Annotated in this window: 54 protein-coding genes and 1 tRNA gene (2 of these 55 running past the window's edge); 28 read left to right on the forward strand and 27 right to left on the reverse strand. The window is 46.3% G+C overall.

Translation table 11 applies throughout. The annotated features are described in order from the left end of the window. The 3 genes from QL234_RS00220 to QL234_RS00230 form a co-directional block, all read left to right on the forward strand. Nucleotides 1–445, forward strand: the end of a protein-coding gene (locus QL234_RS00220; RefSeq protein ID WP_281555867.1) for a DUF4917 family protein. The gene continues 497 nt to the left of window position 1, outside the view; the window shows 445 of its 942 coding nt (coding positions 498–942); its start codon lies off the left edge, out of view; the stop codon is at nt 443–445. Between the two features lie 158 nt (nt 446–603). Beyond that, nucleotides 604–1623: a hypothetical protein gene (locus QL234_RS00225; protein WP_281555868.1), complete on the forward strand. Its 1020-nt coding sequence runs from the start codon at nt 604–606 to the stop codon at nt 1621–1623. A 358-nt stretch (nt 1624–1981) separates the two neighbouring features. After that, nucleotides 1982–2863, forward strand: coding sequence for a hypothetical protein (locus QL234_RS00230; protein WP_281555869.1), 882 nt, complete (start codon nt 1982–1984; stop codon nt 2861–2863). 224 nt (nt 2864–3087) lie between these two features. Here the strand turns inward: QL234_RS00230 and QL234_RS00235 are convergent, their stop codons facing one another. The 4 genes from QL234_RS00235 to QL234_RS00250 form a co-directional block, all read right to left on the reverse strand. Next, nucleotides 3088–3321 carry a hypothetical protein gene (locus tag QL234_RS00235; RefSeq protein WP_281555870.1) on the reverse strand — a complete coding sequence of 78 codons (234 nt, stop codon included), beginning with the start codon at nt 3319–3321 and terminating at the stop codon, nt 3088–3090. Nucleotides 3322–3738: 417 nt separating this feature from the next. Beyond that, nucleotides 3739–4221, reverse strand: coding sequence for a hypothetical protein (locus tag QL234_RS00240; protein ID WP_281555871.1), 483 nt, complete (start codon nt 4219–4221; stop codon nt 3739–3741). A 202-nt stretch (nt 4222–4423) separates the two neighbouring features. Then, entirely contained in the window at nt 4424–4801 is a 378-nt protein-coding gene (locus tag QL234_RS00245; protein ID WP_281555872.1) for a hypothetical protein, read from the reverse strand. Next, complete coding sequence (locus QL234_RS00250; RefSeq protein ID WP_281555873.1) at nt 4798–5793, reverse strand: hypothetical protein; 996 nt, start codon at nt 5791–5793, stop codon at nt 4798–4800. The genes QL234_RS00245 and QL234_RS00250 overlap by 4 nt, the downstream gene beginning before the upstream one ends. 399 nt (nt 5794–6192) lie before the next feature. Between QL234_RS00250 and QL234_RS00255 the strand changes: the two genes are divergently transcribed. Continuing rightward, nucleotides 6193–8175 (forward strand): TonB-dependent copper receptor, encoded by a 1983-nt coding sequence (locus tag QL234_RS00255; protein ID WP_281555874.1) that lies wholly within the window; start codon nt 6193–6195, stop codon nt 8173–8175. A gap of 247 nt (nt 8176–8422) precedes the next feature. After that, nucleotides 8423–8905, forward strand: a complete 483-nt coding sequence (locus QL234_RS00260) for a hypothetical protein (protein WP_281555875.1) — start codon at nt 8423–8425, stop codon at nt 8903–8905. A gap of 243 nt (nt 8906–9148) precedes the next feature. Here the strand turns inward: QL234_RS00260 and QL234_RS00265 are convergent, their stop codons facing one another. From QL234_RS00265 to QL234_RS00275, 3 genes are read right to left on the reverse strand one after another with little or no spacing between them, the layout of a single operon-like run. After that, entirely contained in the window at nt 9149–11665 is a 2517-nt protein-coding gene (locus QL234_RS00265; protein ID WP_281555876.1) for an ABC transporter permease, read from the reverse strand. A 35-nt stretch (nt 11666–11700) separates the two neighbouring features. Beyond that, nucleotides 11701–12381, reverse strand: coding sequence for an ABC transporter ATP-binding protein (locus QL234_RS00270; protein ID WP_281555877.1), 681 nt, complete (start codon nt 12379–12381; stop codon nt 11701–11703). A 52-nt stretch (nt 12382–12433) separates the two neighbouring features. Next, nucleotides 12434–13783, reverse strand: coding sequence for an HlyD family efflux transporter periplasmic adaptor subunit (locus QL234_RS00275; protein WP_281555878.1), 1350 nt, complete (start codon nt 13781–13783; stop codon nt 12434–12436). A 163-nt stretch (nt 13784–13946) separates the two neighbouring features. Between QL234_RS00275 and QL234_RS00280 the strand changes: the two genes are divergently transcribed. Then, the gene (locus QL234_RS00280; RefSeq protein WP_348650692.1) at nt 13947–15428 is read left to right on the forward strand and encodes a sigma-54 dependent transcriptional regulator; all 1482 of its coding nucleotides are present in this window, start codon (nt 13947–13949) and stop codon (nt 15426–15428) included. A gap of 195 nt (nt 15429–15623) precedes the next feature. Next, the gene (locus QL234_RS00285; RefSeq protein WP_281555879.1) at nt 15624–17003 is read left to right on the forward strand and encodes an ATP-binding protein; all 1380 of its coding nucleotides are present in this window, start codon (nt 15624–15626) and stop codon (nt 17001–17003) included. Between the two features lie 57 nt (nt 17004–17060). On the opposite strand, the gene QL234_RS00290 is transcribed toward QL234_RS00285, so the two are convergent. The 3 genes from QL234_RS00290 to QL234_RS00300 are packed head-to-tail and all read right to left on the reverse strand — an operon-like array spanning nt 17061 to nt 19199. Then, the gene (locus tag QL234_RS00290; RefSeq protein ID WP_281555880.1) at nt 17061–17969 is read right to left on the reverse strand and encodes a hypothetical protein; all 909 of its coding nucleotides are present in this window, start codon (nt 17967–17969) and stop codon (nt 17061–17063) included. Then, nucleotides 17969–18826 (reverse strand): ABC transporter ATP-binding protein, encoded by an 858-nt coding sequence (locus QL234_RS00295; RefSeq protein WP_281555881.1) that lies wholly within the window; start codon nt 18824–18826, stop codon nt 17969–17971. Before QL234_RS00295 ends, QL234_RS00290 begins: the two co-directional genes overlap by 1 nt. Further along, nucleotides 18819–19199: a GntR family transcriptional regulator gene (locus QL234_RS00300; protein WP_281555882.1), complete on the reverse strand. Its 381-nt coding sequence runs from the start codon at nt 19197–19199 to the stop codon at nt 18819–18821. The genes QL234_RS00295 and QL234_RS00300 overlap by 8 nt, the downstream gene beginning before the upstream one ends. A gap of 345 nt (nt 19200–19544) precedes the next feature. Here QL234_RS00300 and QL234_RS00305 point away from each other — a divergent pair, with 345 nt between their 5' ends. The 4 genes from QL234_RS00305 (at nt 19545) to QL234_RS00320 (ending at nt 24381) form a co-directional block, all read left to right on the forward strand. Next, nucleotides 19545–20285: an ABC transporter ATP-binding protein gene (locus tag QL234_RS00305; RefSeq protein ID WP_281555883.1), complete on the forward strand. Its 741-nt coding sequence runs from the start codon at nt 19545–19547 to the stop codon at nt 20283–20285. 51 nt (nt 20286–20336) lie between these two features. Further along, nucleotides 20337–22703, forward strand: a complete 2367-nt coding sequence (locus tag QL234_RS00310) for an FtsX-like permease family protein (RefSeq protein ID WP_281555884.1) — start codon at nt 20337–20339, stop codon at nt 22701–22703. A gap of 16 nt (nt 22704–22719) precedes the next feature. After that, the gene (locus QL234_RS00315; protein ID WP_281555885.1) at nt 22720–23928 is read left to right on the forward strand and encodes an HlyD family efflux transporter periplasmic adaptor subunit; all 1209 of its coding nucleotides are present in this window, start codon (nt 22720–22722) and stop codon (nt 23926–23928) included. 177 nt (nt 23929–24105) lie between these two features. Beyond that, entirely contained in the window at nt 24106–24381 is a 276-nt protein-coding gene (locus QL234_RS00320; RefSeq protein ID WP_044831917.1) for an HU family DNA-binding protein, read from the forward strand. Nucleotides 24382–24563: 182 nt separating this feature from the next. On the opposite strand, the gene QL234_RS00325 is transcribed toward QL234_RS00320, so the two are convergent. The 3 genes from QL234_RS00325 to katG all read right to left on the reverse strand — a co-directional run bounded on the left by QL234_RS00325 (nt 24564) and on the right by katG (nt 28890). Next, nucleotides 24564–24743 carry a hypothetical protein gene (locus QL234_RS00325; protein ID WP_281555886.1) on the reverse strand — a complete coding sequence of 60 codons (180 nt, stop codon included), beginning with the start codon at nt 24741–24743 and terminating at the stop codon, nt 24564–24566. A gap of 257 nt (nt 24744–25000) precedes the next feature. Beyond that, nucleotides 25001–26335: a M28 family metallopeptidase gene (locus QL234_RS00330; RefSeq protein ID WP_281556934.1), complete on the reverse strand. Its 1335-nt coding sequence runs from the start codon at nt 26333–26335 to the stop codon at nt 25001–25003. A gap of 335 nt (nt 26336–26670) precedes the next feature. After that, entirely contained in the window at nt 26671–28890 is a 2220-nt protein-coding gene (gene katG / locus QL234_RS00335) for a catalase/peroxidase HPI (protein ID WP_281555887.1), read from the reverse strand. Between the two features lie 272 nt (nt 28891–29162). Here katG and QL234_RS00340 point away from each other — a divergent pair, with 272 nt between their 5' ends. Further along, on the forward strand, nt 29163–30077 hold the full coding sequence (locus QL234_RS00340; protein ID WP_281555888.1) for a hydrogen peroxide-inducible genes activator: 915 nt from the start codon (nt 29163–29165) through the stop codon (nt 30075–30077). Between the two features lie 62 nt (nt 30078–30139). On the opposite strand, the gene QL234_RS00345 is transcribed toward QL234_RS00340, so the two are convergent. Further along, nucleotides 30140–30216 (reverse strand) — tRNA-Ile (locus QL234_RS00345). A 221-nt stretch (nt 30217–30437) separates the two neighbouring features. Continuing rightward, nucleotides 30438–33164 carry a choice-of-anchor B family protein gene (locus tag QL234_RS00350; RefSeq protein ID WP_281555889.1) on the reverse strand — a complete coding sequence of 909 codons (2727 nt, stop codon included), beginning with the start codon at nt 33162–33164 and terminating at the stop codon, nt 30438–30440. Nucleotides 33165–33267: 103 nt separating this feature from the next. Here QL234_RS00350 and QL234_RS00355 point away from each other — a divergent pair, with 103 nt between their 5' ends. Together QL234_RS00355 and QL234_RS00360 are read left to right on the forward strand one after the other, a co-directional pair. After that, on the forward strand, nt 33268–34101 hold the full coding sequence (locus QL234_RS00355) for an MbnP family copper-binding protein (RefSeq protein WP_281555890.1): 834 nt from the start codon (nt 33268–33270) through the stop codon (nt 34099–34101). After that, complete coding sequence (locus QL234_RS00360) at nt 34094–35266, forward strand: methanobactin export MATE transporter MbnM (protein ID WP_281555891.1); 1173 nt, start codon at nt 34094–34096, stop codon at nt 35264–35266. The genes QL234_RS00355 and QL234_RS00360 overlap by 8 nt, the downstream gene beginning before the upstream one ends. A 9-nt stretch (nt 35267–35275) precedes the next feature. Here QL234_RS00360 and QL234_RS00365 read toward each other — a convergent pair whose 3' ends face one another. The 5 genes from QL234_RS00365 to rpsU form a co-directional block, all read right to left on the reverse strand. Next, a complete protein-coding gene (locus QL234_RS00365; RefSeq protein WP_281555892.1) occupies nt 35276–35911 on the reverse strand; it encodes a hypothetical protein in 636 nt (211 codons plus the stop codon). 241 nt (nt 35912–36152) lie between these two features. Further along, nucleotides 36153–38006, reverse strand: a complete 1854-nt coding sequence (gene rpoD, locus QL234_RS00370) for an RNA polymerase sigma factor RpoD (protein WP_044831909.1) — start codon at nt 38004–38006, stop codon at nt 36153–36155. A 151-nt stretch (nt 38007–38157) separates the two neighbouring features. Beyond that, nucleotides 38158–39921, reverse strand: coding sequence for a DNA primase (gene dnaG, locus QL234_RS00375; RefSeq protein WP_281555893.1), 1764 nt, complete (start codon nt 39919–39921; stop codon nt 38158–38160). A 133-nt stretch (nt 39922–40054) separates the two neighbouring features. Further along, on the reverse strand, nt 40055–40501 hold the full coding sequence (locus QL234_RS00380; RefSeq protein WP_281555894.1) for a GatB/YqeY domain-containing protein: 447 nt from the start codon (nt 40499–40501) through the stop codon (nt 40055–40057). 30 nt (nt 40502–40531) lie between these two features. After that, entirely contained in the window at nt 40532–40747 is a 216-nt protein-coding gene (gene rpsU / locus QL234_RS00385; protein ID WP_074500846.1) for a 30S ribosomal protein S21, read from the reverse strand. Nucleotides 40748–40950: 203 nt separating this feature from the next. Here rpsU and tsaD point away from each other — a divergent pair, with 203 nt between their 5' ends. Beyond that, nucleotides 40951–41964: a tRNA (adenosine(37)-N6)-threonylcarbamoyltransferase complex transferase subunit TsaD gene (gene tsaD, locus QL234_RS00390; RefSeq protein WP_281555895.1), complete on the forward strand. Its 1014-nt coding sequence runs from the start codon at nt 40951–40953 to the stop codon at nt 41962–41964. A gap of 6 nt (nt 41965–41970) precedes the next feature. On the opposite strand, the gene plsY is transcribed toward tsaD, so the two are convergent. Continuing rightward, complete coding sequence (gene plsY, locus QL234_RS00395) at nt 41971–42567, reverse strand: glycerol-3-phosphate 1-O-acyltransferase PlsY (protein ID WP_281555896.1); 597 nt, start codon at nt 42565–42567, stop codon at nt 41971–41973. 240 nt (nt 42568–42807) lie between these two features. Between plsY and folB the strand changes: the two genes are divergently transcribed. From folB to QL234_RS00425, 6 genes are all read left to right on the forward strand, one after another. Then, on the forward strand, nt 42808–43164 hold the full coding sequence (gene folB, locus QL234_RS00400) for a dihydroneopterin aldolase (protein ID WP_281555897.1): 357 nt from the start codon (nt 42808–42810) through the stop codon (nt 43162–43164). Continuing rightward, on the forward strand, nt 43164–43649 hold the full coding sequence (folK, locus tag QL234_RS00405) for a 2-amino-4-hydroxy-6-hydroxymethyldihydropteridine diphosphokinase (protein WP_281555898.1): 486 nt from the start codon (nt 43164–43166) through the stop codon (nt 43647–43649). Before folB ends, folK begins: the two co-directional genes overlap by 1 nt. A 109-nt stretch (nt 43650–43758) precedes the next feature. Then, on the forward strand, nt 43759–44580 hold the full coding sequence (locus QL234_RS00410; RefSeq protein WP_044831902.1) for an undecaprenyl-diphosphate phosphatase: 822 nt from the start codon (nt 43759–43761) through the stop codon (nt 44578–44580). 508 nt (nt 44581–45088) lie between these two features. Beyond that, nucleotides 45089–45253, forward strand: coding sequence for a hypothetical protein (locus tag QL234_RS00415; protein WP_281555899.1), 165 nt, complete (start codon nt 45089–45091; stop codon nt 45251–45253). Between the two features lie 5 nt (nt 45254–45258). Beyond that, complete coding sequence (locus tag QL234_RS00420; RefSeq protein ID WP_281555900.1) at nt 45259–45792, forward strand: hypothetical protein; 534 nt, start codon at nt 45259–45261, stop codon at nt 45790–45792. A gap of 41 nt (nt 45793–45833) precedes the next feature. Beyond that, entirely contained in the window at nt 45834–46148 is a 315-nt protein-coding gene (locus QL234_RS00425) for a hypothetical protein (RefSeq protein WP_281555901.1), read from the forward strand. Between the two features lie 96 nt (nt 46149–46244). On the opposite strand, the gene QL234_RS00430 is transcribed toward QL234_RS00425, so the two are convergent. Next, complete coding sequence (locus tag QL234_RS00430; RefSeq protein WP_281555902.1) at nt 46245–46709, reverse strand: helix-turn-helix transcriptional regulator; 465 nt, start codon at nt 46707–46709, stop codon at nt 46245–46247. 196 nt (nt 46710–46905) lie between these two features. Between QL234_RS00430 and QL234_RS00435 the strand changes: the two genes are divergently transcribed. The 3 genes from QL234_RS00435 (at nt 46906) to QL234_RS00445 (ending at nt 51423) form a co-directional block, all read left to right on the forward strand. After that, nucleotides 46906–48063, forward strand: coding sequence for an acyl-CoA dehydrogenase family protein (locus QL234_RS00435; RefSeq protein WP_281555903.1), 1158 nt, complete (start codon nt 46906–46908; stop codon nt 48061–48063). A 140-nt stretch (nt 48064–48203) separates the two neighbouring features. Further along, on the forward strand, nt 48204–49067 hold the full coding sequence (locus QL234_RS00440) for a tetratricopeptide repeat protein (protein WP_281555904.1): 864 nt from the start codon (nt 48204–48206) through the stop codon (nt 49065–49067). Between the two features lie 193 nt (nt 49068–49260). After that, nucleotides 49261–51423, forward strand: a complete 2163-nt coding sequence (locus tag QL234_RS00445) for a winged helix-turn-helix domain-containing protein (RefSeq protein WP_281555905.1) — start codon at nt 49261–49263, stop codon at nt 51421–51423. Nucleotides 51424–51480: 57 nt separating this feature from the next. Here QL234_RS00445 and QL234_RS00450 read toward each other — a convergent pair whose 3' ends face one another. The 3 genes from QL234_RS00450 to msrA form a co-directional block, all read right to left on the reverse strand. Further along, a complete protein-coding gene (locus QL234_RS00450; RefSeq protein ID WP_281555906.1) occupies nt 51481–51789 on the reverse strand; it encodes a type II toxin-antitoxin system RelE/ParE family toxin in 309 nt (102 codons plus the stop codon). Continuing rightward, the gene (locus QL234_RS00455; RefSeq protein WP_281555907.1) at nt 51790–52050 is read right to left on the reverse strand and encodes a type II toxin-antitoxin system Phd/YefM family antitoxin; all 261 of its coding nucleotides are present in this window, start codon (nt 52048–52050) and stop codon (nt 51790–51792) included. Nucleotides 52051–52223: 173 nt separating this feature from the next. After that, complete coding sequence (gene msrA, locus QL234_RS00460; protein ID WP_281555908.1) at nt 52224–52763, reverse strand: peptide-methionine (S)-S-oxide reductase MsrA; 540 nt, start codon at nt 52761–52763, stop codon at nt 52224–52226. Between the two features lie 224 nt (nt 52764–52987). On the opposite strand from msrA, the gene QL234_RS00465 reads away from it, so the two are divergent. Both QL234_RS00465 and QL234_RS00470 read left to right on the forward strand, forming a co-directional pair. Continuing rightward, complete coding sequence (locus QL234_RS00465; protein WP_281555909.1) at nt 52988–54259, forward strand: HAMP domain-containing sensor histidine kinase; 1272 nt, start codon at nt 52988–52990, stop codon at nt 54257–54259. Between the two features lie 30 nt (nt 54260–54289). Next, nucleotides 54290–54823, forward strand: a complete 534-nt coding sequence (locus tag QL234_RS00470; protein WP_281555910.1) for a response regulator — start codon at nt 54290–54292, stop codon at nt 54821–54823. 79 nt (nt 54824–54902) lie between these two features. Here the strand turns inward: QL234_RS00470 and QL234_RS00475 are convergent, their stop codons facing one another. After that, a complete protein-coding gene (locus tag QL234_RS00475) occupies nt 54903–56015 on the reverse strand; it encodes a DUF3083 family protein (protein WP_281555911.1) in 1113 nt (370 codons plus the stop codon). Between the two features lie 212 nt (nt 56016–56227). Here QL234_RS00475 and QL234_RS00480 point away from each other — a divergent pair, with 212 nt between their 5' ends. Beyond that, a complete protein-coding gene (locus QL234_RS00480) occupies nt 56228–56446 on the forward strand; it encodes a DUF3820 family protein (protein ID WP_044831894.1) in 219 nt (72 codons plus the stop codon). 32 nt (nt 56447–56478) lie between these two features. Here the strand turns inward: QL234_RS00480 and QL234_RS00485 are convergent, their stop codons facing one another. Continuing rightward, entirely contained in the window at nt 56479–56844 is a 366-nt protein-coding gene (locus QL234_RS00485; RefSeq protein WP_281555912.1) for a DUF413 domain-containing protein, read from the reverse strand. Nucleotides 56845–57277: 433 nt separating this feature from the next. Between QL234_RS00485 and rmf the strand changes: the two genes are divergently transcribed. Beyond that, nucleotides 57278–57450 carry the 5' portion of a ribosome modulation factor gene (rmf, locus tag QL234_RS00490; RefSeq protein WP_044831892.1) on the forward strand. It continues 1 nt past the right edge of the window, so 173 of the gene's 174 nt are visible here — the first part of the coding sequence; the start codon lies at nt 57278–57280; the stop codon is cut by the window's right edge — 2 of its three bases fall inside, at nt 57449–57450.

The following is a 57450-nucleotide window of genomic DNA, read 5'->3' on the forward strand; positions in this document are numbered from 1 at the left end:
ATTGTTTTTGTTTGAGCAAAATAATGAAGTTATAAAAATTAATAGAGGACCGTTTCCAACATTAGATCAAGCTATCCAACATAAAATTACTAATGAGAATAGTTACCCTTTGTTTATCTCCGAAGGTTCATCAGTAGAAAAGTTAGCTTCCATTCGGAAAAGCGAATATTTATCATTTTGCTATGATGGTTTACGGGCAATGGAAGGTTCACTTGATATTTATGGACATGGTTTAAATCCAGATGTTGATGGACATATTATTGATGCCATAAAAGATTCTAATATTACGCATGTAAGGTACTATCAGTATAATTTGGATCAAATGTCTTCAGGAGAAATTGAACATTTAACAGTAATTTTAAATAGGAAGCTGAATCGTAAGGTTGAAGTTATTGATACTAAAGATCATAGCTTATCTAAGTTAAGCATTCACAATGATTATTGAGCACGGCCAGTCTAGAACACCCATAAATTAGCGCTCTATTAGACATTGAGTAAAACAAATATTGAGAGGGCAGGTCTTGTTTCTTGTATACAGAAATTCTTCGTGCGCAACCCAAGACTTGGTCCTGCTTTGATTTAAAAGAATGATTAGGAAAGAACATGGATTTCTTCTCAGGTTTATTCAGTAAGAAAAATAAAAAACAAATAAAATTTTTAATTGAAAAGTTGACTCCATATTTATATCAGGAATGGCGCGAAATTGAGCCTAAGATAAAAGTGTTACTGAGAATAGCTCGTCCAAGTGCTGAAAAAAAACTAAAAGCTTTGAAGGTTGAAGTTAATAACGCAACTAAAAAAGTTGATCAGGATTTAAAAGACTCAGTAAATAGTTTTATTGTATTTATTGAAGAAGTCTTTGGTTGTGTTGGTTTTGTATTAGATAAAGTAGTTAATTCAAACAGTAAAGTACGTGATTTCATTCAAGGTGTTTCTAAGTCAGCAACAAGTTTTGAGAATGCTATTAATGATGAAATTAATAGCATTAAGTCTGAAAAAAGTATCCTATTTGATAAATTGTGCAAGTTTGAAAACTTATTAGAAAAAATTGATGCTAGTCCTGCCAATTATGATCCTGAAGTGATGAGCTACTCTAAGAGTGAACATTTTAGAGCTGAAATAATTAACAATTGTGCTAAGTCCAACTTTAGTGAAGAACGGCTATCTCGTATAGAAGAGATATTAGATTTACATTGTTTAGGATTTTATTATGGGAGTGTTGCGCTTCTATACTCACAAATTGAAGGGGTAATAACAGATACTTTGATTAGGACAGGGCATGCAAAAATAACACGAAATAATAAATTAACTCATATTGCTAGTAAGCAGACTTTTCCTGGTTTAAGTAAAAAGATGCAGTATACAGGTGATAATTTTGATTGTTTTGAAAAGATATTCAATAAGTTGACAGAAGTGAAGTTTTTAGATGGCAAGAAAGTCCGGTCAATTTCACAATCAAGAAATATTATTCTACACGGCAATTTTGTTAAGTTGCCTGATAAGCTTCATTCACTCTGTTTGCTATTAACTTTGTATGTGATTATTTTGAAAATAAGATTAATGCCTGATAATGAACTAATTGAGTCACAAACTGAAGGTAAAGAAGTAAAGAGAACAAGTTGATATAGCTGTTGAAATTACAGCGACAGGTACGCACACCCGTGGTTTAAAGACGCCAGCAGAGACTTCAACCGGTATAGCTCCTAAAATAATTGCTACAGGTTTGGCCCTGAGCGCAACCTTACTCATTGTTGCTACAATAGTGGAAGACTTCTTCACTGCGGGAGTTGGGGTTGCGGATGATCCCGTATCGTTTTCTGCCGCTGCTGCTTTGTATGCTCGCAGTGCCGCCTTATGGCAAGGAGCTGTGGTTACGGCTCAAAGGGCTTTATTACCGTCAATGACAACCATGAATGTATCTATTGTGCCTGCGGGAGCGAAGCTTTAGCTTTTTGAAAGCTAAAGCTTGCTTAAGAAACTTATGCCACTCATAAAGCTTAAAAGTAGTTGTTGGTTCTTTGTCGCTCTACTTCTTGCTGCATGCACGCCGCAAGAGGGGGTAGAAGAAATTCAAAGCCGGCTTACAGCAGAGCACGGTGTCATTATCAGGTCTGGTGAACCCGGCTCTTTTTATATCGCGCCTTACGGAGAAAAGGAGGCTAAATTACCCGTAGGTAAAATGTTTGCCGCCAACCCTTCTGCATTGCCTGAGTCATTAAGAGGTATTGAAGATGCACTAAGCCACTATCCAAAAGGTTTTGTTGCTTCTTTGATAAAGGCGATATTCATTTCCGGAGAACTCTGGTTTGATGGAAAACCGGCTGGCGGGACTTATCATCATTCGTGGATCATTGTTGCTTCAACAACCAACAAGAATAAAGAGTCAAATTACGAGGCGGCCTTATATGGCGTTCATCATGAGCTAAGTTCGTTTGTTCTGAACAAGCAACCAATAACGGGTATGGTCTGGGGAGAATTAATGCCGCAAGGTTGGAGTGCTGCTACCAGTTATGCCAAAGCGCTTGGAGTTAATTGGTCGGATGAACCTGATTACATCAACGGTTTTTTATCAAAGTACGCCGAAACCTCTGTTGAAAATGACTTTAATACTTACGCTGAATTTGCTTTTTCCAATCCCGGAGAGTTAGTGAAATTTGCCAATAGTTACCCTGTAGTTGCTAAAAAATTGCGTTTGTTTATTGATGCTTATAGCCGGATATCACCAGCGATGGCGGGAATTTTTGAACAAACATCTCTTATAGCGGCAGCCGCTGCGCCTGAGCCGTTTTCAAAAGTCGATTCAGTGCAAATAATGGCTATCCCTAAACCTACTGTGATTTATCAAGAAGATAAATCACAGTAGCACCAGTATTACGGTTAAATCCCAAAGTAAGGCAACTATAAATTAGCTTTTGGCTGTCCCGTGTGGTTTGTTATCTTGGGATTGTAAAGACTTACGGGTTTCGAGTGCTTCGGTGATTAGCCTCCGGGCAATCCAGGCGACACTTCTTTCATCCGCTAGGGCTAAAGCACGAAGCGCTTCACCCATCTCTGAATCCACCCTCACGGTTAGTACGTCAACTTTTTTCATGATGGGCGTTTATGTACGTTTTTAGCAAAGTCTATCGGCTCATCTTTGAGCCAATAGCTGTTGCGGTTAAAACCATAAACAGCGATGTTAACCAGGTCACTATCTCCTGCGAATGCAGCGGTGGTAGTTAATGGCGGTGGGTAGGGGAGCTTAAGGTACTCTTTTATAAAAAGGTTTGTTGAAAAAACTTTAGCTGAGTTTAACTCTGGCATATCATTATGTTTAGCCATGATGGATACTCCGAGTATCTATTTGGGTTAGCTATCTCTGGGTGTGTCCGCACTCAGGGGTAGCGCTAGTTGTTTATTCATTACTAAATTTTTGCTCTTGAAATACCTCCTTTGCTAGTAATTTCGCCACCATTTATATAGTAGAAAAAACTGGTTTAATCCATAGCTGAATAGGCTTTTTTTAGACTAATAATTACCTAGCGTGATGTACTGTAATAGTATGATTTTTATCATTAATGATAGTCCGTTATAGGGGCGGTTGAATATGGCTGGCTAAACTCTGTCGTTGCAGTGGCCGCTATATGGATTTTTTAATAAACGGGTGAATAAATTTGGCGGCAGTAATGATTTGATTATGGGAAAAATATTCTGTTATTAGGGTCTGAGCCATTTTTTACGTCTTTTCTTAAGGCGCCTTTATTTACAAGGGCTGTTTCCACCATTTAATTCTTTTTCTACAGCCTCTTTCGCTTCTTTTATATCAGTAAAAAAATCTTGTTGGTATTGAACAAATGCCAAATACTTCTTTCCCGAGATTAAATAAATTGCCGAAAATAAGAGCGATATATTGATAAAGCAAAATATTAAGGCTGCAGTAGAGTTTTGCAGAAATATGGCGGGCAAGCAGATAACGGTTAATGTTATCGAATAATATTTCAATACCTTAGCTCCAAGGAATGAACCTTTAATGACTCGAAAATTGGTAATACTGAAAAAAATCACCAAGGCGGCAAGCAAACTCAAACTCCACTGGGGAGATAATTTACAGTAAGAGTTGCTCATCACAGATACAGACATTCCGGTACCGATAATAAGCAGCATAGTAACTAACAGAAAAAGCCCTATATTTTTTCTCGGAGGCAGCAGGCTAACTATGTTATTGCTTTTATATTCTGTCATTATTGAGCTAACTCTTTGTAAATCCCTATGGCAAGTGAATTCATATTATCGGAAAAGGCACTAAGAACAGTGAGGGGCCGGTTGTGTTTCTTCTATGCCGAAGCAGCTAGTGCACAATTCAAGAGCTATTTTTGAGTCCTTATTCATTTTTAAAGGGAGCAATTAATAGCGTTGTTAATATTTGTTAACTTAATTATTAGCTTTACTCTTGGAAGAAGCCCATTGTATTTAGCAGCACCAATAATATTGTCGCAAGGCCTGTGAATACCCATAACCAGTAAAAAATTACGGCAAGTACTTGATCCAATTTTGTAGTATTTTTTAATAACAAAGTCGAATTAGCGTAAATTGAGGAAAGTGGACTCTTTTCCAGTTTCTTAGCCCAGCTTCTGGGCATTGCCAAGGCTTGTGCCGTATTCAGAATATCCCAGCCACTCATATATTCCAGTCCAAGGACATCTTTGGTTTTGGGATTTTTTCTGAGCTTTTTGACGGTTATCTGGCCAAAGAGCACGAAAAATATACCTGTGACTATTGCGAACAGGATCAATATGGCTACTATTATTGCTCTATCTGTCATATTGAAGTTACCCATTCCATTATTGTGTCGTATATGCTGCCGGCATCTTGCGTGACGATGTAATTAGCTCCCATTGATGCACCAGCAGCCGCACCGACAACTAAAGCGCCACCAATGACTAGCCCGACCCAGCCTATTGGCGTTGCCATCATTAATAAGCTTAGTGCCGATGAACCGCCATTAATTGCTAATGTGCCTGCAACTGCGCTAAGTGCAAATCCACTCGATTCAATAAACATCTGCCGGTGCCAGTTACCGCCAGTTTTATGTGTGTTGTGAATATTACCTACCCGGCTGGTAAAGTCGATCACAGCAAGACCGTTACCTAAAAATTTACTGTATTTGGCAAACTGAACTAACTCGCTGGCTTGTGCCTGGTTAGTAACATTAAGTTTGATGACATTGCGGCTGCTTCTGGCGATATTCTTTCCCCTGTCAAGGTTACTTAGCGCTGTACCTCGTCGTGATTTTACCTGGGCGGTGATGGAGTTCATTTCATGGTGAAACTTTGTTTGCATTTCTTTATAGGCGAAATCAACTTTTTGTTGGCTGGCCAGCCTATGGGGAGACTTGGCTTCCATGGCGTCTCGATACTGCATCAAGGCTTGTTGGTATTGTTCGACTGCTTTAAGAAAGCCATTCACGCGATTACCGTGCAAACTGGTGGCTGCCCCGACAGAGCCGACGCCAAACTCATGTAGTTTCTTTCTTAATTCAGTCAGGGCCAGTACATTGTCACTGCCCAGTGACAATGAAAGGTTGGCGAGATCCCTGGAAATATACATAGGGGCAAGTTGGTTCAGGGCGCTTAATCCGGCAGCTGGAGAACTTGGATTCCCGGAGGAAGCTGGCTCTAACAGGTAAGGGGTGTTGCTTATCGCATATTCCGGTGTATGGCCATGAATATCTCTGAGTTGATTAAGCTCGATACCGCATTGGTCTTTAAAATTGTGGCGGCTTAATAGTTGATTGGTGAGCACTATTTCACTCATTTAAAAATCCTTTTCAAGTTGAGTTGATATATAGGCGTTCGTTTTTTGTTCAGTATAGCCAAGGTCCGCTTTTGAACCTAGCCTTATTTTTTAATAGGTTTATATCAGCTAGCTTAAGTTTTGGCTGACGATTACCGGGTATTAATCTTCTATTACCAATAGATATTTCATCGGATAGATACAGCTATCATTTCTTATTGATAAGGCTTTCATTTTCTTTGATATTTATCTGCTTAGTATTTCTTGGGGCAGACTTGGTTTTTTAGCTGTTTAATACTTGTTCCTAACGGATGGTTTTCAACCAAAAACTGCGACCTAATGTCGCAATTATTAAGGTTTTCGAAATTTTCAGAAATTTCTGAAATAAAATGTATGCGTTCCCAAAACCTGGAGAAAAGTATGAAGTATTCTCAATTAGCGCATTCAATCTCAGTCGCCCTTATCTTATTAAGTACACAAGTTATTGCCGAAGATTCACCGTCGTGCGGTGAGGAAGTTTGCGATGAAATTATCGTTATCAGTGCCGAAGCCATGCAGTCACCTTTATCTACGGTTACCGACCCCAAGCAACCTCGTCAACCTTTACCTGCCTTTGACGGTTCCGGCTTTTTAAAAACCGTGCCGGGCTTTACCGTCACCCGTAAGGGCGGTTCCGGCGGCGATATCAGTTTACGCGGTTTGGGCGGTTCACGTATCAATATTGTCAATGACGGCAAACAAATGGGCGGTACTTGTGGTGGCCGTATGGATCCGCCAACCAACTATATTTCTCCTGAAACCTATGAAAAAGTCGTCATTATTAAAGGCCCGCAAACGGTAAAATACGGGCCGGTCGGCAGCGCCGGTACAGTGCTGTTTGAACGTGAACATTACGGACCGGAGAAAGGGGAAATTTCCGGTCGCGCCAGTCTGACTTTTGGTTCATTTGGCCGTAAAGATTACCTGATGGAATTAACTGCAGGCAGCACAGATTATTACTGGAGTCTGGATGCCAATGGCTCTAAAAGCGATGACTTTAAAGATGGCGAAGGCAGAAAAATGCAGTCGGAATATGACCGCCAGTCGGTCCATTCTGCCATCGGCTGGACACCGGATGAAGACAGCGTGATCGAGCTAAGTTACGGCTATTCAAGCGGTAGTGCCGAATATGCCGACCGCAGCAATAAGGCGAGAACCATAGATAATGAAAACGTTACCCTGCTCGCTAAAACCGCTGTTGATCATAACACCTTAAAAGCCGTCGAATTCCAGCTTTATGGCAATGAAAATGACCATATTATGGACAGCTTCGATCGTCCGGTAACCGATATTAATAACTTGCCAACCGGTGCTAATCCCCGCAGAACCAATGTCGGTGGCCACCTGTGGTTTGATATGGAACTTGCCGGTAACTGGTCGGCAATGGCAGGCATAGATTATTTAGACAGCGTGCAGGATATGCGTTTAGGTAAGAGCCTGGATGAGCTGAAGGCGTCTCAATATTCAGATATTTTCAGTAAGGAAAACCTGGGCATTTTTATGGAGTCCAATCATGACGTCGGCGACGGCACGCTATATTCAGGCCTGCGTTGGGATCAATGGCAAACCAAGCTACACAATGGCTGGGCAGCGCCCGATAAACAAAACGCCCGTGACCAAGACTTATTCAGTGCTTTTGCCCGCTATGAAGTAACTTATGGTGAGCATACCTGGATAGCCGGTCTTGGCCATGCAGAGCGCATTGCCGATTACTGGGAGGTGATGCGGGCAGCCAGAGTATTGTCGCTTGACCCTGAAATTACCGAGCAACTCGATCTCGGCTGGATGTATGAAGGGGATATTAAATTAACCGCGTCATTATTTTATGCCGATATCACAGATTATATTTTAATTGATATGCAAAGCATGCCTTATGCGCGCAATATCAACGCCACCTTATGGGGCGGAGAAGCAACGGCGGCGGTTGAATTACCATATGCGCTGCAATGGGTGACGACTCTTGCTTATAGCCGGGGTGAAAACGAAACCGATAATGTTGCCTTAGGGCAGGTATCGCCGTTGGAAGTCAAAATGGCCTTGAACTACGAAAGTGAAGACTGGATGCTGGGGGCTTTATGGCGTGTTGTTGATAAGCAAAGCAGGGTCGCAATTGGACAGGGCAATATTGTCAGCCAGGACCTGGGGGAAACGGCCGGTTTTGGCGTGGTTTCTGTCAATGGCGCCTGGCAGCTGAACAAAGAAATCAAAGCAAGCTTTGGCATAGATAACCTTTTTGATAAAAATTATGCCGAACATGTCAGTAAGTCCGGGGCCGGCAATGATTTACTGCTGCCACAAGAGCGCACCATGCAAGTGAATGAACCCGGCCGTAGTTTTTGGGTAAAACTTGATTATCAATTTTAGTCTTGGCTATTGGTTGTCAGATTAATGACGCAGGTGTTATGGTGCTGAACTTGCGACGTTAAGACAGCAGAAACTAATTTATCAACTTCAATAAAAATCTTGCGGAGGCAAGCTTTTTATTTTGCTACCTTTTTTGTTAACTTCCCGGAAAAGTTCTATTGTTAGCGGGCTTCTCATCAGTAAAACTCCTTCCATTGGCCTGCAATGTGCTTAATAAATCAACACGTCAAAATCATGGAAGTAGATTATGGACAATGTAGCCTTTTGCCTGCCCGCACAGAATATTTATCAGGATAATTACCAGCTTGCCATGGATCTGGGCATAGTGCCGGCAGCCGACAGTAAAACCAGTGTGACCCTTAAGGCGGCCAATTGTATGGACCTGCAGGTCATGAGCATAGATATGCCTGATACCGGGGTGCACCATAAGTCCGTCAGGGCTAGTTTAATGACACACTTGTTTGATATACAGGGGAATATTGCTAAAACTCCGGAAATGGTTGTCTTGATAGATGAAGTTAACGGTATTATTGAAGCCTACTCGTTAACACAGGGAGAGCAGGCTTTAACTGATGTGGTTTACGCTGAAAAATATCAGACACGGCTGAGTGAACTAAACCGGCAAAATAAGTTTTTAAACACCTGGCTGAAGAACCTGAAAGCCCAGGGGTATAGTGCCGGGCGCTTGAATGCTCATCGTTGGCGATGCGAACCTATGCCAATAGACTAGCGGGATAAAGCGGTCAATCGTTGGCGATGCGAACCTATGCCAATAGACTAGCGGGATAAAGCGGTCAATCGTTGCCGTTGCCGGGTAAATATATGCCGCTTAATCGCTAACCTTTTTCTGGCTTTTCCGGTTAAAAAGGTCAGCAATGGGTTGTTGTTAATAACCCATTGCTTGAGGGGGGCGTTATTGTCAGGGCGCTCATATGCCGCCCTGGTTATCTACAAAATCAGCCGTGATTTATTCTTATTCATACCTTAACGAATTGACCGGGTTTTTACGGGCAACCCTGGCAGCATTTCCTCCCACTGTGCTCCAGGCAATCAGCAGGGACAATATCCCGACCGCCAGGCAAATGGGCAATATCCACCAGCTGCTTATCCGGTAGGGGAAAGCTTCAAGCCAGGTGATCATGGCATAAGCGGCCAGCGGCCAGGCGATAAGGTTGGCCAGCAGTACCGGCTTGGAGAACTGCCAGATCAGCAAACGTACTATGTCGGCGACACTGGCCCCCATGACTTTCCTGATCCCTATTTCCCTTGTTCTGCGCTCTACCGTGAATGCCGACAAGCCATAAAGGCCCAGGCAGGCAACCGCGATGGCCAGGAAAGAGAATACCAGAAATAGCTGCGCCGTGGTGGCTTCATCCTGATACTGGGCGGCCATCATTTCACTTAAGAATTGCAGATTGATGGGCTGCATAGGGACGCTTTTTTTCCATACCTGTTCAATTTTAGTGATGAGGGCAGGCAGGTCGCGGGTGGTAAAAGACAGGTTGGCCACCCTGAAACGCGCCGGATTCATGGTATATACAGTAGCCCTGATCCCGAACTTGATCGATCGGAAGTAGAGATCCGGTACCACGCCGATAATGGTTAAATGTTGTGTGCCGCGGATCCGGCTTTCCAGGGTCTTGCCTATGGCCTGTTCCGGGCTGGTAAAGCCGAATTTTTTTAAGGCCGACATATTTAAAATAATGCTCCCCCTACCCGGGGTCGTTTCACCATGGGGTACCCGTTTGATGGTATCCGAGCCATAGGCCTGGTCAAACAGGCGTCCGGCAACGGGTGCCACCTGGTACGCTTCAAAAAAACCGTAATCCATATTATGGTAATTCAGCAGTACCTGTTCATTGGTGCCGCCATCGGGGGCTTGTTCCAACAGCCTGAAGTAATTGTTGTTTTCATCGTCCTGTGTCGGAGACTCGGAGGAATAGACCACAGAGGTAATTTCCGGCAGGTTCAGCAACTCCTGTTTTAAGCTGGCCAGGTTGTCACCGGCGTTGCTGGTATCGAGCACCAGCTTGTTGTGGCTTTGGTAACCAACATCGACATTGTTGGAAAAAACCGTTTGCCCGTACACCACCAGGGTAGCGACTACGAGTACGATCGAGGTGGCAAATTGAAACACCACCAGCAGGGTACGCAGTTTTACCGAGCTGGCGGGCTCTGCGCTTTTGCTGGATTTTAAAATATGGCCGGGCAGGAAGCGGGACAGGTACAGGGCTGGATAGATGCCTGCGCCCAGGCCAACGGCCAGGGCAATGGCCAGCAGGGATAACAACAGCTCGGGCTCTGCAAATAAGTTCAGGGCCAGGTCTTTGCCCAGGATCTGGTTATAAAACGGCAATACCAGTTCGACCGCGGCCACGGCAAAAATTAATGAGATAAACACCAGGGAAACGGCTTCGGCCAGAAATTGTATTGCCACTTGTTTTCGGCTTGCGCCGAGCACTTTTCTCATGGCGACTTCTTTGGCGCGTTTACCGGCTTTGGCGGTGGATAAGTTCATAAAGTTGATACAGGCAATCAGCAACACCAGGCCTGCCACCAGAATAAAGGTATTGATCATACCGGCATCCCCCATAGGGGTCAGGTCGGGCATGTTGCCGGCGTGGCGTTTGGCATGCAGGTGCAGATCGGCGACCGGCATGACCCGCTGGCGCACCAGGTCGGTGACTGTGCTGCCGCCGTTTTCCTCTCCCAGGCGGCTGGCAAACATGTCTTTTAACGGGCTTTCATTGTCCATCCAGTAGTTTATTCTTTGCTGCAACTGCTCTGGCTTAATCCCCGGCTTTAATTTGAAATAGGTATAGACATTTACGCTGGTCCAGGTGTGTAAGGTGCCGTCGTTTTCGGGGAATAAATTAGGCTGCAGATACACCAGCAACTCGGTATTGAGATGGGTATTATCGGGCAGGTCTTTTATTACCCCGGTGACCGGCAGGTTGATAGGGTTGCCGTTCATGCAGCAGATGGTTAAGGTTTCGCCGACGGCATCGGTTTTACCGAAGTACTTAATGGCCATGGCTTCTGTGATCACTAAATCCATGGGTTTGGCAAAAGACGAGTTTTTGTCGCCGTGGACAAAGGGCAGGTCAAACAGCTGGAAGAAGCTGCCGTCTACCATAGTGACTCGTTCGGGAAAACCGTCCTGGTTGTGGCGTATGGTCATGGGATACTGGATAAAGCGCACGCCGGTTTCTATTTCATTGCTGGCATAATCCCGGATCGCCGGCATCATGCTGCCGGCAGAGCGCACGGTTTCAAAGGGCTCCTGGCCGGGGATGGAATAGGCGGTGTGCATGCGCACCAGGCGATCATGATCGGTGAGCCAGGTATCAAAGCCGGTTTCCTGGCGTACGAACAATAAGATCAAAATACAGCTCATCAAGCCGGTGGCCAGGCCGAAAATATTGATCACGGAAAAGATGCCGTTGTTGATAATATTGCGCCAGGCGGTGATCAGGTAGTTATAAAACATAGCTGGGTCCTTGGAATAACTTTGTCGGTAAGCGCTTATGCCGCACGGACATTTTCGGTAACCACATGGCCGTCAAATAAGTTGATGGTGCGGCGGGCATAATCGGCATGGGCCGGGCTGTGGGTCACCATAACAATTGTGGTACCTTCGTTGTTCAGCGCCTGCAGCATTTCCATCACCTCCTGGCCGTGGGCGCTGTCGAGGTTACCTGTGGGCTCATCGGCCAGGATCATTGCCTGATCCCCCACCACGGCGCGGGCAACGGCTACCCGCTGCTGCTGACCGCCGGAGAGCTGGCTTGGCATATGTTTGGCGCGGTGGCCGATGCCAACCTTGTCCATCACTTTTTCTACTCGGGCTTTACGCTCCGCCGCCGGGATCTTGTGATAGAGCAGGGCCAGCTCGATGTTTTCCTGTACGCTGAGTTCGTCAATCAGGTTAAAGTTTTGAAAAATAAAACCGATATTTTTTTTGCGGATCTGTGACAGCTGGCTTTCGTTATAACCGGCAATATTTTCCCCGGCAAAGAAGTAGTCGCCGGAGGTCGGCGAGTCGAGCATGCCGATGGTATTGAGCAGGGTGGATTTGCCGCAGCCGGACGGCCCCATGATGGCGACAAATTCGCCTTTGGCGATTTCAATATTTACATTGTTCAGCGCCAGGGTTTCAACGTCATCGCTGCGGTAAATTCTTGATAAATTGTGTAGTTTTAACATGTTGTGTTCCTGTTGATTCTTTATTTGTCTGTTACGTTATTTTTTAATGTGTTTATGGCCGGTTGAGCTTAAGTCTTTGCATCTCCAGGTAGCTGGCATAGGAGCTGGTAACCACCTGCTCGCCGACATCCAGCCCTTCAATCACTTCGATAAAGCGGCTGTTGCGGCGGCCGAGACGGATATTGCGTTTAATGGCCTCGCTGCCGTCCGCTGTCAGTACGAAAATCCAGTTGCCGCCGGTATCCTGGAAGAAGGAGCCGTTGGGCACTAAGGTGGCCTTGCTGGCATCCCCCAGGGTCAGTTTAATTTGCACGTTTTGCCCGCGGCGGATATCGCCCGGCTGTTGCTCTACAAAGGTAAAGTCCACCTTGAACTGGCCGTTTTGCACCTGGGGGTAAATTTTCGCTATCACCAGGGCATAATCTTTAAAGCGGGCCTGCTGGCCGATGGCGACCCGGCCTAAGTAAAATTCGTCGATAAAGGCGGTGATCTTGTAATTATCCGGGGTATCGATTTGTCCCAGGCGTTCACCCCGGGCAATGCTCTGGCCCACCTGGATATTAAAGCCGGAAAGTTTACCGGCAACCGGGGCTTTGACTTTCATGTTTTCCAGGTTTTGCCGGGAAATGGCGAGGTTATGTTCGAGCCGGGCGCCGGTTTCTTTTAAAAACGCCAGTTGCTCCCCCTGCATTTTGGCGTCCGACTGCTGGCTTTCACGGGTTAAGGCCAGGCGGCTCTTGTACCAGTCAAGGGTGTCCGAGGTATCGTCGAATTGGGCCTGTTGTACTGCGCCGCTTTCGAGCAGGGCTTGCTCTTTTGCCTGCTGGCGGGTCAGCATTTTGATCTGGTAATTGATATCAAGCAGGTTGCTTTTGTGCTGCAGGCGGTTTTGCTCCAGATCTAATTCTATGGTGCGGATATTGTTCAGTTGCTCCGCCACTCTGGCTTCATTGCCGAGTACGTTTAATTGCAGTGAGGCGTTGGATAATTCAACGATTAATTCCCCTGCGTTTAAACGGGCGCCGTCTTCCACCAGGATACGCTCGACCCGGCCGCCTTCTATGGCATCTAAAAATACCGTTTGGGCTGGGGTTATCTGGCCCCTGACCGGAATAAAGTCTTCGAAAATGCCGGTGGTTACTTCGGAAATCACTATACGTTGGTTGTCGACCGCTAATGTTTTTCCCGGCGAGGGCATGATAAAAGTGTAAACCAGATAAAGCAGCACGAGCAGGCTGCCCGTGATGATGGCCCACTTTTTTAACGGGCGGGTTTGGGGTTGTACTTTTCGGTCCATGCCGCTCCCTGATACTGAAGCTGAAACCGGAGTTGATCCCGGCGTTGATAGGGCAACAGGGGCTTCCCTGTGGTTGGGATTAAATTGCTGGTTTGTCTTAGTCATAATAAAAAATGGCTGCTGTTATTTTTCACGATGCGTAATGTCTTGGCTACTTAAGTACAACATCTATACCAAGTTTTATCTTTATGTTTTTAAAGCGTTTTTAAATTTAACCAGCAAAAGGTTAATTTAAAACTGTACGTTTATGAACACTAGGTGTACGTTTATGAACACTAATACCTGTCTGGTAAAGCAAGTTAAGCGGAGAATTTGGGTGAAAAAAGAAGGCAAAATCCTGATTGTCGATGACGATGAAGATATTTTAACCGCGGGAAAATTATTACTGAAACGGTATTTTAGCCATGTCAGTACCTGTAATTTACCCGAGCATATTCCCGCCTTTATCAAAGATCAGCAGTTTGATGTTATTTTGCTGGATATGAATTTTGGTCCGGGGGAGAGTTCCGGCGCCCAGGGCTTCTACTGGCTTAAAAAAATATTAACCATCAACCCGCAAAGCATCATTATTATGATCACCGCCCATGGCGGCGTGGATGTGGCGGTTGAAGCGATGAAGTTAGGGGCCACCGACTTTATTGCCAAACCCTGGCAGAATGAAAAGGTGATTGCCACGGTATCAACCGCTGTATTGCTGGGCAGAAGCCGAAGTGAGGCGCAGCAATTACGCGAAGCCAACCAGGCGCTGGTGCAGGCAAGCAACCAGGCGGGGCAGCAAAATATCATCGGCCACTCCGGGGTTATGCAGCAGGTACATTCGCTGATAGAGCGCTGTGCGCCTACAGACGCCAATGTGCTGATATTGGGGGAAAACGGTACCGGCAAAGAGCTGGCGGCACGGGAAATTCATAACCGCAGCCTGCGCAGCAACCGCATCTTCATGTCGGTGGATCTCGGTGCTATTTCCGAAACCTTATTCGAGAGTGAATTGTTCGGCCATAAAAAAGGCGCCTTTACCGGCGCAGGCCATGACAGGGTCGGGCGATTAAAAGCAGCCGATGGCGGTACCTTGTTTCTCGATGAAATCGGCAATTTGCCGTTGCATTTACAGGCTAAACTGCTGACGGTTTTAGAGCAAAGGCAAGTGACGCCGATAGGTGCCAATGAGGCGGTTTCTTTTGATGTCAGAGTTGTTTCTGCTACTAATCTGGATAAAGCCATCTTGAAATCGCCGGAGCAGTTTCGCCAGGATCTCTTGTTCCGTTTAAACACCGTTGAAATAAACCTGCCGCCACTGAGAGAGCGCCCGGATGATATTGAGACGATAGCGCAATTTTATATCGATACCTATGGTAAAAAATATCATAAACCTCAGCAAAAGCTGAGCAACGATGCATTGCAGGCGATAAAAGCCTATGCCTGGCCCGGTAATATCCGTGAACTGCGTCATGCCATTGAGCGGGCGGTGATTTTAAGCCGGAGCGAGCTGTTGCAGGTGAGTGATTTTCAGCTTGAAGCCGTGCCTGCTCCGGCTGCCGCAGAAAAGGCGGTAGTGCAGGATAAGGCTGCCAGTGAAAGTTTTTCTGCTCCGCCTCAGGATGTGCCTGAAGAATTAAACCTGGAAGTGATAGAGAAACAGACCATTTCTCAGGCGCTGAAAAAGTACCGGTATAATATCAGCCACACGGCAAAAGCCCTGGGGTTAACCCGGGCTGCACTATATCGCAGGATGGAAAAGCATGATCTCTAAGACAACCCAGCGGCACCCCTTTGTTAACCGTGTATTGGCAGCAATAAAACCGGGCGATGCATGGCTCTTTATCACTCAAGGGATGGAAAAGCATGATCTCTAAGGCGAACCAGCTACACCCCTTTGTTAACCGTGTATTGGCAGCAATAAAGCCGGGCGATGCATGGCTCTTTATCACTCAAGGGATGGAAAAATATGGCTTTTAACAAGTTTCCCCTGTACGTCCTGAGCCGCATTCTGTTGATGATGCTGACCCTGGTGATGCTTACCCAAGTGCTCACAGCGCCGGGCTACCATGCCACCTGTGTATTACTGTCTGCACTGCTTATTGGCCAGCTTGTTGAGATGATCCGTTTTGTCTCCAAGACCAATACCGAGCTGGTGCGTTTTCTGGCCGCTGCCCGTAATGCAGATTTTTCCCAACGTTTTCAATTGTCAAAACAGGGCTGTGGTTTTGATGAGCTAGGTGAAACTTTTACCGGCATCTTGGACAAGTTACAGCTGGCGCGTGCCGGGCAGGAAGAAGAATTACGGCACATTAAAGCCGTGGTGGAGCATGTGCCTGTGCCGCTGATCAGCATCAAGGCCAATGAGCAGCTGACCCTGTGGAACAATAGCGCCCGGCGTTTATTCGGCGCCCATGCCATCACCCGGGTCAATGATTTGGCCCGCTTTGGCGGTGAATTCCCTGCAACGTTAATGTCAATGATCGCCGGGGAACGGCGGCTGGTTCATGTCACTATTGATGATATGGAACACAGGCTGAGCATAGTTGCCAGTGAAATTGTCACCGGTGGGCAGCGGGAAATTTTACTGAGTATGCAGGATATCCAAAGTGAATTGGATATCGCCCAGTTGCAGGCCTGGCAAGATCTGGTAAGGGTGTTGACCCATGAAATCATGAACAGCATCACCCCGGTGGCTTCGTTGGCGAAAACCGCGGTAGATTTGGCGGTGGATGTTAAAGCCAAGGTGCAGGGGGATAGTAGGGGCAGCAGGGGTGAGTCGGCTGAAGAAATCATCGAAGAAATTGATGATGTGCTGTCGGCGGTACAAACGGTTGCCCGGCGAAGTGAAGGTTTGATGCACTTTGTTTCCAGCTACCGGAAATTAACACGATTACCCGAGCCCAAGAAAAGCCATATCAAGCTGTTGACACTGTTTAGCCAGGTGCAGTTGCTGGCAAGTCGGGAGTGGCAGGACAAGGGCATTCTTTTAGCGACTAAGATCACACCTGCGGAACTGGACTTAGTGCTGGATGTTGATATGGCGGAGCAGATGCTGATCAACCTCTTGCAAAATGCCGAGCAGGCACTTGCAGGTGTTAATGAGCCGCAGGTGGCGCTGACGGCTTTCCTTAACGCCCGCGGCCATGTGGTGATTGAAGTCAGTGATAATGGCCCGGGAGTGGCCGATGACCTTGATGATAAGGTCTTTGTGCCTTTCTTTACCACCAAAAAAGAAGGCTCCGGCGTGGGGTTGGCGTTAACCAGGCAAATCATGATAGCGCATGGCGGTCATGTGGCCCTGCGCAGTAATGATCATGGTGGTGCGACTTTTACCCTGACGTTTTAATGTCCGTTTTTGACCGGGCCGGGTATTCGCTTGCGGCCCGGTTTAAAGCCTTAGCGGTTAATGGTGGGGACGGTTAACCCTTAGCCACCAGGTAAGATAGAGCAGAGCGGCTCCGAGCAGGGAGGCGCCCAAATCTATTTTACTCACTAGTATCTTGATGCCTGCCAGCTTAAAGCTGTCTCCCTGTTCCAGGTATTGCTCCAATAAACCGGTAGGCAGGGTGAGATAATCCGTCAGCAGTTGTGCGAAAAATGCCGATGACAAGCCAAAGTAGTTCACCACCAAAGCTTCAACCAACAAGATGATCACCAGGGGTAAAATCGCCCAGAGGAAAGGTGCTTTGTTGGCGACCATGGAAGCGAGCATCAACCAGGCATAAACCGGCAACAGCCATAAGGTGTAGGGCAGTAAACTCAGCCACAGGGAGCCCAGGTTGCTCAAGATGTCTGCATTGCCCCATAAATGCCACAGGGAAATATCGTAACCTACCGACATCACTACACTTGCCAGGGCAGCAATCAATAAAAATATCACCAGGGTAAGGCTTGCCGCCAGCATAAAAATGGCCGGTATCAGCAAGGCGCCGGTCATGAATTTAACCGCCACGGTTAAGCTGTCGGCTACCGGCAGGGAGCGCCAGAAATACACCGATAAGTCGCGGCGTTCATCGAAGAAACAGGTAATAAAGTAATAGATTTGTATCAGTGCGGCGGTGACGACAAAGGGGATAAACAAGGCTGTTATTATGCCAAAGAAAATTTTGTCCAGCTCGACATGGCTTGGTACCTGCTGTGCCTGTTGAAAGGTTTGTGCGATCCTGTTGAACTGATAATCTTCCAGCAGCAGAAATTGTATTGCCGGGGCAATGAATGCCAGCAGGGCAATAAATATCGGCAGGTACAGGAAGATCTTTTTAAATTCCCATATTTCTTTTTTAAAACAGGTTGTTATTTGTAAGGTGTTCATTAGCTGGCCTCCTTGCTCATGACGCCGACAAAAATATCTGCCAGGCTGGGAGTGGTGATATCGCCCAGGGGGGCTAACTCATTTTTTTTCTTGTGCTCGAATAACATAGAGGTCAATCCCATCAGCGGGTTGGCGAACAGGGGCTTTAAGGTTTTTGCCTGGTTCAGGTGTTCATCCGGCACCGCCAGTAATTGATAACGCCCGCGAATATCGTCTACGTCTGCCGACATGAGAATTTTTCCGTCCCGGATGAAGGCGACGTCGGTAAGAATATGTTCAACTTCCTCTATCTGGTGGGTGGTGACGATAATGCATTTATCTTCCTGATAGAAGTCTTCTAGCAAGTGGCGATAAAACTGGCGGCGGGTGAGCAGGTCCAGGCCCAGCGTCGGTTCATCAAGGATCAGCACCTTGGCATCTATTGCCAGTATCAGGGCAAGATGCAATTGGGTCACCATACCCTTGGATAAGGTTTTTATTTTTACCTTGTGCTCGATATTGGTTTTTGCCAAAAAGCTCTCGGCCTTTTTTCGGTTAAAGTTTTTATGGATACCTGCCATGTAAGTCAATGCCTGCTCTACCTTTAACCATTTAGGCAATACGGCGACATCAGCAATATAGGCGACATCTTCGAGCATTTTCCGGCGTTGTTTCTTCGGGTTATAACCGAGTACATCCAGCCGGCCGTCATAGTCGATTAAACCGAGTATGGCCTGCAGGCAAGTGGTTTTTCCTGCGCCGTTGGGGCCTACCAGGCCTAAAATCTGTCCGGCTTGCACGGTTAAATTGATATCCGAGAGGACTTGTTTGTTTTTATAGGATTTCGTTAATCCCGACAGGGAGATTAATTTAGTCATTGTTGTGCTCCGTGTTTTTTTCTGAACTTGGCGCCAGTAATTGTTCCGGGGATAATTTGAGGCGGCTGATTTGCTGTAAGATTTCCGGCCACTGCTGTGACAGGAAAGTTTCCCGTTCGCGCTTGAGCACAAACTCCAACACTCCCTGTTTCACAAACAGTCCCTTGCCCCGTTGTTTTTCAACGATCCCTTCGTCTTGCAACATTTGATACGCCTTAGAAATGGTCAGTGGATTTACCTGGTAGTCGGCGGCTACTTTCCTTACCGACGGCAGCGCCTCGCCTTCAAGAATATAACCGTCAAGGATACGGGTGATCACTTGTTGGTATAACTGGATGTAGATGGGCGTATCTGCATGCCATTGTGTCGTCATTGTTATCTTCCTAATATGAACAATAATTGAATGGTGTTATACATCACCAACACACCTGTTGTAAATAGCGAGTGCAATACGGAAACAGGGCAAATGTAAGAGAATATTGCTGAGAAAGCCTTTAACTGTGTTTGTTGATAGCAGCAAATGAAATGCTGTTTTGTAAGGGCTTTTATTGGTAAGTGCTGCCCGGAATAACTCCGCCTGAGGTTGCCGGTAATGATGTAGATTAAATAATCGCCAAGTTTTCTGTGCTTTTTAAGCAAAAATAAAACCTTAAGCATATTATATAGCTGATGGCAGCGATGTTTGTTTTTATGGCCCGGAAATATTGGGGAGGTAAGTTTGTCTGACAGTAAGACGACATTGAGGCGCGAACCGCAAGCAACGAGCTTTTTGATTGAGGAGCTTACCAAGGTATATCAGTCGGGGGATACCCAAATCCATGCCCTGCGCGGCGTGAACATGGCGATTCCTTCGGGGGAAGTCATTGTCTTGCTCGGCCCTTCCGGCAGCGGCAAGTCGACTTTTTTAAATATTATCGGCGGCCTGGATCAGCCCAGTGCCGGCCATGTCTATTTCCGCGGCCGCGATCTCGCCGCTTTTACGGAACAGGAGTTGACCTTTTATCGCCGGGAGAATATCGGTTTTGTCTTTCAGGCCTATAACCTGGTGCCGAGCCTGACCGCACTGGAGAATGTCGCCCTGGTCACGGAAATTACCGAAAATGCCATGGCGCCGCTTGATGCCCTTGATGCGGTTGCTTTAAAAGACAGGGCCAATCATTTTCCCGCCCAGTTGTCCGGCGGCGAGCAGCAAAGGGTCGCCATTGCCCGGGCGATTGCCAAACGCCCGGAAGTCTTGTTGTGTGATGAACCCACCGGGGCGTTGGACAGCGAAACCGGCATTATGGTGTTAAAAGCCCTGCTCGAGGTGAACCAGAAGTTTGGCACCACCTGCATCATCATTACCCATAATGCCTCAATTGCTGATCTTGCCCACCGGGTGGTGCATTTTTGTGACGGCAGTGTCAGCCATGTACAAACCAATGACGTCAGAAAAAGCGCGGAAGAAATGATTTGGTGACGATTTAACAAGCTCAATAACAGGCGAATAGCCGGAGTATGGGGAAGTTTGATGATAGGGGCTCTGAATCAAAAACTGATCAGGGATATCTGGAAGATAAAGGGACAGATGACGGCGATCATCCTGGTGATGGCGGCGGGGATTGCCGTTTATGTCATCATGTTCGGGGTGCTTGACAGCCTGCGCCTGACCCAGCAAACCTATTATGAGCGTTACCGTTTTGCCGATGTTTTTGCTTCCCTGAAACGCGCTCCCGAGGCGGTTAAACAACGCATCCAGGAAATTCCCGGGGTTTCGGTGAGCCAAAGCCGGGTCCGTTTTGGCGTGACCCTGCAGATGCCGGATATGTTAGAGCCCGCTACCGGCATGGTACTGTCACTGCCTGACGGCAAGCAGCCGCTGCTTAACCGCCTCTATCTGCGCACCGGACGCATGCTCTATGCCAATGAAGAGGATGCCATTCTCGTTGATGAAAGTTTTTTTATCGCCCACCGTTTAGCCCTGGGGGATAAGGTCACTATGGTGGTTTATGGCCACCGCCGCAGCTTTAACATTGTTGGTGTGGTGCTCTCGCCGGAATATGTGTACAGCATAGCGCCGGGGGCCTTGATGCCGGATAATAAAAGGTTTGGCATTTTCTGGATGGGACGGCGTGCGCTGGCAGCGGCGGTGAATATGAAAGGGGCGTTTAATGATTTGTCCCTGAGTTTAGAGCGTAACGCCAATACCGAACGGGTTAAAGAGCAGCTCGACCTGCTGTTAAAACCCTACGGCGGTTTGCTCGCCTTTGACAGGCGGGAGCAAATCTCCAATTTCTTTCTCGAAAATGAATTAAAGCAGCTGGAGGCGATGGGGCTGATGGCGCCGGTCATTTTTCTCAGCGTGGCGGCGTTTTTAATTTATGTGGTTATGTCGCGCCAGGTAACGACCCAGCGGGAGCAAATCGGCATGCTTAAGGCGGTGGGTTATAGCGACCGGGAGATCATTTTCCATTATCTAAAAATGGTGCTGGTGATCACCGGTTGTGGTGCTGTGATAGGTTTGGCGCTCGGTGCCTGGATGGGAGTGGGCATGACCAAGATGTATGCCGAGTTTTTCCGTTTCCCCATTCTTAAATACAGCTTTTCCTTTCAGGTGATGATTTTTGCGGTATTGCTGTGCACCCTGGCAGCCATTGCCGGCACCCTGATGGCGATTCGCAGTGCGGCACGTTTGCCGCCGGCGGAGGCGATGCGCGTGCAAAGCCCGGCGGAGTTTAAACAGACCCTGTTTGAGCGGCTGGGGCTGCACCGCCATTTGTCTTTTCTTAGCCGGATCGTTTTCAGACAATTGGAGCGGCGTCCCTGGCGGGCGCTGTTTTCCGCCCTGGGTATGGCGATGGCGATGGCTATCCTGGTGTTCAGTTTTTTTATGGAAGATTCCATGAGTTACCTGATGGATGTGCAATATGAGCTGATCCAGCGGGAAGATGTTAACCTGAGTTTTGTTGAAGCCGTGCCTTACCGGGCGCTGGAAGAAATCAAGGTCATTCCCGGGGTACTGCGCATTGAGCCTTTACGCAGTCTTGCGGTGAATTTGAAGTTTAAACATTATCAAAAACGCACAGCGATCATTGGTTTAACGGCAAAACCCGAGCTGTTTAGGGTGATCAGGGAGGATTTGCAGCGTTTTGAGTTGCCGCCGGCCGGCTTGGTCATGAATGAGAAGCTGGCGCAGATCCTCCAGGTTAAAAAGGGCGATATGGTGACGGTGGAGGTGCTGGAGGAAAAACGCCAGACCCTGCATATCCCGGTAAGCGGCATCATTAAAGAGTTTATCGGCCTCGGGGTGTATATGGAGATCAGCCGGTTGAATTCCTTGCTTGATAGCCAGGAAAAAATCACCGGCGCCTCGTTAATGACCGACAATAACAACAGCATGCTCTTGTATCAAAAAATTAAAGAGATCCCCAAGGTTGTCGGCCTGAATATTACCTCGGTGCTCAGGCGTATTTTTGAAGAGCTGATGGCGGAAAACCTGCTGAAAATGGTCAGCACCAATATGCTGTTTGCCTGTTTTATCAGTTTCGGGGTGATTTATAACACCGCCCGCATTACCTTGTCGGAAAGGGGGCGGGAGCTGGCCAGCTTGCGGGTGTTGGGGTTAACCCGGCGGGAAGTGGCCTATCTGCTCTTTGGTGAGCTTGGGGTGATCACTTTGTTTTCCCTGCCGCTGGGCATATGGATAGGGCAGGGCCTGGTGCAGGGCATGGTTTCGTCTATGGACAGTGAATTGTTTCGCATTCCTGTCTATCTGGAAAAGTCTACTTATGGTTATGCGGTAGCGATAGTGCTGGTGAGCACCCTGGTGTCATTTTACCTGGTATGGTATCAGCTGGATCGTCTGGATCTGGTGAGCGCACAAAAAGGGGTCGAATAATGGGGGAGAATAGCAGATGAAAGTCAAACAGGTGAAGTATCTGATTAAACTGCTGCTGGGGCTGGTGGCGGTGGCATTATTGGTCTTTGCTTTTATTCCCGAGCCGGTGAAGGTGGATATGTTTACTGTCGCCAAAGGTAACTTGCTGGTGACTTTAGAAGGCGAAGGTAAAACCCGTATCCATGATATTTATACCGTTTATGCCCCCATAGACGGCCGCATCACCCGGATTGAGAGCGAGCCGGGTGACAGGGTAACCGCCGCGGAAACCATTATTGCCAATATGTTCCCCGCCAATCCCCAGTTTTTGGACAAACGCCGGGAAACCCAGGCGAAAGCGGATATTGAAGGGGCCAGGGCGGCGCTGTCACTGGCTAAGGCCAGGGTGAAACAGGCGCAGGCAGAGCTGGAATTTGAACTTTCTGATTTTAAACGCACCGAATTGCTTTATCGCCAGCAAACGGTATCCAAAGCCCATTTAGAGCGGGCACAATTGCGCATTAAAACCCTTAAGGCAGAGCTGGAAACCGCGCTATCCAACCAGGAAGTGATGGAGTCACGCCTGGCGGCGGCCCGCGCCATGCTGGTACAGCCGGAAGAGCAGGAAGAGGCAGGCAACGGCGGCGATTGTCATATTTGCATTCATTCGCCGGTGGATGGCCGGGTGCTGAGGATATTGCATAAGAGCGAAAGTATTGTGGCGGTGGGGACACCGCTGGTGGAAATAGGCAATCCGGCGGATCTGGAAGTCAGTATCGAAATGCTGTCCACCAATGCGGTGAAAGTTAAACCCGGCGACGAGGCCCTGATCAAGCGCTGGGGAGGGGAGCAAGATATCAGGGCCAGGGTACGTTTAATAGAACCTTCCGGCTTCACCAAGATTTCCGCCCTCGGTGTCGAAGAGCAAAGGGTTAATGTTATTTTAGCTTTTACCGACCCGGCGGAAAAATGGCAAAGCCTGGGAGACGCCTTCAGGGTCGAAGCCGCCATTATCATCGACAAGGCGGAAAATGTGATTTCTGTGCCTTTATCTGCCTTGTTCAGGCAAGAGGAGCAGTGGTCGGTTTTTAAAGTGGAGGATGGTTATGTGGTGTTGCAGCAGGTGGAGGTCGGCAGGCGCAATGACAGGTTTGCGGAAATTACTTCCGGCTTGCAAGCGGGTGAGCAAGTGATCAGCTATCCGGGCAATAAAGTGTCTGCCGGTGTGCGGGTTGAAAAAAGGTAGCCGGATTGAACGTTTTTTAGCTAGTCGTTAACAAAAATAGGCGGTTTTATCGCAAAAAACGTTACGCTGGCGCAATAAAAAGCAGTTAATTACGCTACAGGGCACATTTTCATTGCGCTTGAAGAATTTCTTATCTAGTATGCCTTATCAATAATAAACAAATGAGAAGTTAATACCATGAACAAAAGTGAATTAGTAGAAAAAATGGCCGAAGGCGCTGATATCTCCAAAGCCGCTGCTGGACGTGCGTTAGACAGCTTTATAGGCGCCGTAACTGAAGAGTTAAAAAATGGCGGTGACGTAGCGCTTGTTGGTTTCGGTACTTTTAAAGTAACTGACCGTGCCGCCCGTACTGGCCGTAACCCGCAAACTGGCGCAGAAATTCAAATCGCTGCTGCTAAAATGCCTGGCTTCAAAGCTGGTAAAGGTTTAAAAGACACAGTAAACGCATAAGCTGTCAGCTTAAAGTTTCAGAAAAAAACCAGCTCAATGCTGGTTTTTTTATAGCTATAGCAATATCCCTTATCAGGTTTATCTGTTGCAAGGGGTAGGACTATTGCCCAAAGGCATAATAGCCTTATCAAATGCCGGTAATTTTTACCGGCATTTCTTTACCGGCAGTAAAGTGCTGATGGTTAACCGCACCTGCGGGTTACACATTGGCAAGTTTGCGCATCGATAGTGTTACAGAAGTTCGAGTAATCGTCACCTCGTCCGGCACCGCCCCCCGCAACTTGAGGGGTCATCTCTGCCGGCATGCCTTTATCATTTTTCGATAGGTTTTTAAGTTTATTTTTATTCAATTTAAGTTTCATTTATACGTCCATATTTAAGATGAGGGTTTTGTGCTGATTAGACAGCAGTTAACTAAGTTAATGGTTATCGAGTGTAAGTCAACGAAAAATAAGGGGTATTATTACATGAGACTTATCAGTGAATCGTAGTTTTGAGCGCTTGAGAAATTGAAAGTTGATGAATAAACAGCCCCAGAGCTTGCCAATACTGTTCACGCTTAAGTGAAGAATATTGGCGCAAAGCTCTGTTCTATTCAGGTGCGGATCATTTAACAGGCTTACTGGTAACCGCCAAAGGATCCGGCAGGGCCGGGAAAAACCACCGGGCTTTCAAAGCCCTCTTTGGAGACACTGCTGACACCAAAGAAATAGTTATCAATGACGATGTTCTTCAATTCAAATTCAGTCACATCACCGACATATTGGCTACGGGTCCAGGTAGGCTCAGTGGTTAAACGCCAATAAAGTCGATAGCCGGCCAAGTTTTCCGCCATTTTACCCTGCGGCCGCTGCCAGCTCAGTGTGGTTGAGGCTTTTACCGCACCGCTAATTTCCACTTCAGCCGGCGGTGGCGGCGCCCAGGCCATAGCAGCCAGGGTGACGGCATTTAAAGAGGTTAGCTTGGCGTTATAAGGGAAGTTGACTCCGGAAAGCACATCACCGAATTGACGGCCGTTCTCGTTGCGTAAGTTTTGATGTTGGCGATCATAATGTTCATTGGTTTCCATGATCCGTACCCCGGGAAACCCCACCTCATTAAACGGCCGGTGGTGACCGCCGCGGCCAAAGCGATCGAGCCGATAAACCATCATCACATCAAGATTGGGGATGTAATTATCGGCAATTTTGTCAATATAGCGGGCGACATTGCGGGAGGGGGAGTCGACTTCACCGCCGGTGAAACGACGTTTACGTGCTTCTTCAGCGGTTTCAACAAAGCGGGTGCCTTCTGAAAAGACCCGTGCCGTGGCATTATTGGTGACGCCATTGATACCGGAAATGTTGCCTATCATGTCGTTATTAATGACCGCTTCGACACGCCAGCCTTCTTTTTTCGCTATGCCGGCCATGATTTTGCCGCCAAACAAACCCTGCTCTTCTCCCGATAAGGCAGCATAAACAATAGTGCCGGCAAATTTATGCTGGGAAAGTACCCGGGCTGCTTCAAGTACACCGGCGATGCCTGAAGCATTATCATTGGCGCCGGGGGAGTCACTGGCGGCATCTAAGGGAGCGGTGACCCGTGAATCTATATCGCCGGTCATGATGATATAACGGTTAGGATCTAAAGTGCCCCGTTGGATAGCAACAATATTAACCACTTCCGTTGGCTCGGGAATACGCTTTTCACCGGAAAACGTTTGTTTTTGTTCAATCACATCTAAACAACCGCCGCATAAAGCCGAAATTTGTTCAAATTCGCTTTTTATCCAGCGCCTGGCTGCGCCGATCCCCCGGGTATCTGATTGTGTTTCTGACAAGGTATGCCGGGTGCCAAAAGACACGAGTTTAGTCACCGTTCTCTTCACCTGCTCGGCACTCACTTCTGCCTGGATTGTTCTCAATATGGGGTGCTCTGTCGGCGGTACCCGGGGCAAATCTTTTGCTGCCATTACGCTTTGGGGTAATAAAAGTGCGGAGATGGCCAGTGTGATAACGCCGGGTCGAAAGGCTTTTAACATCATAAGGTTCCGTAATCATTTAACGATTGACTGAGATTAGCACAAGCGAGTGATAACTGACCATAAATGTCTTAACTGCCATCGTCTCTCTTATTGGTGCAGGGAAATATAATGATGTCGGGATGAGCTTGATGGGGGGCTAACAGGGAGCTTAGCATTGTTTGCCTATCACCAAGGAGCCATTCAGGTTATTTTGAGCTTTAAGCCGTATTATCTACAGTTTAAAACTCAAAACCTTAGTAGCTCCCGGTGAAACTTATTGCTGCTTATTTCAAGTCAAAGCGATCTAACTGCATGACTTTGACCCAGGCGGCAACAAAGTCATTTACAAACTTCTTGCCGGCATCATCTGAAGCATAGACTTCGGTAATCGATCTTAATTCAGAATTAGAGCCAAAAATGAGATCGACGGGGGTCGCTTGCCATTTTAATTTGCCTGAGGCGCGGTCATGACCTTGATAAATGCCGGTATTACCTTTGGCTTTAGTCCATGTTGTAGACATGTCTAACAGGTTGACAAAGAAGTCATTGGTTAATGTGCCCGGCTGGTCGGTAAAAACACCTAAAGCGGAGCCGTCGTAATTGGCATTTAATGCGCGCATGCCGCCAACGAGTACCGTCATTTCAGGGACGTTCAAACCCAATAAGTTGGCTTTGTCGATGAGCATTTCTGCCGGTGACATATAGCTTGTTTTGCTGTAATAGTTGCGGAAACCGTCTGCTGTTGGCTGTAAATAATTGAATGATTCAATATCTGTTTGTGCTTGTGAGGCATCGGTACGCCCTGGCTTAAAGGGGACTTCAAGGTTGTGGCCTGCCTGCTTTGCCGCGCTTTCAATGGCGGCAGCACCGCCCAGGACAATTAAATCTGCCAGTGATACTTGCTTGTTAGCAGATTTGCGGTTGTATTTCGCCTGGATTGACTCAAGCTTTGGCAGTACTTTGTTTAGTTCAGCGGGGTTATTGACTTGCCAGCTTTTTTGCGGCTCAAGCCTGATGCGGGCGCCGTTAACACCGCCGCGCATATCGGTGACTCGATGGCTGGCAGCAGCAGCCCAGGCGGTTCTGATTAATTCAGCGTTGGTTAAGCCGGAATCAAGCAGTTGTTTTTTCAGTTTGGCGATATCTTTTGCGTTAATGAGCTGGTGTTTAACGCCGGGAAGCGGATCTTGCCATAACAGCACTTCACTTGGCACTTCTGCGCCAACATATCTTGCCCGGGGGCCCATATCGCGGTGAGTTAACTTGAACCAGGCCTTGGCAAAAGCGCGATCAAACTCGCTGGGATCTTTTTGAAAGCGCTCGACGATTTTTCTAAAGCCCGGATCTTCTTTTAATGCCAGGTCGGTGGTGAGCATGATAGGGGCATGACGTTTATTGGCTATATGTGCATCCGGTACCAGGTTTGCTGCTGCTTTATCGTCAGGAATCCACTGAATGGCACCGGCAGGGCTTTTACTTTGTACCCAGTTAAAGTTCATCAGGTTGTCTAAAAAGTTGGATGACCACTGGGTCGGGGTTATGGTCCAGGCACCCTCTAAACCACTGGTTGAGGTATCTGCGCCTTTACCTGTGCCACACTTGTTTTTCCACCCTAAACCTTGTGCTTCAACCTCTGCGGCGGCAGGTTCCACGCCGACACATTTATCCGGTTTTTTCGCGCCATGGGCCTTACCTAGAGTATGACCGCCGGCGATCAGGGCGACAATTTCTTCATCATTCATGGCCATGCGGCCAAACGACATTCTGATGTCTTTAGCCGCCAACAATGGGTCGGGGTTGCCGTGGGGTCCTACCGGATTAACATAAATTAAGCCCATTTCGACTGCCGCAAGCGGGCCTTTGAGTTTGCCTTTTTTGTCTCTGCGTTTGTCATCCAGAAAGGCGGTTTCCGGACCCCAGTACACTAAATCAGGCTCCCAGTCGTCGCTTCGGCCGCCGGCAAAACCAAAGGTTTTAAAACCCATGGATTCAAGGGCAACATTGCCGGAAAGCACCATTAAATCTGCCCAGGAAAGTTTGCGGCCGTATTTTTGTTTGACCGGCCATAGTAGCCGCCGTGCCTTGTCCAGGTTGGCATTGTCGGGCCAGCTGTTCAGCGGATCGAAGCGTTGCTGGCCGCCGGCAGCACCGCCGCGGCCGTCATGGACACGGTAAACCCCTGCGCTGTGCCAGGCCATGCGGATCATTAACGGGCCGTAATGTCCCCAGTCTGCGGGCCACCAGTCTTTAGAATCGGTGAGGGTCGTCTGAATGTCTTTTTTAAGCTGTTTTAAATCAAGGGTTGCAAATGCTTTGGCATAATTGAACTGTGCGCCGTAAGGGTTGGACTCTTCGCTGTGTTGCCTGAGCGGACTCAGGTTGAGTTGTTCCGGCCACCAAAATTGGTTGGTTTTTGCTTCACCACTTGCCAGCGCTGTAGTCGACAGCGCCAGAGAAGATAAAGCAACTGATATCGCTACTATAGGGAGTGTGCTTTTTAACATTGTAATGCCTCTTTCTTATCATAAGTTTGTCAATAAATCCCTTTAAGTAGGAAGAGAGTAGAATAGAAAAGGCTTGTTGAATAATTGATTGAACTGAAGATAATGTTTGATATTTTTAATTATAAAATGTTGCTGCTTTTAATAGAAAATACAAACTGTTATCAGGCTTTTGTCAGCGATGAACTGTGTTGTCAGGTTATATTGCCGTGATAAGCTATAGTCAAACTGATTAAAAAAAGCTTTATGTTCAATAAAAACTATCATCGGTAAATATGATTTCATTAAAACAACTCCATTATGCACTGGCAATAGAGAAGACATTGCATTTTAAAAAAGCTGCTGAAGCTTGTAATGTCTCGCAATCGACTTTAAGTATTGCCATCAATGAGCTTGAGAAGCATTTGGGGGTCACCATCTTTGAGCGGAATAACAAACAGGTGCTGATCACGGATAACGGCCGGTTGATCCTCAATAAAGCGAAAAAAATCAAACTGGAATTAGACGAACTTTTACAAGTCTCACAAATAAATAAGCAGCCTTTTTCTAGCCCGATGACGATAGGTGTGATCCCGACTATCGGCCCTTACCTGCTGCCAAAAGTGTTGCCTGAGATGCGAAGAAAATACCCGGATATCAGGTTGAAAATCGTTGAAGAACAATCTCATGTACTGGTAGATAAGGTGAGAAGCGGTGACATAGATGCGGCAGTGCTGGCCTTGCCTTTTCCCATTGAAGGGCTGATGCGTTTTGATTTTTGGCAGGAAGACTTTTACTGGGTGAGTCATAAAGATGAGTGCCCGAGCCAAATGCAGGAAATCACCAGTGAAGAGCTGGAAGTGGAAAAGCTGATGCTGCTTCGGGAGGGACATTGCTTAAAAGACCATGCCTTGGCCGCCTGCAGTTTGCAGAGCCAGCAACAGAACGCGGATTTTGATTCTTCAAGCTTGCATACTTTAGTACAGATGGTTGCCGGGAAACTTGGCAGCACCCTGGTGCCGCAGATGGCATTGGATCAATTGATCTATGATGAGTCGGAACTTAGGGCTGTTCATTTAAATGAACCCGGCCCGCACAGAACCATAGCTTTAGTGATCCGGCCAAATTATGTCAGGACCAATGAAATCATTTTGTTGCAGGGGATTTTTAATGGTCAGTTAACGGAGAAGTGTGAGTTAATTAAAGGGTGATGTTGCAATGGGGTGATCCCCCGGAAATATTGCCATTGAGCTCTGGCTGAGAACCTGGAAAATGGTGGCCCCTCCCTGACTTGAACAGGGGACCTGCCGATTATGAGTCGGATGCTCTAACCAACTGAGCTAAGGGGCCATTCATCTCGCTTTAAGAGATAACACAGACGCACCTCAACTAAAGCGGGTGGCAGTATAAGCATTTTTTATTTTGTTGTCACCTATTTCTAAAGTAAAAAATACGATATTTTCCAACTGCCTAAATAGTATTCAAGTATTGCTGTCAAGCTGGCCGTTTTAGTGGCCCGAACACTTGCAAGCGCTCGGGGGCATTGGTTATTTCTGCTTTGTAAGCCAGGTTTATAACCGACGGCGTCGCCAAATGAGCGGCAATAACAGCAGTAAATAACTTAAGTTAACAGCTCCGCCCCCGCCGCTGGAATTGCCTGTATTGGATGTAGAGCCGACGACGGTGACGTTGATACTGTCTGTGGTAGTCGCACCTTTGCTGTCGGTTACCGCTAAAGAAAAGCTTAGCAGGCTGGCATTGTCGGGGGCAATAAAGCTCATGTTGTTTTGCGTGGTATCAAATATGGTGACGGTAGGCCCCGAGCTCTGGCTCCACAGATAGCTCAGGGGATCGTTTTCCGGATCGCTGACGGTGGAGGTTAAGGTGTGCGATTGGCGGGTATTGACCTGTTTATCTTCCCCCAGATTTACCGAAGGGGCCTGGTTGCTTTCGTCATCTGAGATGGTAACCGACAGTTGATTAAAGTTACCCAGCCGGCTGTCATTTACCGAAGCCAGGTTCAGGGTGAAGGTTTCTTCTTCTTCCGCCAGGTCGTCATTGATCAGCGTCAGGATAATGGTTTTGTTGCTTTTATCGCCATCGCTCCAGGTGAGGGTACCGCTGGTGTTTTCTACGTCTTCATCTATTAATGCGCTGTTGTTTTCCAGCTGGTAGCTGACCGATACTTCTCCTTCTACATTGCCTTCGCGGGAAACTATGATGCTTGCCGGTCCCTGGTTTTCCGGCAGTATGACCTCTTCCCGGGTGAAACCTATAACGCCGGTATTGGCCTTGCCGGCGATATTAACCGTCAGGTAGTTGGGGGAAGAAATGGTTGCGCCGCCCGTAGGGTTATATAAGCGCAGGTAAAAACTTTCGCCGAATTCGCCATCGCCTTCGCTATCGACATCTGCAAGCACAGGAACCGAGATGGTTTTAGCCGCGTTGTCGTTGCCTGTCCAGGTCAGGGTGCCGCTTACCTGGGTGTAATCTTCATCGGGCAAGGCGCTGCCGGGTAGTATTTGATAGGAAATACTGGTATCGCTTGTCGGAGTTTCGGCATTGCGTTGTACGCTAATTTCGATACTTTCGCCTTCAACAGCGCTGATGGCTGACTGGCTGAAGCTGATATCCCCCTGTGCGGATGTCTGGCTGTTATCTTTTAAAATATACAGGCCGCTGTTGATATCACTGATCAGGATATTGCCGGAGGGCAGGAAGGGATATACCCCCCAGGCGCCGTTATAGGTGGCATTATTGGAGGAGGGAAAGGTATCAAAGTAAGCCACTTCCACCGGGGTTGCTGCCTGGCTGATATCCAGTACCGTTAAGCCCCGTTCATAGGTGGACATATAATAGCGGTTGCCGCGTACATAACCGTTATGATCCGCTGCCGCGGTATCGCCGGTCCAGGTACCGATTTGCACCGGGTTGTTTAAATCGGCAATGGAGAACATCCTTAAAGTGGTGTTCAACCCGCCAACTCTTTCATCGAATTCATCGTGTAAAAAAATGGTTTGTTGATCTTCACTGGCCCAGCCTGAGTGTACGTATCGAGCCTCCTGGGGGACATCATCATATTTTGCCGAGCCCAGCTGGCTGATATGGTCGGGATTTGAAATATTCCACAGTTTCATTTCATTTTCATTGAAATCAATGAATACCGTACAGTTGCCATTGCTCTGACAGTCACTGGCTGCCCTGTTATCGCTGATCACCACAGAGCTGCCGTCGTGGGTGTAGCCGCTGCCGACCGAGGCATTGTTTAATGCGGTGAGCGATGCCGGATTTTCCAGTGAGTAGTTGTGAAAGGCGCCGCTGAATTTATTGGCGCCGAGCAGTTGCAGGCTTGGGGTGAGTCCCTGCTTGGCAATGTTTAATGTTGGATCGGTATTGCTGATATAAATATTATGGGCGGTGGCCACAGCGGTATTTTTTTCCGCCAGGGTCACCGAGTGCGGCAGGTTATTTAAGTTGATGATGGTGACGTAATCAAGGGTGTTGTCCACTGTGGCATAGGCGTAGGCGCGCCATACTTTGAGGTTATGGTCATAGTACTGGTAGACCTTGATATCGCGCCAGTTTGAATTGGCGCCTGTTATGGTACCTACCTCAACCGGATTGGCACCGTCACTGATATCTACCACGGCAATGCCATTGGTCAGTCCCATAAGGGCGTACTCATTGCCGGTATTCAGGTCAACATGTCCCCAGATATCGCTGGCGGCGCCCGGGCTGGTGGAGAACTGGCTCAGCGGCATATGGGCCAGGAGATCGATATTATTGCAGGCAAAATTACCGGCCTGGCCGTTGCTACAGCTTTGTTGTGATTGTACCCGGCTTAAGCTGGCGTAGCTATCAAGCTGTTTTTTCAGTTTTTTTTCATCTATTTGAGATTTACCGTCTCCAACCAGGGTGAAGCCCTGTTGGCGCAAATTAGCGGCCATTTCTGCCGGCACTCCCTGCAGCAGGGTAGGGTTGCTATCCGGACTTTGGCTCTGATAATGGTCAAAACGGTTATAACCGCCATAAACCGGTACTAAGGCACTTTTTAAATAGAATAACTCTTCGGTGGAATTGATCGGATAGCTGCCGCCGGCCACTAATATCTTGTCGCCTTTATTGGCCTGGCTGACCGCGTAGGCGATGGTTTTACAGGGGCGCAAAGCCAGGTCGCATTTGCCCTTATCCTGCCCCTGGTTGGCAACAAAACGGGCTTTGTCGTGTTCTGAGTGGGCAAAGCTGGCGCTGGAAAAAAAGGTGGTCAACAATGAAAGATAGACTATTTTTATTATCATAATTTAAGCCTTTACCTTGATCCGATGAAATATCTATGGTGCTTAGATTAGTTTTTAGTATACGATAATCATTTGAGTTGTCAGCATGTTTTTATGGGGCTTAATGTCTGATATTAAATTGTTTTTCTTAACGCTGCTTAAAATAACAGCTTTTTTTTCTGTGCTCTTTTCCCTGGCGGCTTGCGATCGTAATCAAGCGGTCAACATCACAGTAACCCCGGTTTACCAGCAGCAGGTGTTAGCGTGCAACAAGCCTTTTTCTCATATGGATAAAAGTTGGCGTTATCAGCAGCTGCAGTTCTTTATCAGCGATCTTGAGGTTATTAGCCAAAGTGATGATTCAGCTTCTGTCCAGGCAAATAACTTATGGCAAACCTGGCCGATGCTGGAAACCGAGTTTCAGTCAGGTATGGTTGCCTTGCTGGGGCAGGTATGCTCGCCTGATGACAGGGATGCTACTTCGGGCAACTGGCAGTTAGCCTTAGCACCTTCCTTTGAGCTTTCGAGTATAAGCCGGATACGTTTTACTTTGGGGGTTCCTTTTAGTTTAAATCATCAAAATCCGCTGACTCAAAAAAGCCCGCTGAATGAGCCATCCATGTTTTGGGTCTGGCGCACCGGCCATAAGTTTTTACGGCTTGAGATGGTTTCAAAAGATGATACCTGGTTATTTCACTTAGGCTCTACCGGTTGTTCGGCTGTTAGTCCGGTAAGGCCCCCGGCAGAGGAGTGCCGCCAGCCAAACCGTTTTCAGTTTGAATTTGCCTTTGACAGCAATACCCCAGAACTGCATCTGGATTTATCTCGTTTATTAACTCAGGTAACGTTAACCCGGGAAAAGAGTTGCCAGTCTGCCCCGGAAAACCCCCATTGCCGACAGATACTGGCCAACCTCAGTGAGCCTGAGTCCCGCTTGTTCCGGGGCAGTGATGATTAATTTAAAAACAAACATTTCTTCCTCAAGGAGCCGGCTGTTTATATTGCCCCTGCTGATGAGCTTTTGCCTGACCGGCTGTGGTAAAAACCAGGAGGTCGAAGGTTATCAATGGCCGATAATCGACGGTTTTCCTAAGCCCCAGGTACCGGCAGATAATCCTATGTCCGCTGAAAAAGTGTCACTGGGGCGGATGCTGTTTTATGATAAAAACCTGTCTGCCAATCAAACCCAGTCTTGTGCCAGTTGCCATTTACAGGAATATGCCTTTGCCGAGCCTTTAACCACTTCGGTAGGCTCTACCGGTCAGAGACACAGACGTAATGCTCCGGCCCTGGTGAATATTGCCTATAACAAAACCCTGACCTGGGCTCACGACGGTTTAACCAGCATAGAGCTTCAGCTGTTATTGCCTATGTTTAGTGAATCGCCGGTAGAGTTGGGGATCACTAACCATGAACAGGAGGTGCTGGCCCGTTTCCAGACCCCGGCCTATCGTGCGCTTTTTCGTCAAGCATTTCCCGATAATTTTCCCGCTGTTTTTGGCAGCGGGGAGGTGAGCTTTGACTTGATCACTAAAGCGCTGGCAAGCTTTGTCCGCAGTTTAATTTCCTTTGACTCCCCCTTTGACCATTATGCTTACTGGCGAGACGATTCGGCGTTGCCGGAAGAAGCGATTCGCGGCATGAATTTGTTTTTTTCGGAAAGGCTCGAATGCCATCATTGTCATGGCGGCTTTAATTTTACCCAGTCAACCGGCCATGAGAAGCAGTTAATCGACCGGCGGCCGTTTCACAATATCGGCTTATATAATGTCGACGGAGCTTCGCGCTATCCGGCGGAGGACAACGGCCTGGCAGAAATCAGCACCCTGGCTGCCGATAACGGCCGTTTTCGTGCGCCTACCCTGAGAAATGTTGCCGTCACTGCTCCTTATATGCATGATGGCAGTATTAAGACGCTGGAGCAGGTGATTGACTTTTATGCCGACGGCGGCAGAAATATTATCCAGGGTCCCAACCGGGGAGACGGGCGTAAAAACACCCTGAAAAGTCCCTTTATGAAAGGTTTTACCTTAACGACCAGGGAAAGGCATGACTTACTGGCCTTTTTACATTCGTTAACCGATAAAGCGTTTTTAACGGCGCCTGAGCATGCTGCACCCTGATCAAGTTGTTTAAAAGCTAAAGCTCAGTCCGGCGGTGATTTCTCCCTGCAACCATAATTCACTGGATACGGAGGCAATACAGCCCTGGTTGCTGCAAAATATCTCGCCGTCGCTGTCGAAGAAAGTGGCAAATAGCCGGGCATCGACACGAAAAGCCAGCTGTTCATTGATGGGCAAACGAGCCTGTAAGCCGAGATTGACTGAAAACTGGCTTTCACTGTCAAAACGTGAGCTTTGCGGCGCCAGGTAGGTAAGTCCTAAACCACCGGAAAATTTTATCGGCACCGGGACATGAGTGAGCGGCACATTGCCGCCAATATGCAGATAAGTCACATCAATCTTGTTATGTGCCGAGAATAAACTTGCGTTATGGCTGGTAAAGTCTGTCTGATAATGGCTGATCAAAAACTCCCCCTGCCGCTGGTCTGAATAGGGCCAGGCGATACTAAAACCGTAACTGGCTTTATCTTCCAGTGAAAGTTCGGTTTCTATTCCTGTTGCCGGATCGGTTTGTTCAAAATCGCCGTCTAAGCGATAGCCGATAAAAGGGGTGAACTCTAATTTCTGGTTATCGTGAGCAAGGACGTCAAGGGGAGAAAAAACGACTACCGACAGGACAAGTGATAAGGGCAAGGCTTTACACATGGCGGTTCCATCTTGGTGTGGGGTAGGTTAAGTATTTATTGTGAAAGGAGAAAAATCCAGTTTTCAGGGCTGCCGCGGGCAGAGGGGAGGTATAAACGTTTTTATTGGCTAGCAAATTTCACACATAAAAAAAGCATGTTTATCTGAGATAAACATGCTTTTATATACAGGATGTATGGTATGTCACGGCCACACGGATGTGGATGAGTGACCTAAGTAAGAATGTACTTACGCTCCGTGTTTATTCACCGTCTAAGAAGCTTTTCAGCTGCTCTGAACGGGACGGGTGACGAAGCTTACGTAAGGCTTTCGCTTCAATCTGACGGATACGCTCACGGGTAACGTCAAACTGCTTACCCACTTCTTCCAAGGTGTGGTCGGTATTCATATCAATACCGAAACGCATTCTTAATACCTTGGCTTCACGGGCGGTTAAACCGGCAAGCACTTCGTGAGTGGCATTCTTCAGGTTTTCAGAAGTGGCTGAATCAACCGGCAATTCACCGCTGCCATCTTCAATAAAGTCACCTAAGTGCGAATCTTCATCATCACCGATCGGGGTTTCCATGGAAATAGGCTCTTTGGCAATTTTTAATACCTTACGGATTTTGTCTTCCGGCATTATCATGCGTTCGGCCAGTTCTTCCGGCGTCGGCTCGCGACCCATTTCCTGCAACATCTGGCGGGAAACACGGTTAAGTTTGTTGATGGTTTCGATCATATGTACCGGAATACGGATAGTTCTGGCCTGATCGGCAATTGAACGGGTGATCGCCTGACGGATCCACCAGGTTGCATAAGTCGAGAACTTGTAACCGCGACGGTATTCGAATTTATCCACCGCTTTCATCAGACCGATATTACCTTCCTGGATCAGATCCAGGAACTGCAAACCACGGTTGGTGTATTTCTTGGCGATGGAGATAACCAGACGTAAGTTGGCTTCAACCATTTCTTTCTTGGCGCGGCGGGCTTTGGCTTCACCGATTGACATACGACGGTTGATGTCTTTGATGCCGTGAACATTCAGGAAAGTTTCCTGTTCAAGCATGTTGAGTTTGTAGATACAACGTTCAACGTCCTGCTCGACATCCGCCAGTTTAGCTGAATAAGGTTCGCCGGCATTCTTTTGCGCTTCAAACCAGTCTTTTGAGGTTTCATTACCCGGGAAAATCTTGATGAAAGTCGCTTTTGGCATACCTGCGCCAACCACACAGTGTTTCATGATCAAACGCTCTTGAACACGTAAACGGTCCATCACGCTGCGCATGTTTTTCACCAGGCGGTCAAACACTTTAGGAATTAAGCGGAATTCTTTGAAGACATCGGCGATACCGTCGATGGCAACTTGAGAATCGGCGTGGCCGCGGCCTTTTTCGTCGATGATCTTATTGGCGTGCTCGTAAGCGGCGCGCAGCTGGGCGAACTTTTCTTTCGCCAACTCAGGATCAGGACCGGTTTCTTCATCGTCCTCATCGCTGTCGCTGTCTTCGTCATCGTCGAGATCGGCATCTTCATCTTTCAGATCTTCATCTGACAGCTCTGAGCCGATATGGGTGGCTGCAGCGGCGATATCGTCGTCTTCGGCATCCGGATCCAAAAAGCCGACTATGATGTCGCTTAAGCGAATTTCTTCGGCAACAAAGTTATCCCATTGCTCTAACAGGAAGTTGATGGCCGGCGGGTATTCGGCAACGCTGTGTTGTACTTCCTTGATACCTTCTTCGATGCGTTTGGCAATAACGATCTCACCCTTGCGGGTTAACAGCTCAACGGTACCCATTTCACGCATGTACATACGTACCGGGTCGGTTGTACGGCCGATTTCGCTTTCTACCGTTGCCAGCGCTGCTGCGGCAGCTTCTGCAGCATCTTCATCGGTATTGGCTTCACTCATCATCAACGTATCCGTATCCGGTGCGTTTTCAAACACCTGGATACCCATGTCGTTGATCATTCGAATGATGTCTTCAACCTGATCGGAATCGATAATATCCTGAGGAAGATGATCGTTAACCTCGGCAAAGGTTAAGTATCCTTGCTCTTTACCTTTGGTTATTAACTCTTTAAGTCTGGATTGTGGGGCTTGAACCATTGACGAGTGTCCACCTATGTAGGGCTATCAAAATAAGAAAAAATAAAGCAGGAAATTGTAGCAAGGCCACGGGTAAATTTCCAGCAATAAACGTTTTCGATACTAAATTAGCATTGATTTAATTATAGTCTTTGTTGCTATTGGTATCGTATTATGCGTTTAACAGCGCCTGAAGCTCCTGTTTTTCAACCTGGGTCATCTGGCCTGTACGCGCTTTTTGCAATAACACTTCTGTTCTTTGTTCGACAAAAGTGTTGAGTAATTTTTCAATACTGTCTAAAAAAACATCTTCGGCAGCTTCGGCTTCAACATGATGCTGCCAGCACATGAGTTTATTCAGTTGTGTTCCCTGCTCGGTATCGCGGAAATATTCCAGCAATTGTGCGCTGTTAATGTCCGGATTTTGCTGGCACAGGTTCACCAACTGGCATAATAGCGGGATCCCGGGTACGTTTAACTGCTGTAATATCGAGGGATCCGGCAGTGCCTTTACTATATGGGGATGCTCAAGCAATAATGCAATAGCCAGTCTGACCGGAGTGACTTTCGGCTGCTTTTGTTTTGGCGCCGGAGTGTTTTCCTGACCGAGGTTTTTATTGAGCTTGGCCTGGAGCTGTTCGCTGCCGGTGCCGAAATTATTGGCCAGCTCATTGATGATTGAGTCTTTTAATATACTGTCGGGCATTTTTTGTAAAAACGGCTGGAAAGAATCCACCAGGGCGGATTTGCCTTCCAGGGAATTCATATCGACCGAAGTCAGCAAATGCTCGAACAGGAATTTTGATAATGGCGTCGCGCTGTCGAGAATTTTTTCAAATGCTTCTTGTCCCTGCTCGCGTACCAGGGAGTCGGGATCTTCGCCGTCGGGTAAAAACACAAACTTGAGGGAGTAACCGTCGCGCACCAGCGGTAGGGCATTTTCCATCGCGCGCCAGGCGGCATCACGGCCGGCCCGGTCGCCGTCATAACAGCAAATAACTTCTTTGACGGTGCGAAACAGGGTTTGCAATTGTTCGCCGGTGGTGGAGGTGCCTAGTGATGCTACGGCATAATCCACGCCGTGCTGGGCCAGGGCCACGACATCCATATAACCTTCCACTACCACTAAGCGCTGTAATTGTTTATTGGCCTGTTTGGCTTCATACAGGCCGTATAATTCCTGGCCTTTATGGTAAACCCGGGTTTCCGGGGAGTTGAGGTATTTCGGGGTGCCGTCTGCCAGCACCCGGCCACCGAAACCTATGACCTTGCCGCGTTTATCGCGGATAGGAAACATGATGCGGCCACGGAACCTATCGTAGGGACGGTTTTTCTCCCCCTGAATGGCCATGCCCAAATCCACCAGCTGCTGGCTTGTCTGATGGTTGCCGCCAAAGACTTTCATCATACCGTCCCAGGCATCGCTGATATAACCTATGCCGAAACGTTGTACGATTTCGCCGCTCAAGCCCCGGCTTTTTAAATACTCGATTGCGGTGTCTTTATCGGCGGCGACTTTTAGCTGCTGGCGGTAAAATTTACTGATTTGCTCCAGCAGCTCATAGTCGCCCTGTTTTTGCTGATAGGCTTGCTGCTGTTTTAGTTGCTGGGCGGGACTTTGATTGGTTTGCTCCCGCACCACTTCCATATTATTGAGTGATGCCAGTTCTTCGATGGCATCAACAAATTCCAGCCGGTCGAATTCCATCAAAAAGGAAATGGCGTTGCCGTGTTCGCCGCAGCCGAAGCAATGGTAGAACTGTTTGTCTTGACTGACGGTAAAAGACGGCGATTTTTCGGTATGGAAAGGACAGCAGGCCTGGTAATTTTTTCCTGCTTTTTTTAACGGTACGCGCGCATCTATAAGTTCAACGATATCAGCCCGGGCCAATAAGTCATCGATAAACTGTCGGGAAATGAGTCCGGTTTTTGCCACGTGTTCAGGTACCTTTAGCAATCACAAAAATAAACGGCTGGAATGCTTGAAACAATTTTACATGTTTCAGAAAAAAATAAAACCGCGAGGCAGAAGCAATCGCGGTTTTTTTGTCGGGAGATTAAAGTGCCGGTTAAGCGTTTAGCTTGGCTCTGACCTGGCCGCTGACCGCGCCCAAATCGGCTTTACCTTGCATTGCCGGTTTTAATACTGCCATGACTTTACCCATGTCAGCCATTGAGGCCGCACCGGATTGTGAAATGGCATCGGAAATCATTTGGTCGATTTCCTCGGCTGTCAGCGGTGCCGGAAGGAATTCTTCCAATACCACGACTTCTGCAGCTTCGGCTGCGGCCATTTCATCTCGTCCACCGTCAGTGAACATTGCGATGGATTCTTTACGCTGCTTAACCATTTTGGTTAATACCGCGATAATACCATCGTCATTCAATTCAGTTTTCTCATCGATTTCGATCTGCTTAACGGCAGACAACGCCATACGAATAACGCCAAGACGTACTTTGTCTTTGGCACGCATCGCGTTTTTCATCTCATCTTTGAGTTGGGCAAGTAGACTCATGCTACAGTCTCAGTAAGTACTAAGGGATTCTTAGTACATGCGAACGCGACGTGCGTTCTCACGAGAAAGCTTTTTAGCAGCGCGCTTAACAGCAGCAGCTTTTTTACGCTTACGTTCCCAAGTCGGCTTTTCATAAGATTCGCGACGACGAACTTCTGAAAGGATACCTGCTTTTTCACATGAGCGCTTGAAACGACGTAATGCAACGTCAAATGGTTCGTTTTCTCTTACTTTAATTACTGGCATGTTGCCTATCTACCTTAAATGTATCTATATAAATGGGTGAATAACAAAACCTGCTTGGTTGAATTACCACCGCCTCTATTAAAAATGGGTGACATATTCTAATCCCGTGTTTGCCCGATGTAAAGTTATAAATCGCCTTAAAGCTGGTTAATTACTTCAAGAGAGAGTAAAATCCCGTCGTTAATTTTTTGGAGTCTTAGTCTATGCGAATTTTGGGGATAGAAACCTCTTGTGATGAAACCGGCATTGCCATTTATGATGATGAGCAGGGCATTATGGCGCATCGTTTATATAGTCAAATTGCCGTTCATGCCGATTACGGCGGAGTAGTCCCCGAGCTGGCATCAAGAGATCATGTGCGTAAAACCATTCCTTTAATTGAGGAAGTCATGGCTGAGGCTAACCTTAAACCAGAAGATTTAGACGGTGTTGCCTATACTGCCGGCCCCGGCCTGGTGGGGGCATTATTGGTGGGCTGCTCTATCGGACGCAGTCTGGCTTACGGCTGGGACTTACCCGCCGTACCTGTACACCATATGGAAGGGCATTTACTGGCGCCTATGCTTGAAGACGATGTTCCGGAATTCCCTTTTGTCGCTTTATTGATCTCCGGCGGCCATACCCAGCTGGTCAGGGTAGACGGTATCGGCCATTATGAGTTACTGGGGGAGTCTGTGGATGATGCTGCGGGTGAAGCCTTTGATAAAACGGCAAAATTACTGGGACTTGACTATCCGGGCGGACCGGTACTGTCAAAAATGGCGGAAGCGGGCACCCCGGGGCGTTTTAAATTTCCACGTCCTATGACCGACCGGCCCGGACTTGATTTTAGTTTCAGCGGTTTAAAAACCTCTGCCGCCAACTGTATTCATAAAGAAGTGATGGATGAACAAACCAAGGCAGATGTTGCCTGGGCTTTTCAGGATGCGGTAGTGGCAACCCTGGCGATTAAATGTCGCCGGGCACTGGAGCAATGTGGCTTAAACCGTTTGGTGGTGGCCGGAGGCGTCAGTGCCAATAAAGCCATTCGTGCGAAACTTGAAGAAGTCACCAAGAAATTGGGCGGCGGTGTTTACTATCCCAGACCGGAATTTTGTACCGATAACGGCGCAATGATCGCTTATGCCGGCATGCAAAGATTAAAGGCCGGGGTATCGGCGGATTTAACCTTCAAGGCTACGCCGCGCTGGCCGCTGGATACCTTAGATCCAATTTAAGCTAACTTATTTGGGGGGAGATTTGTTGAAGGAGATTTTGCTTTCTTCCCCTTTAAGTAAACGGACAATATTGTCTTTATGGCGAAAGATGATCAACAGGGAAAGCATGATCACCGGTGTGACATAAACAGGTTTTAATAACCAGGTATATACAGGCGCCAGCGATACCGTCACGATTGCCGCCAGGCTGGAATATCTGGTGGTTTTAGCCACCAGCAACCAGGTTAATACCAGCAAGCCTCCTAAATCCAGTCCTATCGGCAGCAATACCCCAAAGGCGGTAGCAACCGCTTTTCCTCCCTGAAACTGAAAAAATATCGGGTACATATGCCCTAAACAGGCGGCAACGGCGATGACTCCGAGAAATATCGGATCGATACCAAGAAAATAAGCGGCCCAAACGGGAATGGTGCCTTTGAGGATATCAAGCAGTAAAACAGTGGCGGCAGTGAGCTTATTGCTGATCCGCAATACATTGGTGGCGCCCGGATTATGTGAGCCCTGAGTGCGGGGATCCGGCAAACCCAGCAATTTGCAGATTAAGATGGCAGAAGAAATTGAACCAATTAAATAGGCAACAACTGTCATAGCCAAAGTTATCAAAAGAGGAGTGATAAGCTGATGTCCTTTTAAATGCCTAATAATCACACAATTATTAACTGATTTAGCATTGTATCGCTTACTAAGGTAGTTTTTCCAGACCTGCACAGGTAAACTCGCAAAATAATTTTTTTGCTGCTTTTCCCGGCGCTTTTTTCTGTTGGCTCTCTAAATAAAAGGAGAGCAAAAAAACGGCAAAAAACCGGGCGCTTTTTCACTGATATTTCAACTAGGGAACAATGTATGGATAAGGTATATATAGAAGGCTTAACTATTCAGACCACTATTGGTTTTTATCAGTGGGAAAAAGAGATCAAGCAGAAGCTGGTTATCGATCTGCAAATGGGCTGGAATACCGCTGCCGCCGCAGAAAATGACGAGCTGGCAAAAACCCTGGATTATGCGCAAATCTCTCAGGAGATAGAAACCTTTGCCAATAACAACCCGGTTGATCTGATTGAAACTTTGGCAGAGCGTATAGCCGAATATTTAATGACAAGTCATCATATTCCCTGGCTGAAGCTAAAAATCGGCAAACCGGGGGCGGTATTTAATGCCGCAACTGTTGGCGTAGAAATCGAAAGAGGCAGTCGCAGTTAATGGCACAGGTATATATTTCACTGGGCACCAATGTTGACCGTGAGTTTCATGTTAAACAGGGATTAACGGCATTGGCCGAGCGTTATGGCCAATTAACCCTGTCGTCCCTGTTTGAAAGTGAGGCAGTCGGTTTTGCCGGCAGCGCTTTCTATAATATGGTGATCGGCCTGCAAACCGATGAAAGTGTTGAATCTGTGGCCGCCTGCTTACGGGAAATCGAATATGCCAATGGCCGCACCCCGGATGCCAAGAAATATAGCCCGCGTACCTTAGATTTAGATTTGCTGCTTTTTGATGACTTTATTCTTGAACAGCCGGCACAAATCCCGCGTCATGAAATTTGTCATAATGCTTTTGTATTATGGCCGCTTGCGGAAATTGCCGGAGAGTCTATTCACCCTGTGGTAAAAAAAAGCTACCGGGAGTTATGGCACGCTTACGACAAATCCAGCCAGAAATTGCAGAAAGTGCCGCTTAACTGGTAAGGCGCTGAAAAAGCAAAGCTGAAGCGAATGCCATCAGCAAACCTTAAACGACTTTATTTACAATACAAGCTAATGACCATTAGCAATAACAATAGGTATTAATCGGAATATGAGTACCATAGAAATTTTCATTTTAGCCTTGATCCAGGGATTGACGGAATTTTTGCCTATCTCCAGCTCGGCGCATTTAATTTTACCCTCCCAGCTTTTGGGTTGGGCGGATCAGGGGCTGGCATATGATGTTGCGGTGCATGTCGGTACCTTATTGGCGGTTATGCTCTATTTTCGCAAAGAAGTCGGCAGCATGCTGGTTGCCTGGGTAGGGACGTTAGCCAGGGGGAAAGTCACGGTTGACGGCAATGATGGCAATTTTGATGGAAAACTGGCCTGGTGGATCCTGTTTGCCAGCATTCCTTTGGGCTTGACCGGCTATTTCGGTAAAGACTTTATTGAAGAGTATTCACGTTCGGCCTTAGTGATTGCCGCTACTACACTTTTATTCGGTGCCTTGCTTGGCTTTGCCGATATTAAGGCGAAACAAAATGTCAGTTTGGAAAAACTGGGTTTTAAAGGGGCAATGTTAATAGGTTTTTCTCAGGCGCTGGCCTTGATCCCCGGTACTTCCCGCTCTGGTATTACCATGACCATAGGCTTGATGCTGGGATTAAGCCGCACCAATGCCGCGCGCTTTTCTTTTTTATTATCTATTCCCGGGATTGCCATGGCGGGCGGTTATTTAACCATGAAACTGTTGACCTCAGGTGAAGGAGTAGACTGGCAGCCGATGATACTTGGCAGTGTGCTCTCGTTTATCAGCGCCTATGCCTGTATCCATTATTTTCTGATCCTGGTGGATAAATTGGGCATGATGCCGTTTGTTATCTATCGCTTATTATTGGGGGCAGGTTTGTTATGGTTTGTGCTTGCTTAATATTGAATAAGGATTAATAGCAGCAGTAGAAGATGCTGGTAACTGCTAAAAGTAAACATTGGTAAATTTCCGTACAGGATTAATAGTAAGTTAAATTATTAACACAAAACGCGCCCTGGCGCGTTTTGTTGTATCTGGCTTAAAATTGACGTTATTCGATTGAATGTTATAGAAAAATGAACAAACTATTAAGCTTTTTATAAGAAATAATGGTTGACGGCTTTGTTAAAGTCGTGTAAATATGGAGATGCTAAATGGACTTTTGTTGATCGACGTTAAGGAAAGCTCACTCTTATTTTTGCTTTGGCTTCTACTTTGCTTGAAGGCATTAAGTAAAATTTATTTGTTGCGGCAACTTGTCGACCTTTCTTTACCAAGCTCCTGTGTCGGGGTTTTTCGAAATACAAAATTCCACGTTTTATTTAGTCCTGATTAAATTAGCAAAACGAGTATGGCTATCAATCTCTAACGTTTTAATTTATTAATTGGATAAACAGGGAGTTCATCTATGAAAAAGAATAATAAGCTAGTAAATAAAACAGTTGAGTTGTCTTTGTTGAAATGTGTTTCTGCCGGTGCAAATGGAAATGGGAAGGTATATCTACCTCCCGAAGTACAAGCTTGCAGGCAAATCGCATCTCATTTAACACCAGGGGAGCCACTGGGTAAATAATAGCTATGTTGTATTCTCCAGAAAGTGCCTATTTATTTGGTTTTTTTGATTTTATTATACTGTCAATGTATTTTGCGGCATTTCTGTTGAGTGCAAAAAATTGGCGGGAGCAAAAATCAGTATTTATAGCTTCCGCCATACTGGCGCTAAATATATTAATAACTTCGGACTCTTTTCAGATATTTATCGATATGGACACTTATGCGGGAACCGATTTTTATCTTCGGTGGATCGAGTTTGAATCGTTAAGTATTATCGCGATTATAATCATACATTTACTTTTTCGTATTCCGCATAGTCGGGTAACGTCCTTTGTCATGTATCTATTAACGATAAATGTGTTTTTTCATTTGGCAATGCATATTGATATTATTGAAAATCGTAATCGGACTAGTTGGTGGTTATGGGATTTATATACGCCGACTATGAACATAGTGACGTTGAGTATTGCGGCACTTATGATTATTAGTGTGATTATTAACAGGAAAAACAAGCAAGATGTTGCTAGGCGTTTTGCCGAAAATGTCGCAATGAAATAAGCGTATCTGATGCGGTTAAGGAAGTTTAAGGAGAAAGTAAAATGGATTTCATATATTTATTGATGTTTATTGCCATTGTTTTGCTATTGATGCATCGCAGGCTGGAAAATCTCATTTTTAATTCTGAGCCTGTCAGGATTGGAAATAAACAACTTACAGAAGCTGAAAAAATTGTTTTGGCAATTGGTGATAGCCTGAGCAACAGTAACGGTATTGATCAATACCAGCAACTTAAGCCTCAGCTAGAAAAGGCTAAGGTTTATTATCAAAAGGTACAAAAAGAAGCCATAAGAGAAAGGTTTCAATACCAGAAACCTGAAGCTACTGCTGACTTTAATCCTCGCTCGTTTCGTTAGAGTTTTTTATCGGTAAGTAAATAATTATTGAGGGTAAGCGGCTGTTGCTTGCCTTTGATAGTGTTATATAATTTTTTTCTTTGATTACGAAGGGGCTTAAGTCGTTTCGTCCTCTTTGGTCTGGTAATGCAATTCAATTACTCCCTTTAAATCTTTTAACAATAGCCGGGCACAGTTATTAAAATTGGCGGTTTTGCTATTGGGAATAAACCAGTCCAGTTGGCAAAATAGCTGCAGGGCCTCTTCTGTCGTTTCAATAAACTGATAATCGAAACTGCTTTTTTGATTTGTCTGTTCGTTTAATTTTAGAGGCGAAGGGTCTCCCGGGGCTATTTGCCCGGCCAAGGCATTGGTTTGATCTGTCATTACCCACAAGGTGTAACGCAAGCAGTCCGGATGGGAGCAGATTGCTTTTAATTCCTCGGCGCAAACTTCCCTTTCCCCGCTTTCATAAGCCAGATATTGCTCTACGGGAATATCGAGTATATCGGCAAAAAACTGCTGATTTTTACCTATCGCAGTTCTGACCAGTTTGAGTTTATTGGCAAACGAAATAGACATTTTCCTACCCTGGTTATAGTCCTTTGCGTATTTAAGAAATTCGGTATCTGCTAACTTAAACACCTAGTTTGTCACTTTCTGTGTACAAAGTCATGCCCTAAGATTCATCCGATGTTTTCAGGAAGTAGCATAATCAGTGAAAAAGTGTATCTTATGCGTAATTTAAGAAGATGATAAGAATATACAGGGTTTAATTATGGATCTCTCCCTTAGTGAAGAACAAGTCATGATACAAGATATGGCGCGTAAGTTTGCTGACAGCGAACTGGCGCCGGTTGCTGCCGATCTGGATGCAGGTAATGACCAGCAGCTTTTTCAGGAAAACTTAGCCAAGTTAGCCGAATTGGGATTTATGGGATTAAACATCAGCAGTGAATACGGTGGTGTTGAAGCCGGTAGTGTTGCCTTTAGTTTAGCGATCACCGAACTTGCCCGGGCCTGTGCCTCCACAGCGGTAACCACTTCGGTCACCAATATGGTGGCGGAAGTGATTCAGGCGGTAGGCAATGAAGAGCAAAAGCAGCAATATTTGCCAAAAATTTGCTCGGGTGAATATAAGGCGGGTGGTTTCTGCTTAACGGAAGCGGTTGCCGGGTCAGATCCTGCCGGTATGAAAACCACGGCGGTCAAAGACGGTGATGACTATGTGATCAACGGCAGTAAAATTTTTATCACCAGCGGTACTTTTGCCGGGGTTTTTGTGGTGTGGGCAGTAACCGACCCTGATGCACGTAAGGGTAAAGGCATATCCTGTTTTATTGTTGAAGCCGGTACCGAGGGGATGGTGATCGGTAAAAGTGAAGATAAAATGGGACAAAAGGCTTCTCCTACCAATGAAGTCTATTTTGAAAATTGCCGCGTGCCGGCAAGCGCAATGTTAGGGCAAGAAAACAAAGGTTTTGCTATTGCGGTAGGCGAGCTGGCCGGTGGCAGAATAGGCATAGGTTCGTTGGCTTTAGGCGTAGGTCTGGCAGCAATGGATTATGCCCGTCAGTACCTGACCGAGCGTCAGCAATTCGGTCAGCCGCTGGCTAACTTCCAGGGGCTGCAATGGAAACTTGCCGACAGGTATACCGATCTGGAAGCGGCGCGTTTATTGTTGATGCAGGCGGCGTGTAATAAAGAGCAGGGACTGGAATTTTCCCAGGCCGCTTCTATGGCCAAGTTATTTGCCTCTGAAAAAGCAAACCAGGCCTGTTATGATGCCCTGCAAATGATGGGGGGCGCCGGTTATATTAAAGAGTATCCGCTGGAGCGTTATGCCCGTGATGTGCGTATAACTTCGATATATGAAGGCACCAGTGAAATCCAAAAAGTGATCATTGCCCGTGAATTGTTAAAAGCGGTGCAATAAGTTATCTTTTTGATAAGGCACAGAAGTTTTATCTTCTGTGCCGATTTTACCGGCTTTGGGGGATAAGTTGGTGATTGCACTTGTAAGTAGCGGTTTTGCCCCCAAATAACAAGTTAAGTTAACCGATATTGGAACCCTCTGTGATCTCAAACTCTTTGCCCCAAAATATGGTCGAAATGACCCTGGATAACTTTCAACAAGTCATCGTTGAAGAGTCTAAAAATAAATTGATCCTGGTGGCTTTCTGGGCCGAGCAAGTCCCGGAGAGTATCGAACTAAAAGATAAGCTTGCGGCCAAGCTCTCTGCTGCGGGCGAGCATGTGTTATTGGCGTCTGTTGATTGCCAGGCGCAGCAGCAGGTGGCGATGCAGTTTGGTATTCAGGGCTTACCCACGGCTGTGCTGGTTAAAGACGGTCAGCCAGTTGATGGCCTTAGCGGTCCGCAAGGCGATGAAGGCATAGATGAGTTTTTAGCGAAACACTTACCGAAAGAGCAAGACACCTTGCTGGCCCAGGCACGCCAGGCATTGGCAGATGGCAATCCCAGTGAAGCGTTTGCCGCCATAGCCAAAGCACATCAGCTCGATAGCGAAAGGGCGGATATCAAACTGACCCTGATTGATGTTTATATTCACACCGGAAAAACAACAGAAGCGGAGCAGTTGTTGGCGACCATTAAAATGGTGGATCAGGACAGCTATTACCAGTCGTTAAAAGCCAAGCTTGAACTGGCGGCACAGGCGGCCAACTCACCTGAATTACAGGCGCTGGAGCAGGAAGTTGCACAAGACCCCGGCAATGTAGAATTGCAGCATAAACTGGCGGCGCAATACAGCCAGGTAAACCGTCATGAAGATGCCCTGGCATTGTTGTTTTCACTGGCGCAAAAAGATCGCTCGGATGTTGCCAGCAAAGATTTATTGCTGGATGTGCTTAAGGCATTGCCGGATGGGGATCCTCTGGTGAGTACCTACCGCCGTAAGTTATATACCTTAATGTATTGAAGTCTTTTCAATAGCGTTAAGTCTAATAAAAAAACCAGCAGTGAATGCTGGTTTTTTATTTCTGGTTAAAAGTTTTCATTTGATAGTGGTTAATATCTAATGGATTATTTTTTTGGATAATGTGAAGATAAACAATCAAGATATTCAACTTCTTGCAATATCAGAAAGCATGGTAGTTAAGCAGTAGCAACTCATGGATAAACCCCAAGTCATCGTATTAAATCAATGGACTCTTGATCCGGTCAGCAACAGACTTTATGCCGAAGATCATTCCTTTGAAATACTGGAAGCCAGATACGTATTATTGATGACTTACCTTGCCAAAAACGCTACCGAGATCATCACCCGTGAACAGTTGATAAAAGCGGTATGGAATGATAGGTATGTTGAATATAGAACTGTTAATTCAGCTGTGTCCAGGTTACGAAAAATACTAGGCGGTGACATAGATGACTTTATTAAAACGCATCCTAAATTAGGTTATTCGTTGACTTGTGCTGTGCGATTTATGGACAGGGCTGCCTGGTTGGCAACTATAAATGGAGCTGATGATATCTCGGAATTCCAGTCGGAAGAAAAACCGGTTGTAATAACTGAAAAAACGCAGAAAATAAATTTAAATCCAATTGCTTATGGGTTAATTACCCTGTTAATTTTTTTTGTTATTTTTTGGCGGACTCTTAATAACTTAGAAACAACGGCACAAGAGTTAATCTTAGAAAATATTGAAATAGAACCGATAACTTATTTAAAAGGCTGGGAAAGCTCGCCAGTGATATCTCCGGATCAGTCGTTGCTTGCCTTTGATCATAAGGCCATCAATAACCCAGACTTAGTTTTTCAGGTAGTCATTCAGGATAGAAAAACTAAGCAAACAGTTTTTCTCGATCCGGAAACTCTCAGCCCTTTTTGGTCTCCTCTGGGGGATGAACTGTTTTATATTTCAATTGCTAATAATTCATGTGTGATCAATAAAGTGTCTGTTTCAGCAGAGTTAACTTTGTCCGTACCTGAATCTATTCTCACTTGCGGCATGGGAGATTTATTTAAAACTATTGCCATTAGTTCGGACATGACTTGGCTTTACTTTATTGTTAAAGAGAATAACTCGTCACCCAATACAATTAAACGTTATCACCTTAAAAATGAGAGAATTGAAGCGCTGACTGCGCCCCTGGGGAAATATCAAGGAGACATAGATATAAGCTTAAGTCCCAATAATAAATTACTGGCATTTATGCGTTGGAATGATGATAACACTCAAGATGTCATGTTATTAACGCTTGGTACTGGGGAGTTGAGGACTCTAGTTGAACACGTTGATATACAAGATATGATTTTTTGGTCGAAATCTAACTCTCATTTGCTATTTATTAATTCAAAAGAAAAAACGTTTAACATCATTAATGCAGAAACAGGGAAAATTACTCCTGTTTATCATTATACTGGTCGAATGGATCACCCAAGAATGCTCTCAGATAGTGAAATATTATTAACTGTTGGCGATCTTTATACTGTAGATGTCAAAGCTCTAGATTTAAGTGATGCCCAGCTAAGTTCATCGCCAGTAATATCTTCAAGCTTTAAAGAGCACTCAGCAACGATTTTTAATCGTGAGGGCAAAGAGCGTATGGCATTTGTTTCCAGTCGTTCAGGTAAAAACCAAATTTGGCTAAAAGAAAATAATAGATTAAAACAGTTAACCTTTTTTGGCGGCACTCCTTATCTTTTACAGTTAAGCTTTTCTAGCATGGGGACAAAAATCTTATTTGATATGGATAACAAGCTATATGTGTTGGATATCCATACTAAGGCCGTAATACCTTTATCGACGCCAACTGAAAAGGTAAAAAATTTTCTTTGGCAGTGCCATTCAGATGAAAATATTTTAATGAACGTTTTTGAAAAAGATGCCTGGCGTTTATATCAGTTTAATATTCAAACTCAGGAGTATAATCAACTGGCTGAGGATATTACCTCTATTCATGGCTATTGTGGTGATAGTGAAACTGATAGTCGTTACTACGGTTCTACTATTACAGGGGGAGGAATTTATCGCTTAACAGATAACTGGCAAGTAGATGAAGATGAGTATTACTTCACCGAAGTAGAATTTGGTGATAACCGGCAATGGGGAGTAACTGATAGAGCGCTTTACCGGATCACCTTAAAGAAAGAATTGTATAAACTTGACCTGGCTACTAAGCAAGAGACCACCATTGACCTTGGTGATATTAATGCTTATTTCCTGACGGTGGAGGATAATCGTATCTTGCTAAATGATCTTCAGTTTGCCGATACCTATATAGGAAAAATCACAATTCCAAACCTAAGCCAAATTCTGGCACAGCATTAAATCTTTAGCTGTAATTAGCTGAAGTTGTATGGATAGAGAGTTTGTTGCTGATTTTGTTTAAATGGTATTTCGATGTTCTAGATGCAACAGAGGGAGCATGTTCTTATGCAAAACAGCAAACACGATTAATTGTTGTTTAGATATCATGTAATAAATTACGTGGCTGGCATGGGAAAAGCTATATATATTAATGCCGACGTCAGGATGTTTTTTGCCTATGGTTGGAGTTTCAGATAATACTTGTATGGTTTGCCGCAATTCAAAGAGATATTTTTGTGATTGTTCTCTTCCCCACTGAGCTAGAGTATATCGACGGATTTCAATGAGATCCGTTTGAGCGTCCGGGGTAAGTTTGAAGGTTGGCATTTAATCGTGTTGCCCGGACTCCAGTTCATTAAAAAATTGCTCACCATCCGTTAAGTCGTCTTTATTTATGTCTTCTACTGCTTTTGCTGCCCTGGATTGCAACAAACGTAGTTTTAACGCTTCTGTGCTTTGGTATTCATCCATAGAAATTACTACGGCTACCGGTTTACCATTTTTATTGATTTGAATCGGTGTCCGCTGCACTTTCATTAGCATGTCACCAAATTTTGTTTTTGCATCATTCGCTGAGAGTGTTTCCATGAGAGTTCACCTTAATATCGCACGATTTAATCATTATAAACGATTTGACTGTTTCGTGCTAAATACTGGATCAGTAAATGTTGCTCTTTGCTGGTATCGGGGAAAGAGGTGTGGTGATAATTTCCTTCAGGCTGGAATTAGCGTAAGGGACAGCAGGTCCCTTACGGATAAGGTTACTTTAACTTCGCGGCAAAGGTTTGCTTAAACTTGGCCAGCTTCGGAGAAACCACCGCCTGGCAATACTGGTTTTCAGGGTTATTGCGAAAATAATCCTGATGATATGCTTCGCCGCTGTAAAAGGTGCTTAACGGCTCTAATTGGGTTACCACAGGGTCCGGCCAGACTTCATCATGTGTGATTTCCTTGATGATATCGCCAGCAATTTGCTTTTGTTCATCGTCGTGGAAAAAGATCGCCGAGCGGTACTGGCTGCCTATATCATTACCCTGGCGGTTGAGCTGAGTGGGATTGTGCAGGGCAAAGAAGATCTCCAAAATTTCCCGGTAGCTGATCAGGGTTGGATCAAAGGTCAGCTGCACCACCTCGGCATGCCCGGTGTCTCCCTTGCATACTTTTTCATAGGTGGGATCCTGAGTTTCGCCTCCCATATAGCCGGAAACGGCACTTTCTATACCGACAAGACTGTTATAAGCGGCTTCGATACACCAGAAACAGCCACCGGCTAATGTTGCTTGCTGTAATGCTTTAGTCAAAATAATTCCCTTGTTAATAAATTCTCTTGGCCTAACTGACCGGTTTTCGTATCAGTTTATTGCGCTAGTCTATGTTTATGGTGATTAATATAGTAAATAGACGTTTAGATGTCTATTTGTTTTTGGCTTTGAGATAAAAAAGCGTAAAATAGGGCAAGTTTATTTTCAGTGGCGATGACATTGCCGCTTTTGCCTGCAAGTTAAGGATTAACAGGGGATTTCAGTTGTTTTTAAAAAGAAAAAGTCAATTACATACCATTATTGAGCTGCGCGTTGCCGCCATAGTGATCCAGGTATTATTGATCTTATTTGTTTATTTTGGCTTGCATTATCAGCTGCAGCTCTTGCCCTTATTCAGCATTGTCGCACTTGAAGTTGTTTTTACCCTGGTCAGCTATTTTTGTTATCGCAAAGACAAAGTGGCGGGTCAGTATGCGGTGTTTGCGCAGATTTTTGCCGATATCCTGTTTTTATCTCTGCTGCTGTATTTCAGCGGCGGTGCTACCAATGCCTTTGTATCTTTGTTGTTGATCCCTATCGCCATCGCTGCGGTTACCTTAACGCCTGTGATGTTGGTGAGTACTACCTTGGCGGCCATTTTATCCTACAGCGTATTGCTGTGGTTGTTGCCGATGAATATGATGCACGGCAATATGCAGGGGCATTTTATTGCTATGTGGATCAACTTTTTATTTTCCAGCATAGTGGTGGCGTTTGTGGTCGGCAATATGGCGCGGGCCATCAATAAAAGAGAGCTGGCGATTGCGGCTTTTCGTGAAGAGCAGTTAAAGCAGGAAAAAATCATTTCTCTCGGGGTAGCCTCGGCGCAGGTGACCCATCAGCTGGCAACCCCCATTGCCACGGTGCAGTTGCTGGCAGATGAACTCAGCGAAGATTACCCCAAAGATAAAGCCGTGAGCGAGATGCAGCAGCAGTTAAAACGCTGCCAGCAGAACCTGCAGGAGTTTCGTCAGCTGGCACTGGATTTAAAAGAGCAAACCACCCAGCAGATGAGTTGTCAGGATATTATTAAAGAGATCCAGCAGCATATCGGCATCAACTACCCGGATATCCATTCTGTACTCATCAGTGAGGAAAGCGCGGGGGAAGTTGCCGGCAATGATCAGCCAAGTTCGGAGCAGGCGGCGGTGATTGCCGATGTCACCCTGTTGCCGGCGATCCTTAATTTAGTGAATAACGGCGTCAGGGCAACCAAGGCCAATAACAGTAATACTATCGAGCTGAAAAGCCTTTATGAAAAAGGGTTATGGCAGTTTTCTATCCGTGACTTTGGCGCCGGTTTTACCTTGTCGAAACTGGCAGAGCTGGGTGTCGAGCCGGTTTCCAGTGAGCAGGGACTGGGTATGGCGGTCTTTCTCAGTCATGCCAGCCTGGAAAGGCTGGGAGCCAAGCTGGAATTAACCAATCACATTGACGGCGGCGCCCTGGTCACCTTGAGTCTGCCGTTAGCGCGCCCCGGTGCTTATTCGTCATAAATAAGTAGATATAAGGAAGTGAGTAAAGGGATGAAATTATTAATAATTGAAGACGATGAAGTTTTCGCCAATACCGTTAAACGCCGGTTAGAGAAATATCACTTTAGCTGCTGGCATGCCAGCAATGCCAATGATGCCTTGCTTGCCTGTCACCGTTACCTACCGGATTATATTCTGCTGGATATGAAGCTCGAGCATGAAAGCGGTTTGCAGTTAATCAAGCCGCTGCGAAAAATACGTCCCAACAGCCGGATTATTCTGTTAACCGGTTTTGCCAGCATAGCCACTGCCGTGGATGCGATTAAACTGGGGGCGGATGATTACCTGACCAAGCCGGCGGATACTTCTACCTTGCTGGCGGCGCTCAATGATAAAAAAATCCCGGCTGAAATCCCACAAGCCGAAGATGTCTTATCGGCAGAACAGGCGGAGTGGCAGCATATTCAGCAAGCATTAAAGTTTAATAACGGCAATATTTCCGCCACTGCCAGACAGTTATCCATGCACCGCAGAACCCTGCAGCGTAAGTTACAAAAGCGCCCGGCGGCGCTGAAAAACGAATAGTCAGCCAAATTTACGGCGACCCGAAAGGCTGCCTTTACCGGGATATCCGGGCAGCCAACCGGGGCTGTTGCTCTGGCTGCTAGAGGTTATAGGCAATATGCTGGTGAAAGCGTACTATCACTTCATCTTTTTCCGGCGATAACGCCAGCTCGAACGCCATCAGCCGCACCGCCAGCTCTATCTGGTTGAGGAAGCGGCCATAGCCATAATCCCCCTGATCGTTTTTTGTGGCAATAAAGACCAGCTGGATATTGTCCACCAGCTCCCGCGCATCCCATTTGCACACTATGCCAAACGGCGGAGATTCCGGGTTTACCCCCAGCACCTGTAATTCGCCGCTACGTCTGAAGGCTTCCTCTTCACTTTGCCGCACTATGGGTACCAGGCCGTTGGCTATCAGGGCGCCGTTATTTAAATTATATTGCTTGGTTACCCGGGTAAAGGTATCGGCGATCAGCGTATATAAAGGATTGTAGGGATCCATGGAATGATGGTCTATTTCGGCCAGCTTAAGCAGGTTATTGCTGACCGGGATATTGACCACGGCATAGGTCATGGCGGAGATATTTTTATCGATGGCAACGTTTTGGCTGGCATAACGTTCGGGGATAGGCCGTAACTTGTGCGCCTGGCTGTTGATCACCGCTTTTTTCCTAGCATTGAGATCATAGGTTAAATGCTGATGATCCCTGAGGCGAAAGTTCAGGTTTTCTACGGCTAATTCCTGTTTTAACCTGTCGAGCAGCAGACAAATCCTGGCATGGAAGCGGGCGGCGTTGTAGCGGATATCTTCACCGGTTGACAGGAATAACAGGGTGACTTTTTTCGCCCGGACATGCGGGTCGAAAAATGACTTTTGTAATTCATGGTAGCTGGGGTTGTAATAAAACAATATCTGCTGGTTGGTTTGCCATTGATGCATTTCCTGGCTATAACGGACCCGGGCGAGTTTGTCGTTGGCAATAAATAAACTGTTGGTGATTTCAAATTCATCGCTGAGTTTAAAGAAGTGTTCGGATAGTGCCTGGTAGCAATGCAGATAGGGCGGTTGTTGCTCTGATCTCGACTGTGGGGAAAATTTGCCGATAAGTTCATCCGTTAACGGAAACTCGGCAATGATATACTGATTATCTCTGGCGTTGGCTGGGATATACGCTTTGTGGGATGCGCTGCGTTTGCGTATGATAGACATGTTTGGATTCCTGTTTTCCTGCCTGCTTGACGGCCCAGACCCAAAACCGGGCGCTGGCTAAGCTGATGGCTAAGCTATTTTTGAGGCTAGTGTATGCACAAGCTGTGACACTTTTATGTCAGCCGTTAAAAAACTGCAACAAAGCCGGTGCTTATGTTATCCGGGAAAGGGGTAAATAAATAATAATGCTATGAAAAGTTTAAGAAAATAATATGATAGAAAATGAGCGATTAATGGTCGAGGCCATTAACCAGGTGATGCCTTTTGGTAAATATGCAGGACGTAAATTATTACAATTGCCAGAGCCCTATCTGGTGTGGTTTAACGCCAATGGTTTTCCTGAAGGGAAATTAGGTCAGCAGCTGGCGCTGGTTTATGAAATCAAATTAAACGGCTTGGAGGGCATGTTACAGCCATTACTCAGGGGGTAACGGCTGTGGCTTGTGCAAGGTGCTTAGACGGCTTATTCGTCGTCGAGATCTACCGCTTCGCTTGCCATGCTATCGCTGGCAATTTTGGCTTTACCGAATAAGGTATGGAATTGCTTCGGGGTTAATACTTTATTCTGGTATTTCAGCCAGGTTTTTTCAATTTTGTGCTCCGGCTCTGCTTTACCTTCGCATACCTCAACAAAGTGTTGCTCCTGCTCGTTAATGGGAGATCTTTTACCTGAAGATAATTCGCTCAGGGCAACGCCATATTGTTCTAAGAGCTGTACCTCGGCTAAGGTATAGTCCCCCGAGCGGCTCATGCCCCTGGGATAATTTCTGTCGTCGTAAAATTTACGGTTGCTTTTGAAGCTGTCTTGATTAATTTCCGTCGTATTCATTAGGCTCAAACTCAAAAAAAATAAATTTATGGTTCCGCTCGAATATTTAGTTCATTTCTTTTGCTTTTTCAATCTCTTTTTGCATGATCAGATAAAAATTCGATGAATTTCTTTTGCCGTGTTTATTCTCTCGCCAGCCGAATACCCGGCTGCGGATTTTTTAAATTCTTTTGTTATAAACATTAGGTGCGGGATAACATCTTTTTATATGAGCTTTTTGCTAATAACTTGTTTTATCACATTAATGTCATATTAAGGTCATAAACAGGCTTTCTCTAATTACAAAATGCAACTTTTGTTGACATTTTCTCACGATTTTTCTGGTTGCATTGTCCGGGCAATTGTTCTTAAATAACTCGTCGGCTGAATTTCAGTATAGACCGCTAAGTATCTAATTAATAATATATTATCAATGAGTTATGGAGTGTTATCTATGAGAAGACAAAAAAGAGATCGTTTAGGCAGAGCATTTTCAAATGGTTACCAGGCAGGCCTCTTAGGTAGAAACAAAGAAAATTGTCCATATCAAAATACCAACGCCAAATCGGAGTGGCTTGGCGGCTGGCGAGAAGCCATGACGGATCGAAATACCGGTTTATTTAAATA

The organism is Thalassomonas sp. RHCl1 (assembly GCF_947387555.1).
GTDB lineage: Bacteria > Pseudomonadota > Gammaproteobacteria > Enterobacterales > Alteromonadaceae > Thalassomonas.

Coding starts and splice junctions, on each gene's coding strand:
- QL234_RS00330 (WP_281556934.1), bottom strand. CDS start 26,335: ATGGCAGCAAAAGATTTGCCCCGGGTACCGCCGACAGAGCACCCCATA.
- QL234_RS00230 (WP_281555869.1), top strand. CDS start 1,982: ATGCCACTCATAAAGCTTAAAAGTAGTTGTTGGTTCTTTGTCGCTCTA.
- QL234_RS00280 (WP_348650692.1), top strand. CDS start 13,947: ATGAACACTAATACCTGTCTGGTAAAGCAAGTTAAGCGGAGAATTTGG.
- QL234_RS00415 (WP_281555899.1), top strand. CDS start 45,089: ATGAAAAAGAATAATAAGCTAGTAAATAAAACAGTTGAGTTGTCTTTG.
- QL234_RS00485 (WP_281555912.1), bottom strand. CDS start 56,844: ATGAATACGACGGAAATTAATCAAGACAGCTTCAAAAGCAACCGTAAA.
- QL234_RS00290 (WP_281555880.1), bottom strand. CDS start 17,969: ATGAACACCTTACAAATAACAACCTGTTTTAAAAAAGAAATATGGGAA.
- katG (WP_281555887.1), bottom strand. CDS start 28,890: ATGTTAAAAAGCACACTCCCTATAGTAGCGATATCAGTTGCTTTATCT.
- QL234_RS00450 (WP_281555906.1), bottom strand. CDS start 51,789: ATGCCAACCTTCAAACTTACCCCGGACGCTCAAACGGATCTCATTGAA.
- QL234_RS00430 (WP_281555902.1), bottom strand. CDS start 46,709: ATGTCTATTTCGTTTGCCAATAAACTCAAACTGGTCAGAACTGCGATA.
- QL234_RS00255 (WP_281555874.1), top strand. CDS start 6,193: ATGAAGTATTCTCAATTAGCGCATTCAATCTCAGTCGCCCTTATCTTA.
- QL234_RS00425 (WP_281555901.1), top strand. CDS start 45,834: ATGGATTTCATATATTTATTGATGTTTATTGCCATTGTTTTGCTATTG.
- QL234_RS00300 (WP_281555882.1), bottom strand. CDS start 19,199: ATGACGACACAATGGCATGCAGATACGCCCATCTACATCCAGTTATAC.
- QL234_RS00225 (WP_281555868.1), top strand. CDS start 604: ATGGATTTCTTCTCAGGTTTATTCAGTAAGAAAAATAAAAAACAAATA.
- QL234_RS00475 (WP_281555911.1), bottom strand. CDS start 56,015: ATGTCTATCATACGCAAACGCAGCGCATCCCACAAAGCGTATATCCCA.
- QL234_RS00360 (WP_281555891.1), top strand. CDS start 34,094: ATGATTAATTTAAAAACAAACATTTCTTCCTCAAGGAGCCGGCTGTTT.
- QL234_RS00435 (WP_281555903.1), top strand. CDS start 46,906: ATGGATCTCTCCCTTAGTGAAGAACAAGTCATGATACAAGATATGGCG.
- QL234_RS00250 (WP_281555873.1), bottom strand. CDS start 5,793: ATGAGTGAAATAGTGCTCACCAATCAACTATTAAGCCGCCACAATTTT.
- folB (WP_281555897.1), top strand. CDS start 42,808: ATGGATAAGGTATATATAGAAGGCTTAACTATTCAGACCACTATTGGT.
- QL234_RS00445 (WP_281555905.1), top strand. CDS start 49,261: ATGGATAAACCCCAAGTCATCGTATTAAATCAATGGACTCTTGATCCG.
- QL234_RS00245 (WP_281555872.1), bottom strand. CDS start 4,801: ATGACAGATAGAGCAATAATAGTAGCCATATTGATCCTGTTCGCAATA.
- QL234_RS00340 (WP_281555888.1), top strand. CDS start 29,163: ATGATTTCATTAAAACAACTCCATTATGCACTGGCAATAGAGAAGACA.
- QL234_RS00325 (WP_281555886.1), bottom strand. CDS start 24,743: ATGAAACTTAAATTGAATAAAAATAAACTTAAAAACCTATCGAAAAAT.
- QL234_RS00295 (WP_281555881.1), bottom strand. CDS start 18,826: ATGACTAAATTAATCTCCCTGTCGGGATTAACGAAATCCTATAAAAAC.
- QL234_RS00470 (WP_281555910.1), top strand. CDS start 54,290: ATGAAATTATTAATAATTGAAGACGATGAAGTTTTCGCCAATACCGTT.
- QL234_RS00380 (WP_281555894.1), bottom strand. CDS start 40,501: ATGAGTCTACTTGCCCAACTCAAAGATGAGATGAAAAACGCGATGCGT.
- QL234_RS00355 (WP_281555890.1), top strand. CDS start 33,268: ATGTCTGATATTAAATTGTTTTTCTTAACGCTGCTTAAAATAACAGCT.
- folK (WP_281555898.1), top strand. CDS start 43,164: ATGGCACAGGTATATATTTCACTGGGCACCAATGTTGACCGTGAGTTT.
- QL234_RS00320 (WP_044831917.1), top strand. CDS start 24,106: ATGAACAAAAGTGAATTAGTAGAAAAAATGGCCGAAGGCGCTGATATC.
- rpoD (WP_044831909.1), bottom strand. CDS start 38,006: ATGGTTCAAGCCCCACAATCCAGACTTAAAGAGTTAATAACCAAAGGT.
- QL234_RS00365 (WP_281555892.1), bottom strand. CDS start 35,911: ATGTGTAAAGCCTTGCCCTTATCACTTGTCCTGTCGGTAGTCGTTTTT.
- QL234_RS00240 (WP_281555871.1), bottom strand. CDS start 4,221: ATGACAGAATATAAAAGCAATAACATAGTTAGCCTGCTGCCTCCGAGA.
- QL234_RS00455 (WP_281555907.1), bottom strand. CDS start 52,050: ATGGAAACACTCTCAGCGAATGATGCAAAAACAAAATTTGGTGACATG.
- QL234_RS00260 (WP_281555875.1), top strand. CDS start 8,423: ATGGACAATGTAGCCTTTTGCCTGCCCGCACAGAATATTTATCAGGAT.
- QL234_RS00480 (WP_044831894.1), top strand. CDS start 56,228: ATGATAGAAAATGAGCGATTAATGGTCGAGGCCATTAACCAGGTGATG.
- QL234_RS00270 (WP_281555877.1), bottom strand. CDS start 12,381: ATGTTAAAACTACACAATTTATCAAGAATTTACCGCAGCGATGACGTT.
- QL234_RS00275 (WP_281555878.1), bottom strand. CDS start 13,783: ATGACTAAGACAAACCAGCAATTTAATCCCAACCACAGGGAAGCCCCT.
- QL234_RS00410 (WP_044831902.1), top strand. CDS start 43,759: ATGAGTACCATAGAAATTTTCATTTTAGCCTTGATCCAGGGATTGACG.
- QL234_RS00285 (WP_281555879.1), top strand. CDS start 15,624: ATGGCTTTTAACAAGTTTCCCCTGTACGTCCTGAGCCGCATTCTGTTG.
- tsaD (WP_281555895.1), top strand. CDS start 40,951: ATGCGAATTTTGGGGATAGAAACCTCTTGTGATGAAACCGGCATTGCC.
- QL234_RS00265 (WP_281555876.1), bottom strand. CDS start 11,665: ATGTTTTATAACTACCTGATCACCGCCTGGCGCAATATTATCAACAAC.
- QL234_RS00315 (WP_281555885.1), top strand. CDS start 22,720: ATGAAAGTCAAACAGGTGAAGTATCTGATTAAACTGCTGCTGGGGCTG.
- QL234_RS00420 (WP_281555900.1), top strand. CDS start 45,259: ATGTTGTATTCTCCAGAAAGTGCCTATTTATTTGGTTTTTTTGATTTT.
- QL234_RS00350 (WP_281555889.1), bottom strand. CDS start 33,164: ATGATAATAAAAATAGTCTATCTTTCATTGTTGACCACCTTTTTTTCC.
- rpsU (WP_074500846.1), bottom strand. CDS start 40,747: ATGCCAGTAATTAAAGTAAGAGAAAACGAACCATTTGACGTTGCATTA.
- QL234_RS00235 (WP_281555870.1), bottom strand. CDS start 3,321: ATGGCTAAACATAATGATATGCCAGAGTTAAACTCAGCTAAAGTTTTT.
- QL234_RS00310 (WP_281555884.1), top strand. CDS start 20,337: ATGATAGGGGCTCTGAATCAAAAACTGATCAGGGATATCTGGAAGATA.